Below are 49435 nucleotides of genomic sequence, written 5' to 3'. Positions count from 1 at the left end.
ACTGAAGGACTGGCGACGTGTTGCTACCCGATACGACAGGTGCCACAAGGTCTTCCTCTCCGCCGTCGCTCTCGCTGCAACTGTCATGTTCTGGCTATGAAGCAAGAACGAGTCCTGACCCTACACATTCGTTCATGCCGTGCCTACTGCGCTCTCCTGTCAGCCCGATTTGTCCCGAGACAAATCGGGCCGCGCCTGCCTGCCCCTGGCAGGCGCGTTTCCGCGCCAGCCCAGGCAGTCGCGCCCCGATTTCCAACCGTCCAGGCAAGCTGAAAACCCCTTGCCTTCCGGCTTGCGCCTTCAGGCAATCGGGTCGGGCGACTGTCCACTGGACAGTCGCTTTTCCGACCCTCTGGCCCTTCCTTTACACGGAATTCAAAAGTTAACACCACCCTAACGAAAAACCCCAACCTCCTGAAATCCCTCCCAAACTCCGTTTTGTCCACCGTGGACACCCCGCCCCCCGAGGTCGCTTTCTGCCCCCAACGCGTCCCCTCCGGCTTGGAAACCCTCCCCCGGCCCGCTACTCTCCGGCCGCAAAGGAGACCCCGATGACCCGCGAGACGACCCTCTCCCTGATCCGCCGCTACTACGACGCCTTCAACGCCGGCGACCCCGAGGGGATGCTCGCCTGCCTGGCCGAGGACGTGGAGCACCGGGTGAACGAGGGCGGGCACCGGATCGGCAAGGCGAAGTTCCGCGAATTCTGCGGCCACATGGGGGTCAGCTACCGGGAGAGCCTCCACGACCTCACCATCTTCGCCAGCGACGACGGCCTCCGCGGGGCCGCCGAATTCGTGGTCCACGGGGAGTACCTGAAGACCGACCCCGGCCTGCCAGAGGCGAAGGGCCAGACCTACATCCTCCCCGCCGGGGGGTTCTTCGAAGTCCGCGACGGCCTCATCAGCCGCATCACCACCTTCTACAACCTGAACGACTGGATCCGGCAGGTGAGCCAGTGAACATCGACGAGATCGACGTCCGTGTCCTGACCGGTCGCGACCTGGAGGCGGCGCTCGACGGCGTCGCCCAGCTGCGGATCACCGTGTTCCGGGACTGGCCCTACCTCTACGATGGCTCGCACGAATACGAACGCGAGTACCTCGCCACCTACCGCGACAACCCCGGCGCGCTCTTGGTCGGGGCCTTCCACGACGGCCAGCTGATCGGCGCCTCGACCTCCACCCCGATGGAGGACCACGCGCCGGAGTTCTCGGCGCCATTCCGCGACCTCGGTCTGCTGCCGGAAAGCATTCTCTACGGCGCGGAGTCCGTCCTCCTCCGCCCCTACCGCGGCATCGGCCTCGGCCACCGCTTCATCGACCTGCGCGAGGCCCATGCTCGCGCGCTCGGCCGGACCCATGTCGCCTTCTGTTCGGTCATCCGGCCCGACGACCACCCCGCCCGGCCCGCCGCCGCCCGGACCAACGACGCGTTCTGGCGCAGCCGGGGGTACGAGACGCTGCCCGGCGTGGTCGCGCGGTTCAGCTGGAAGGACGTCGGCGACATCGCCGAGACCGAGAAGGCGCTGCAGTTCTGGATGCGGAAGCTCTGAAGGGGCGGACAGCCCGCTAGCGCCGCCAGACCACCGCGTTCTCGTGCCGCAGGATCTGCTGCTGCATCGTCTCGAACGACTGCACCACGAAGTCGGCAAAGGCCGCCGCGGCCGGGTTGGTGGGCGGCCCCATCAGTCGCAGGATCCCCAGATGGCGTTGCGGCTGCGGAATGTCCACCGGCAGGACGGCGATGCGGTTCTGCTTGCGCTCGGCGAACCAGACCGAGAACGGGAGGACGGCCAGCGCGTCGGTCTCGGACATGTAGTTGATGACCGACAGCAGTGAACCGCCCGAATAGCGGATATCGAGGTCGACCGAGCCGAGCGAGGATCGGATCGCGAAGAGGTCGGCCAGAAGCGGCGAGCCCGGCAAGGGCGCGACCCAGGGGAACCGGCCAAGGTCGCCCGTGGTCAGGCGTTTGGAATGTTGCAGGGGGTGACCCGCGCGGCAGCAGACGACGTTGCGGGCGGGCAGGATCGCGGTGAAGGCCAGTCCCTCGGGTTCGCCGGACGTCCCCAAGGGCACGATGCCAAGGTCCAGCTGGTCCGCGCGGAGGCCAAGGCCCACTTCGGTCAGGTTGCCATAGCTTTGCTGGAAGTCGACGTCCGGGTGCAGGTTCTGGAACGCGGCAATGATCCGGCTGATCATGGCGTCCATGAAGAACGGCACGCCGCAGACCCGGACCAGTCCCCGCGTACCGCGCAAGAGGCTTTGCACCGCCTCGGTCGCGCGGCGGCTTTCCATCAGGATGCGGCGGCCATGCGCGGCGAGTTGCATGCCCAGCGGCGTGGCCTGCAAGGGCCTCCGGTCGCGGATGAACAGGGGCTTGCCGACCCGCGCCTCAAGCTGCGCCAAGGACCGCGACAGCGCGGGCTGCGACAGGCCCAGCGCTGCGGCGCCCTTGCTGACGCTGCCGGCATCGACGACGGCAGAGAGCTGGATCAGGTGCGACTCGGACAGCTTCATAACGGAATGGTATATTGATCTTCGAAGAAGTCATTAGCCGCCTGCGCAATCCCCCATAGCTTCGGTCCAGCAGGGAGGGGAGGACCGGCATGGACGGACAGGGCACCGGGTCGAACGGACAGGGGGGCAGCGCCGAGCAGCGCCTGCGCCTGGCCGCCGCCGCGCCCGGCCGTCTGGGCGATGCGGTCCGGCTGATCCTGAACCACGCCTATGACGTGGTGGCGACGCTGCAGCCCTCGGCCGAAGAGCTGGACGCGCTGGTGCAGTTCCTGACCGATGTGGGCTATGCGACCGACGCCCGGCGGCAGGAATGGGTGCTCTTGGCCGATGTCTTCGGGCTGACCGATGCGGTTGTGTCTCGCGTGGCGGAGGGTCGGGGCACGCCTGCCACCCTGCCCGGCCCGTTCTACCGCCCGGATGCCCCGGCGCTGGCCCTGGGGGCGAACCTGTGCCGGGGGGGTGACGGGGTGCCTTTGGCGGTGAGCGGGAGCGTGACCGGCCCCGACGGCGAGCCGCTGGCGGGGGCCGAGGTCGAGGTCTGGCACGCCAATGCCGAGGGCCGGTATGAGAATCAGGACCCCGACAACCAGCCCGAGCACAACCTGCGCGGCCGGTTCGTGACGGACGCGCAGGGCCGGTTCCATTTCCGCAGCATCAGGCCTGCCGGATATACCTTGCCCGACGACGGCCCGGTGGGCCAGCTGGCGCGGCGGATCGGCCTGTCTCTCGACCGCCCCGCCCATATCCATTTCGCCGTCTCCGCCCCGGGCTACCGGCGGCTGGTGACCTCGATCTTCGACGGCAGCGACCCGGCCATCGGCCGCGATGCGCTGTTCGCCGTCAAGCCCGGCCTGATCGGCGATTTCCGTGCCGAGACGTCCGGGGTCTCGCTTTCCGTCGCTTTGGTCCTGGACCGCGACCCCCAAACCGCAACCTGAAGGAAGGATGACGCACATGGCCCTCGTCTCCGGCTATCACCACCTGACGATGAGCACGCACGGCGTGCAGGAAGACTATGACTTCTACACCAAGGCGCTGGGGCTCTATTCGGTCAAGCGCACGGTGCTGTTCGACGGCGTGCTGCCGGTCTACCACCTGTACTACGGGTCGAAGAACGGCGATGCCTCGACGATCATCACCACCTTCCCGTTCAAGAAACCCGGGGTCTATGGGCGGCGCGGGACGAACCAGACCCGCACGATCATGCAGGCGATCCCGGTGGGCTCGGCGGACTACTGGGTGGACCGGCTGAACAAGCACGGGATCCCGGCCACCAAGGGCGACCGCTTCGGGCTGACCCGGGTGATGTTCGCCCACCCCTGCGGCATCCCGCATGAGCTGGTGGAGAACCCCGGCGATACCCGCACGCCCATCGCCAACCCGGCCCAGGGCGTGTCCGAGGCGCATGGCATCCGCGGCATCTACGGCGGGGCCGTGGCGGTGATGGATGCGACCGCGATGGAGGAGTTCCTCGACATCGGCATGCAGTTCCGCCGCGAAGGGACGGACGACAAGGGCAGCATGTGGGTCGTGCCGCAGAACGACGGGCTGCGCTCGGTCATCGAGATCATCACCGACCGCGACAGCCCGCAGGGGACCTGGACGCTGGCCGGGGGCACGGTTCATCACCTCGCTTTCAATACCGGGAACGAGGAAAACCAGATTGCGCTGAAGGCCCGGCTGGAGGGGATGGGGTATACCGACGTCAGCGAACAGAAGGACCGGATGTACTTCAAATCGATGTACATGCGGTCGCCCGGTGGCGCGCTGTTCGAACTGGCCTGGACCGTCCCGGAAGGCTGGGCCAAGGACGAGCCCGCCGACGCCATTGGCAAGAGCCTCGTCTTCCCGCCGTGGTTTGCCGACCGGCAGGCCGAGATGGAAGCGGGCCTGGAACCGGCCAACTTCTGATGCCGGGCGTGGCGGACATCCTTTCCTTGGGCGTGGACCCTGGCCGGGCGAAGGTGCTGTGCGTCTTCGTCCACGGCCGGAACCAAAGCCCTGAGGAGATGGAGGCGGCGGTCATCCGTCGCCTGTCCGCCCGTGACGTGGCCTTCGCCTTGCCGAGGGCCGGGGACAAGACCTGGTACTACGCCCGCGCCGTCGATCCGCTAAGGGATACGACACGGGCCGAATTGGCGACTTCGCTAGATGGACTTGCTACGACTGTGTCTGACCTGCGCGGCAAGGCTCCTGACCTGCCGCTGGTTCTGGCGGGTTTCAGCCAGGGCGCCTGCCTATCGCTGGAGCATTGCTTCACCGGACGGCAGGCCCCTGACGCCGTGGTGGCCTTCACCGGCTGCCGGGTTGGCGTCGCGTCCGACGACCGCCCCGCCGCACTTCCCTCGGGCCTGCCCGTCTACCTCAGCGCCGGAAGCGCCGACCCCTGGATCCCGGTCACGGCCTTCGCCGAGGCCGCCGCCGAACTAGGCCAAGCCGAGGCCCGCCTGCGCTGCGATGTCTTCCCCGCCCGCCCGCATGAAGTCTCGGATGCCGAGATCGCCATGCTGGACAGCGTCCTGACCGATCTTGCCGCCGGGTACCCGCCCCGGATGGAGGCCCCCCGATGACCCGCCCCTTCACCTTCCTCGGCCTCACCACCCGCGTCGTCTTCGGCCACGGCACGCTCGCGCAGATCCCCGACGAAGTCGCGCGCCTCGGCCATTCCCGCGCTCTGGTCCTGTCCACGCCGCACCAGAAGGCCGAGGCGGAGGCACTGGCCGCAAAGCTCGGCGACAAGGCCGCAGGCATCTTCGCCGGGGCCGCGATGCACACGCCGGTCGAGGTGACGGAGGAGGCCGTGGCGGCCTTCCGCGCCGCGCAGGCCGACTGCGTGGTCTCGCTGGGCGGCGGCTCGACCACCGGCCTTGGCAAGGCCATCGCGGTCCGCACCGGGGCCGACCAAGTGGTGATCCCGACGACCTATGCCGGGTCCGAGATGACCGACATCCTGGGCGAAACGACCGCAGGCGAAAAGACCACCCGCCGCGACCCGGCGATCCGGCCCGAGGTCGTGGTCTACGACGTCGACCTGACCCTGACCCTGCCCGCGGGCCTGACCGTGACTTCGGCCCTGAACGCCATCGCCCATGCGATGGAGGCGCTTTACGCCCCCGACCGCAACCCGGTGATCGAGGCGATGGTCCGCGACGCGCTGCCCACCTTCCGCGACGCGCTTCCGGTGCTAGTGCAAAACCCGCAGGACCGCGAGGCCCGCGCTGGAGCGCTTTACGCCGCCTGGTGCTGCTCGACCGCGCTTGGCTATGTCTCAATGGCGCTGCACCACAAGCTGGCCCACGTCCTTGGCGGCAGCTTCGGCCTGCCGCACGCGGAAACCCACGCCGTCCTTCTGCCCCACACCACCGCCTACAACGAACCGGCTGTCGGGGACCTGCTCAAACCCATCGCCGACACCTTCGGCGGCACGGCGGGCGCGGGCCTCTGGCACTTCGCCAAATCCGTCGGCGCGCCTTTGCGGCTTGCGGACCTCGGCCTCACCGAACCCGACCTCGACCGGGCGGCCGAGATCGCGACGAAGAACCCATATGCAAATCCGCGCCCCGTCAGCCGGGACGGCATCCGGCAGCTCTTGCAACAGGCCTACGACGGGCATTGCCCCGCCTGAAAAACCAAAGGGAGGAACCACCATGCTTACCAGACGCAAGCTTCTGAAATCCGGCGCCGCCACCGGCCTCGCGCTCGCCACCCCCGGCCTCTTCGCGCCTGCCATCGCGCAAGGGGCGAAGATCCGCATCGGCTATGTCAGCCCGCAGTCGGGGCCCCTGGCCGGTTTCGCCGAAAGCGACGCCTACAACATCGAGGCCTTCCTCGCCTCGGAAGCGGGCGCGAACTTCGAGGTCATCGTCAAGGACAGCCAGTCCGACCCGAACCGTGCCGCCGCCGTCGCGAAAGAGCTGATCGTCGACGACGAGATCAACCTCATGGTCGTCGCCTCGACCCCCGAAACCACGAACCCCGTCGCGACCACCTGCGAGGCGGAAGGGATGCCGGTCATCTCCACCATGGCGCCCTGGCAGCCCTGGTTCATCGGCCAGCAGGGCAACCCCGCCGACCCGACCTCGTGGCAGCCCTTCAACTACGCCTTCCACTACTTCTGGGGGCTGGAGGACGTCATCGCCGTCTTCCTGAACATGTGGAACCAGGTCGCGACCAACAAGGTCGTGGGCGGCCTCTTCCCCAATGACGCGGACGGCAATGCCTGGGGCGACCCGAACGTGGGCGTCGGCCCGGGCTTTGCCGCGCAGGGCTATACCTTGACCGACCCCGGACGCTACCAGAACCTGAACGACGATTTCTCGGCCCAGATCAACGCGTTCAAGGCGGCCAATGCCGAGATCGTCACCGGCGTCGTGATCCCGCCCGACTTCACCACCTTCCGCAACCAGGCGCTGCAGCAGGGCTACAACCCGAAGATCATCACGGTCGCCAAGGCGATCCTCTTCCCGCAGTCGGTCGAAGCCCTGGGCGAGGCCGGGCACAACCTGTCCTCGGAAGTCTGGTGGAGCGCCACGCATCCGTTCAAGTCCTCGCTCACTGGCCAGTCGGCGGCGGACCTTGCGGCGGACTTCACGGCCAAGACCAGCCGCCCCTGGACCCAGCCGATCGGCTTTGTCCATTCGCTGTTCGAAGTGGCGTCGAACGTGATGGGCCGCGTCTCGGATGTGACCGATGCCGATGCCGTGGCCGCCGCCATCGCCGCCACCGACCTCGACACGATGGTCGGCAAGGTCGCCTGGAAGGGCGAAGGGTTGCCTCCCTTCGCCGCTGCCAACGTCACCAAGACGCCGCTGGTGGGCGGCCAGTGGCGGCGGAAAGAGGACGGGACCTTCGACCTTGTCATCGTCGACAACCAGACCGCCCCGGCGATCCCGACCGGCGGCACGATGGAGGCGCTGGCCTGACCCTGTCGCGGCCCCTGTCACCAACGGGGGCCACGCCAAAGGCCGATTGACCCATGACCGACGTCCTGACCCTCTCCCACGTCTCGAAAAGCTTCGGCGCCCTCAAGGTGACCGACGAGGTTTCGTTCGTCGTGCCGAAGGGTCAGGCGCTTGGCATCATCGGCCCGAACGGCGCGGGGAAATCCACGCTCTTCAACCTGATCACCGGCAATTTCCTGCCCGACGCCGGGACCATCACCCTCCTTGGCCGCGACGTCACCCGCATCCCGGCAATGGAACGCGTCCGGATGGGTGTCGGCCGCAGCTTCCAGATCCCGCAGCCCTTCGAAGGGCTTACGGTCTTTGAAAACCTCCTCACCGCCGCCGCCTACGGCCAGGGCAAGCGCGAGGCTGAGGTGCAGGACGCCTGCGTCGCCATCCTGCGCGATACCGAGCTTCTGGCGAAAGCCAACCAGTTGGCCGCAAGCCTCTCCCTCCTCGACCGCAAGCGGCTGGAACTGGCGCGCGCGATGGCCACCGGCCCCGAACTCCTCCTCCTCGACGAAATCGCCGGTGGCCTGACGGAAGGCGAATGCCAGGCGCTGGTCGCCACGATCAAGGGCCTCCACGCGCAAGGCGTGACGATCATCTGGATCGAGCATGTCCTGCACGCCCTGACCTCGGTCGTCGAGCGACTCCTCGTCCTCGACTTCGGCCGCGTCATCGGCATCGGCGAGCCCGAGCAGATCATGGCCTCGAAAGAGGTGCGAGAAATCTACCTGGGGATGGAGGTCTGAATGGCGCTCCTGTCCACCCATGGCCTCACCGCGCAATACGGCCAGTTCAAGGCCCTGTTCGGCGTAGACCTCCATGTCGACCCCGGCGAATGCGTCGCGATCATCGGCGCGAATGGCGCTGGCAAGACGACCCTGATGCGGTCAATCACCGGCGTCCTGCGGAATGCGCCCGAGATGATCCGCCTGGGCGGCACCCCCATCGGCGCACTGCCCGCCGACCAGATCCTGCAGCGCGGCATCGCGATGGTGCCCGAAGGCCGCAAGCTCTTCCCCTCGCTCAGCGTCGAGGAAAACCTCCTGATCGGCGGCCAGGTCCGCAAAGGCTCCGGCCGCTGGTCACTGGACGATATCTACGCGCTTTTCCCGATCCTGAGGGACCGCCGCCACTCCCCCGGCACCGCCCTTTCCGGTGGCCAGCAGCAGATGGTCGCCATCGGCCGCGCGCTGATGTCGAACCCCGATCTTCTTCTTTGCGACGAGATCAGCCTCGGTCTCGCCCCCGTCGTCATCCGCGACATCTACGCCGCCCTCCCCGCGATCCGCGCCACCGGGGCCGCCGTCATCGTCGTGGAACAGGACATCTCCCGCGCGCTCTCGGTCGCCGACCGCGTCTACTGCATGATGGAGGGCCGCATCACGCTCACCGCCCCGGCCAAGGCTGTCACCCGCGAGGCGATCCACGCCGCCTATTTCGGGGCCGCCGCATGACCAAGCCATTCATCTGTCCCCAAATATCCCCGCCGGAGGCCCACCGAGCCGTTGCGCGTTCTTCACGCGCAAAAGGCGAGACAAAAGGCTCGCGCCGCAAGGCGCTCAATTCAAAAACCGTCCCCACCCACGAGGCGCCCGATGATCTGGCTTGACGTCCTCGTCCAGGGGATCCTCCTCGGCGGGCTCTACGCACTTTTCGCCGCGGGCCTCAGCCTCGTCTTCGGCATCATGCGGCTGGTGAACCTCGCCCATGGCGACCTGATCGTCTTCGCGGCCTTCGCGATCCTTCTCATCACCGCCACCCTTGGCCTCAACCCCTTCCTCGCTGCGCTCCTCGCCGCGCCGCTGATGTTTGCCGCCGGCTGGGCGCTCCAGCGCTTTGTCCTGAACCGCGTCCTCGGCAAGGACATCCTGCCGCCGCTCCTCGTCACCTTCGGCCTTTCGGTCGCGCTGCAGAACGGGATGCTGGAGGCCTTCAGCGCCGACAGCCAGCGCCTCTCGGTCGGCCCCCTCGAAAGCGCCTCGATCAACCTCGGCATCGTCACGGTGGGCACCCTGCCGCTTCTGACCTTCGCCTCTGCCGTCGCTGCAATCTTCATCCTGAACCGAATCTTCTACACCACCGCCCTGGGCCGCGCCTTCCGGGCGGTTTCGGACGACCCCACGACGGCCAGCCTGATGGGCCTCAACCCGAAATCCGTCTTCGCCATCGCCACGGGTCTTGCGATGGTCATCGTGACCCTCGCGGCCCTCTACCTCGGCATGCGGGCGAACTTCGACCCCTCAATCGGCCCTGCCCGCCTCCTCTACGCCTTCCAGGCGGTCATCATCGGGGGGCTCGGCAGCCTCTGGGGCACCCTGGCCGGTGGGGCGATTATCGGTGTCGCCCAGACCTTCGGAGCCCAGATAAACCCGGAATGGCAGATACTTGCCGGGCATGTCGCCTTCCTGATCGTCCTCCTCATCCGGCCGCGCGGCCTTTTCCCCAGGGCGGTGGACTGAGATGCACCAGGTCACCACTCGCACCCACGCTTCGACCGTCGCCGGCATCGCCGCAGTTGCCCTTGTGCTGATCGGCCTGATCCTCCCTGCCTTCGCCCCCCGCAGCCTGATCCAGGACCTGTTCTTCATCCTGACCATGCTGACGCTCGCCCAGCTCTGGAACCTGATCGCGGGCTTCGGGGGCATGGTCAGCGTCGGCCAGCAAGCCTTCGTGGGCATCGGCGCCTACGCGATGTTTGCGGGCGTCATCCTCTGGGGCTGGGACCCGGTTCCCGCGATCCTCCTCGGAGGCATCGCCGCCTTCATCCTTGCCATCCCGATGGCCTTCTTTGCCTTCCGCCTGGCCGGGGCCTACTTCGCCATCGGCACATGGGTTATCGCCGAAGTCACCCGCCTGCTCATCGCCCAATGGAAGACCCTCGGCGGCGGGACCGGCACCAGCCTCCCGCGAGAAGCAACCTCCGACATCATCGGCGTCGAGGCCATCGCGAGCCTCTTCGGTCTGAGGGACGCCGCCGCCCGTGATGTGCTGGCCTACTGGCTGGCCCTCGCTCTGACCGTCGCCACGATGGCCGCGATCTACACGCTCCTCCGCTCGCGCACCGGCCTTGCGCTGGCGGCCGTCCGCGACAACGACAATGCCGCGCGGTCGGTCGGAGTGGACGCCCGCCGGGTCAAATGGATCGTCTTCCTGTCAGCCGCCACCATGACAGGCCTCGTCGGTGCGCTGATCTACATGCAGACCGCCCGCATATCTCCTGACGCGGCGTTCAGCGTCACCAACTGGACCGCCTACGTCATCTTCATCGCCGTCATCGGCGGCATCGGTCGGCTGGAAGGCCCGATCCTCGGCGTCCTCGTCTTCTGGGGCCTGCAGACCGCCTTTGCCGACTACGGCAGCTGGTATCTCCTCGCCCTCGGCCTTCTGGCCATCGCCACCATGCTCTTTGCCCCCCGCGGGCTTTGGGGCCTGATCCATGACCGCACGGGCCTTGCCCTCTTCCCCGTCCAACGCCGCCTTATCCTGGAAGGAGCCAAAGATGGCTGACATCACCACCGACGTTCTTGTCATCGGCACCGGCCCTGCCGGGTCCGCAACCGCTGCGCTGCTGGCGTCCTACGGCGTCGAGACGCTGGTGGTGAACCGCTACCGCTGGCTGGCCAACACCCCGCGCGCCCACATCACCAACCAGCGCACGATGGAAGTGCTGCGCGACCTGGGGCCCGAGGTCGAGGACGAGGCGATGAAGCACGCCACGCATCAGGAGTTGATGGGGAACAACGTCTTCTGCGTCAGCCTTGCGGGTGAGGAACTGGGCCGGATGCAGTCCTGGGGCACCAGCCCGGAATCGAAAGCCCGCCACCTGCGCGCCAGCCCTTGCGAGATGAACGACCTGCCGCAGACCTTCATGGAGCCGATCCTCTTCGGCACCGCCTGCCGCCGGGGCGCGCAGTCGCGGATGTCCACCGAATACATCAGCCACGTCCAGGACGCGGACGGCGTCACCACCACCTGCCGCGACCGCCTGACCGGCAAGGACCTGACGATCCGGTCCAAGTACCTGGTTGGCGCGGACGGTGGGAACTCCCTTGTCGCCGAACATGCGGGCCTGCCGTTCGAGGGCAAGATGGGCGTCGGCGGGTCGATGAACATCCTGTTCCGGGCCGACCTGTCCCGCTACGTGGCACACCGGCCCTCGGTCCTCTACTGGGTCATGCAGCCCGGGGCCGACGTGGGCGGGATCGGCATGGGGCTGGTGCGGATGGTCCGGCCCTGGAACGAATGGCTGATCGTCTGGGGCTATGACATCAACCAGCCCGCCCCCGTGGTGGACGCGGCGATGGCGACGCAGGTGGCCCGCCAGCTGGTGGGTGTCCCGGACCTGGAGATCGACCTGATCTCTGCCAACACTTGGACGGTGAACAACTGCTTTGCCACTCACATGCAATCAGGCCGCGTCTTCATCATGGGCGACGCGGCGCACCGGCACCCGCCCTCGAACGGGCTTGGTTCGAATACATCAATTCAGGATGCCTTTAACCTGGCCTGGAAGCTTGCTGCTGTAGTAAAAGGGCAAGCCACGCCAAAACTCCTTGACAGCTACTCCACCGAACGCGCCCCCATAGCGCGCCAGATCGTCACCCGGGCCAACCAGTCGATCGCAGAGTTCGGCCCAATCTTCGAGTCCCTGGGGATGGACGGCGGCGTTGACCACGACCGGATCGAGCGGAGCATGGCCGCCCGCTGCGATGCGACCGAGGCTGGCGAGAAACAGCGCGAGGCGCTTAGGCGCGCCATCGACTTCAAGGTCTACGAATTCGACTGCCACGGGGTCGAGATGAACCAGCGCTACACCTCTGGCGCCGTTGTCAGCGACGGCACCACCGCGCCCACGGGCGAGAACATGGAGCTGTACTACCAGCCCACCACGACCCCCGGCGCCCGGCTGCCGCATGCCTGGGTCTATGACCGCAGCGGGGCCAAACAGTCCACGCTCGATCTGTGCGGGAAGGGCCAGTTCACGATCCTGACCGGCATCGGCGGCGAGGGCTGGGTCAAGGCGGCGGAAAGCGTGGGCAAGGCCCTGGGCCTGCCCATCCGCGCCGTCACCATCGGCCCCCGCGCGGACTACGAGGACCACGTCGGCGACTGGCACAAGGTCCGCGAGATCCGGGACTCCGGCTGCCTCCTGATCCGCCCCGACCACCACGTCGCCTGGCGCAGCCAAACGGCCAGCAAAGACCCGGCGGGCGAGTTGACCCGCGTCCTGCGCAGCATCCTGGGGCACTGACATGACCGAACAAGGGTTCTTCACCGAAGCCACCTCGGCCGAGGTCGTCATCTCCCGCAACGCCAAGGCCAAGGACGCGCGCCTGGCCGAGGTCATGGCGATTCTGACCAAACACCTCCACGCCGCCGTGAAGGAGATCGAGCCGACCGAGGCCGAGTGGTTCCATGCGATCCTGTTCCTGACCGCCACCGGCCACATGTGCACCGACTGGCGGCAGGAGTTCATCCTCTTGTCGGACGTGTTGGGCGTGTCGATGCTGGTCGACGCGATCAACAACCGGAAGCCTTCGGGGGCGTCGGAAAGCACCGTCCTCGGCCCCTTCCACGTCGCCGACGCGCCGGAACTGCCGATGGGCAGCGACATCTGCCTCGACCAGAAGGGCGAGCCGATGCTGGTCCGCGGCACGATCCGGTCGACGGACGGCACCCCCTTGGCAAACGCCAAGATCGACGTCTGGCAGGCCAACGACGAAGGCTTCTACGACGTGCAGCAAAAGGGCATCCAGCCCGACTTCAACCTGCGCGGCGTGTTCCGCACCGGGCCGGACGGCAGCTACTGGTTCAAGGGCGTTAAGCCCAGGTTCTACCCGATCCCCGACGACGGCCCGGTGGGCAAGCTCCTGGCCGCACTTGGCCGCCACCCCTACCGGCCCGCGCACCTGCACTACATCATCGAGGCTCCTGCCCACGCCCGCCTTGTCACCCACATCTTCGATCCGGATGACCCCTACATCGGCTCGGACGCGGTCTTTGGCGTTAAGGAGAGCCTTCTGGCGAAATTCGACCGGATCACCGACCCGGCCGAAATCGCCAGGGCGGGCTTCGACAAGCCCTTCTTCCTGGTGGAACACGATTTCATCCTCGCGCCCCAATGAAACCCTGCATCATCTGCGTTGCCATCACCGGGTCCCTGCCGAAAAAGGCCGACAACCCGGCCGTGCCCATCTCGGTCGCGGAGCAGATCGAATCCACGCACGAGGCTTTCGAGGCCGGCGCGACCATCGTCCACGCCCATGTCCGGAACGACGACGAGACCCCCTCCTCGGACCCCGAGAAGTTCGCGCGCCTCAAGGAGGGGGTGGAGAAGCACTGCCCCGGCATGATCATCCAGTTCTCGACCGGAGGCCGGTCCGGCGCAGGCAAGACCCGGGGCGGAATGCTGCCGCTGAAGCCAGACATGGCCAGCCTCTCGGTCGGCTCGAACAACTTCCCCACCCGCGTCTACGAGAACCCGCCCGACCTGGTGGACTGGCTGGCCGCGGAAATGCTGGCCTACGACATCAAGCCCGAGATCGAGTGCTTTGACCTGTCCCACATCCACCAGGCTGCGGCGATGCAGCGGGACGGCAGGCTGAAGGCCCCAGCCTATGTCCAGTTCGTGATGGGCGTGAAGAACGCGATGCCCGCCGACCGCGACGTCTTCGACTACTACATCCGCACGGTGGAACGCCTGCTCCCCGGGTCAGAATGGTGCGCAGCGGGGATCGGCCCGCACCAGATCACGCTGAACGAATGGTCCGTCGCCGCCGGGGGTCATGCCCGCACCGGGCTGGAGGACAATGTCCGCCTGGATCGCACCAGCCTGGCCCCTTCAAACGGGGCGCTTGTCCGGCGCGTGGTCGAGATCTGTGACCGCCACCAGCGTCCGGTCGCCACACCGGCCGAGGCACGCCGATTGCTGCACCTGAAACCGGTGGCCAACGCCTGATCCCTCAGCGTCTGCCGACCCCCAATCCAACGCCAGGGGTGAGTTGGTAGCGAAGGCGCTCTCACCCAAGATGACGCCAAAAGCACCCTCGCTACCCAGCGGATCCAGGCATCAACAGATTGGGGAAGACTTGAACGTGGTACCCAGATCGGAATCGAACCAGCGACACGCGGATTTTGAATCCAGGTCTTTGTGTTTTCTTTCAATACTTTGCTTGCGAGATCTCGGTCAAACCGATCCTTTCAGCTCTATGACTTCGCTGGAAACTGAGAAGCCCATTCTGCCTAACCTGCAGAACCAGAAGGTCCCTGACGTTCCTAGTGACCGCAGGAGCTTGGCCACCAAACAGGCAACGCCGCACTGTCATACCGCTCGTCGACCGCCCAATGGTTGATCGCGGACGAAACGGTTTTTGCTGCGAACGGGGTCTGAGAAATGCTGAAAGATTTGGGAGTTAAGACCTGTGCCCCAAACCATAGGTTGGGATGAAAGTCTGTCTGATACACTAAATATGGTAGGGGTCACCACAGTCGGAACGAGACCGTGTTCAACAGTGCCAAAGGACTGACGCCGCACCGCGACCCGCAACGACCGATTTGCATAGTCTTTCATTTCCGCTCTTGGTGGAGGTGTAACCGTTGTGATCTGGCTTCGACGATCTCTTGGGTTCTGTGCTGTTGCGCGAAAGGGCAAGACATCTAGTGCCACAGGGTCAAGGAAGGGCAGGTTGGAGAGGGTCGGCTCGCACCTGCGGCGGCACAATGGGCCAATAGGCAAGAAACCGTCCAACGGACTTCCAGACCGGGAAACCGGTTGAACCTTCGTGAGATTGATGCAATCCTGAGTGTATAGAAGCATTCCAAGAATTGACGATCCCCCAACTTCAGACGATTAAGGTGGACCGTGCAGATTGTGATAGTCACACCAATCCGATTGCTCGCTGACGGCCTTGTTCTGCTTTTCCAGGCGCGCAAGGATTTCTCGGTTGTTCATGTCACTGACACCCTGACCGAACTGGAGAGCCTGCTCCGCTCTGATGATATTGGTCTGGTTCTGGTGGACACCACCCAGATTGCCGACCTTGAGGAGATCCGTCTGCTGGCGCTGGCCCATCCCGATGTCGTCCTCGTGGCGCTTGGATTGCGAGACCAACGTCAAGAGGTGATCCGCTGTGGCCGGGCGGGCTTTGGCGGTTATGTCTGCCGCGATTGCACGGCGGACGATCTGGTGAAGGCCATGAAGGACGCAGTTGCAGGCAAGCTCAGCTGTCCGGAGGAGGTTTCAGGCAATCTGCTGCGCGCACTTTTTCAGGCCGTGCCCGCCCCGCCGCCGCCGCCGTCGGCCGACACGCTTACCCAGCGAGAGACGGACGTCATGCACCTCATCGGTCGCGGCTACACCAACAAGGAAATTGCCAGGGACCTGAAGTTGAGCGTATCGACCGTCAAGCACCATGTGCACAACGTCCTTGACAAGATGCACCTGCCGCGCCGGGGACATGTGATGCGACAGGTGCGGGAACGGCCCTGGACGGGGGTTTAGTGGCACAACCAGGTTGACCAGGGCACAGGTCCAAATCATCGGCTCGTCGAGCATCACAACGGGGTCTTGCAACCCTAGTTCAAATTGACTTCTCGGATCACCAGTTTCTTCCCTTCAATCGCCAGCATAAAGGCGATCAGGTTGGCTTCAAGTTTGTCGGTTATCCGGGAGCGGCTCGCATAGACCGCGGCTTCAAATTCCGACCAACTTCCAAAGCTGCCATATTCGCTCCGCAACTGCTTGACTACGGTACAGAAACTTGGGGAAGCTCCGGTGATCGCCGACAGACGTGTCGCCCCAACATTCTGGTCATTCAAGTTGGCTGGCCCACCCTTCAGTTCGCTGGACGGGGGCGGAATATCAACCGGTTGAACGACAACTGGCACAGGGTCCTTGTCCCAACCCTTCGACCCTTTGCGCGGAACATGTAGACCCGCCATGAATGTGACCGCCTTGCTGAACATTCCCGCCGGATACTCGGCCCCTGCTTCGGCGGAAGCACCGTGATAATCGGTCGTCTTTACATGAACCCACACAACGCCCAGCTTCTTTTTCTTCGCTCCCCTGCCCTCTTCGGGCCTCATCAGCTCTTCGACCGTCTTCTCAAAGGTGCGGACCTTTCCGCCTGTGTTGATTGCGCCTGGGGCCGGAATCCAGTTTTTGGGCCCGGGCGGACCACCCAGCCGTCTGGTGATCATGTGCATTCTCACCCAGGGGCTGCGCCCATCGCGCGCTCTGGTCAGGTCCCAACCTCTAAGCAATGTGAATGCAGGATTATCGCCTGATGCTTCGCTGGGATCCTCCTTCGTGCTGCGCTTCGAGAGCTTCTCCAGATTTGCGGACTCGGGACCATTGAACTTCGCTTCAGCCACCGTGTCTGGCAGTTCGCTTTCACCATAGCCAACCAGCTTGGCAAGCATGGTTGCAAACTGGGTGAGCAGACTTGGAATCTCCTCACGCGCTTCCTGGCTGGCGTCTGGTCTAGACCTGGGCTTGATCTCTGCATCATGGAAAGCTAGCGCAGCCTGGGCGTCACTGCGCGTGTCTGGGGCCACGTCAGGGTCTTCGATCATTTCCTTCAAGAAGGTGACCACGAGGCGCTTTTTCGACTCGACATATAGCACTGCACTCTTCTCGCTGCCTTCGAAGTACACTTTGTGCGGCTTACCATCGGCGCCGACGAAATTGCGCAGATCCTGCCACCATTTCAGGATCGCCTTCGCCCCGGCCTTCACGGCCCCGATAACCGCCTCGATCGCCGCCTTGATCTTGTCGATCAGCCACAGGATTGCGGCATCCACCCGCTTGCGCAGGGCATCGATGATGTCGCGGATCGCCTTGCCGACGCCGCCGAGGCCAACCTGATCGGCCAGGAACCCGATCACCACGACCGCGCCTTTGCGCAGGATGACCGCGAGTTTGGCCCCCACCACGTCAATCGAGCCTGCTGCGATATCCAGGACATTGTCGAGCGTGCTGCTGACCATGTCCAGAATCTGCCGGGCCCATTTCTGGGCCGTCACCATCGCACGGTAGATGCGCTTGGCAATGTCCACGACCTCGGACAATCCGGCCGTCGCGGCGGCCGAGGCGGCGATGAAGGCGATTTCTGCGGCGACCTTGCCGGCCACCCACTCGGCTATCCCGGTCAGGATTGTCAGACCAAAATCCTTCGCCTGTCCGACCATTCCCTTCGCATTCTCGGCCGGGGTCTTGGTTGTGTCGATCGCCCGGTTCACCCAGGCCAGGACGCCGGTAACCTTGCCCATGATCTGGCGGAAGCGCGTTACCTTCTGTTCCGGGAAACGCGTGGCAAGCAACTTGTAGACGTGATCCTCGTTCAGCCCCATCACGCTGGTTGCCAGTTCGAAGAGCTGCTTCGGCTCATCCCATTTCGTTGGGATCTGGATGTTCTTGTCCTTGATCTCACCCAGAAGCCAGCCTTTCAGCCCGTCCTTCAGAACCTCGATCTTGTCATTCCAAAGAATTCGGAAGCCCGATCCCAGCGACCGGATGGCGTTCTTGATGAAGGCAATCGGCGCCTTGACCACCACATCCCAGGCTGCCATCGCCTTGGCGGCCACCTTCTGCAGCAACTCAAGTGGAAGATTGAAGACCCGCAGGACAAGATGGAACGCCGCCCTAACCGCGCCCATCAGGTCATGATCGTGGAAGACCAGCTTGATCAGCTTGCCGACGTCGGCTTTGGTCTTCTGCCAGGCTTCATTGTCTTTGGCGAGTTCCTGGAACAGCTCGATCTGGCGCAGGATGATCGGGCCTAGGAAGTCCACAATCGGGTCGCGAACGCAGGCCGGGACCAGGTTCCAGATCGCTTCGCCCAGGAAGACCGGCAGCGCCCAAATGTCGAGAACAACATCGGCCACCCGCTTGAGGAAGGCCATCGCGCGGGACAGGAGGGTCTTCAGCCGGTCAAGCGCGGTTCCGACCCAGACCGCAACCTGCGCAAGTCCTGTCTGCGCCCAGTCGGCAAGCGCCTTCGCCTGCGTGTGGATCCACCCGATAAGTGACTTGGCGGCCGAAAGGACCGACCCTTCCAAAGCACCCGCAAGGCCGGCAATGCCCCCGACGAAGGAGAGCATCGCCCCGGACAGCGCCGCGGCCATCCCCGTGACCCGCTGGGCAAGCGACCGCGTCGTCGCCAGCAGTTCAGGGATGAGCACCGCGCGGATGTGTTCGCGCATCCGCACGATGGCATTGCCCTTGCCCCAGTTCGCGGCGATCCAGCGGATGCCCTGCACGGCACCGGCCGCCGCCGCACCGACCGCAACGATCGGCCCTGCAGGTGAGAAGAGAAGGAGGATCGCGCCAATGGTGGCGCCCACCACCTTGATCTGACGCTCGAACGGGGCAAGCTTCGTGCGGATCTTGCCCCAGACTTCCGTGACCTTGGCCTGCGCCCATTGCAGGATTCCGGCCTGACCTTCCGGCCCGTCGCCAATGCCGAGCTTGCGCTTGACCCAGTTCCAGGCCTGGGCCAGAAGCTCGCGCGTCGGGGCGTAGGCATCCCAGATCCATGCCCAGACCTTTTGAACCAGCCCGACCAGTTGCTGCAGCTTTGCCCATTCCTCGGCTGCACGGGACTTGATCCATTCCCAGACCGGAGCGCCGATCGTCGTCCAGACCGCATCGAGGAAGTCGTGGACCCGCTTGACGATTGGCTGAACCTTCTCGACCATCGGCGTGATCAGGGCGGTTGCTTCGCTCTCGATCTTCTCGGCAGCGGCCCGGATCGGCGCGCAATCGTTCTGGGCAATCTGACCCGCAGCCACCTTGAAGCCTTCAACCATCGGCGCAAAACGCGCGGCCAGAGCGGCCCCGGCCCCACCAACGGCCCGGACCGGAGCCATCAGTCCGTTGAAGACTGTCTCTGCCGCCCCCGAAAGGCGCTTGCCCAGCCAGTCCACAAGCCCGGTCGGGCCTCCGTCGATGATTGGCGCAAGATCTGGCGCAACGACGCTGACCGCCTTCCTGGCCAATCCATCGGCGGTCAGACCAAGATCCTCGGCCAGCGACCGGTTCACCTGCGTCTTGCCGGCCGCTCCTTGTTGGACCGTATGCGTCAATTCATGTGCCAGCAGGCCGCGCCCCTGGGCGGTGTTCGGCTGGTACTCGCCGCGGCCAAAGAAGATGTCGCCGCCGACTGTGAAGGCGCGTGCGCCCATCGATTGGCTAAGCTTGGCGGCGTGATCGTCCGTGTGGACGCGAACCGAGCCGAAGTCGGCCCCAATGCGCGGTTCAAGATCCCTGCGCACCGCCGGCGACAGCGGAGAGCCGCCGCCGAGGCGCGCCGAAATGGCTTCGGCCGTACTTGGTGCAACGGTTCCGCCAGCGGCCCCGTCGCCCAGCGCGGCAGACTGTATCTTGGGTGCGGCGCCTATCAGCGGCCTTGCCGTGCCTGAAGACCTCTCGACTGCGGCTGCGACGCTTTCCGCTTCGCGTTCCGCTGCATCCCGCGGTGACGACACCTGAAGTGCGGCCAACGCGATCATGCCGCGATTGCCAACCCTGCGTTGCAGGGACGGTGTCAGACTGGGCGATGGTGCGGTCACCGCAGGCGTCCGCTGGCGCTCGGCGAGAGCGGGCTCGGAAACCTTCAGTTGCGCTGGGGCCATCGCGTCGTCTACCTCCCGCTGCGGTTAGGCCTGACCTTTGTGCCGCCAGATCACGTCCAAACTCACGAACGTCGGGCCCGATCCAGGTCCTGCCCGATGAGCCGGGGCCGGATCTGGCGGACAGACGCATAGTTGGCCGGAATGGTCCCATCCTTACTGACAGACCCCAGATCGATCTTGCCAATCAGGATGCAGGCGCAGTCGCAGCCAGAACCACATTCGCCGGCCACGTGGTCTGCATAGCAGTCGAACTCCATCTTGTCGGTGCCATCGCCCTTGACCGGAGGGTTGATCGGCGAGACGACAATTTCGCCTTCCATGGTTTCTTCCTTGGCTGGCTTTGGGTCCTTCACGGACTTCGACTTGCTTTCGGCAGCGGCCGCCGCTGCGGCGGGCACTGCCTCCATGGCTTCCTCTTCGCAGCAGCAACCCTTGCCCTTGCCCCCTTTTGCGGGTTCGGGCGGTTCACAGGAACAGGCGCAATCCGGGCGCTTTGCTAGCAACTCGATCCGAACACCGCCCACAAGGCGGGTAAAGGACCGTTGGGCGTCACTGTCCTCGCCACAGGCCAGTTCGCGGGGGCGGCACGGTATCTCGGTATAGCAGGCCGTCACCCACAGGGACGCTGGCCAGTCGCCACATTCGGGATCATATTCCAGCATGGTGGCGCGGCGGAGTTCCAGCGGATTGCCCAGGCAGTCAAGCCCGACCCCGGCCGAAACCTCGACTTGGAGCTTTCGCCCGTTGCAGATGAGTTTCGGCGAAAGCTTGTAGCCGCAGATCACGCCGCAGCCAAAAAGCGATCGGAACAGAAGCTGGGTGAGGCCACGCGTATAGCTTACCCCAGCAGTCAGGTCGTCATCTTCAAGCAGAAGCCCCGGCGCATAGGTCGGACGGATCAGACTGCCCTTCATCGAGGTTTCGGGATGGTTCATCGGTTTTGTCATGATTGGGTCCTCGGATTTCTGCCGGAATCATTCGTTGGCGGTTTCGCGGACAACCGGGCGTCTTCGACCGGCGACGACGAAGCTGGAATGGTACATGCCACCTGGCGTGCCATTGCCGCTGACAAGCCCGTTCAGGCCTCTTGGATCAGCGTCGATGGCCTGACCCGAGCAATCACGGATCAGGCTGCCGCGGATCTCGATCTCGCACAGGAATGTGCCGCCATTGAACCAGGACTTGTTGCTGTCGACCTCGTCGGCAAGCCAGTCGGCGTCGACATGGACGACGAAGCCCAGCGCGGTGGCGTCCATGCCGTTGCCTGACGGATCCAGGGGGATCAGCCTGTCGACCGGAACCCGACGGCCAATGCGCCAGCCGGATTCGTTGTTGGTGGTGTGGATCGAGATGACGATGGCATCCAGAAGCAAGGTCGAAACCAGCACGGGGCCGGTGAAGCGAACAGTCAGGCCCGTCGTGCCCTGCCTGGTCCGACTTTGCTTCTCTGTCTTCTCGGGCTTGACCGGTGCCGAAACGGGGGGTTTCAGCAAGGAAAGGAATTCCTCCCACCGCACCGGATCGGCCCAGTCAAGCCGCCGGTGCTGTGCTTGCCAGCTGACCTCGCTGATCCGGGTAAGATCGCACCCCCGAATAAGGTCATAGAGAAGATCGTTCGTCTTAACGATGCGGCGGGGATGGCATGCGTCATCGATGCTTGCGACCAACAGGGGATCGCACTTTCCAGAACCGCCGACCAGGGTCACGCAGGCAAGGTCAACTGGCGCAGATGCGTCCATGGCAAGGCCATCGCAATCCGAAAGGTTCGCGCCGCCCCCAGCGTCCTTGCGTCCTTCGACCCATGCGCACAGGCGTCCGTGCGGTCCGCGTTCGTCGGCGTCGCATCCGCAGCTGGAATGGCAGCCGTCGTCTTCGCTGCACACGGCCTCGCCACAGGGGCAACGGTCGTCCGCACCGATCAGGCGCAGCGAGAAGACCGCTGTCTCGCAGACACGGTCATGCTGTGGTTCGTCGCAGCTGCAGTCGCCGGGCGTCAGGGTTCCCGCCGGACGTTCGGCGTAGTGGATCGCGAGGACATACCGACCTGGCGCGAGGTTCTCGGCTTTCTGCCATCGCGGGCCATTGGAGCCCTGCCGGAGAACCACTGTTGTCTCTCGGCCAAGCGTGACGGGACCCTCAAGCATGATCTCGCGCCCGTGACGGTCCAGGGCAAGCCCTGCACTTACCGTCAAGATGCCGCCCTCTCCAGCAGCATCCTGACTGACGTTTTCGGCCTCCCCGCCGCTCAGCGACAGGGCGAAGCCCCGAACCACTCCCCACCCAAGCACAGAGCGGTTGATGAGCCGCCTTCTGCCGACCGCGTACTCCTGCTCAAGCACATAGGCAGCGGCCTTCATTCGCTTTCCGGTGAAGTAACGGTTCCGCAAACCGGCACCACAAGGGACCCAGTCGCCGGTGCTCGAGGATTTGACTTCCTTTGACATGCTTTGTTTCTCCCTCCTGAACGCGCGTCAGGACAAAGTGAACCCGGTCTCTCGACCGAGCGAAGCGAACGGATCGGTCAGACGGCCGAAAACAACAGTGCGGCCGATCTCGGCAGTACGCCCAAGGGCCCCGGGACCATTGTCATCGAGCAAGTCCCCGTCTTCCGACAGGAATTCCTGGCCTCCAGGTCGGCGCCAGATGATCTGCAGTCGAACTCCGGCCGGCAGTACCTGCGCGACAATCGTCGGCAAGACCGGTTCCAAGACCTCGCGAACTGCCGCAGCCGCCCTGATTGTGATCCTGAGTGTCGAGGCCAGAGCAGCGAGCGGGTCCGGCAGGTCGCCGCACATCAGGCGCGTTCGTCCGAGGACAGCACCCGCACCCAGTCTCGGCGTACCCGCAGGCTCTCCTGCAAGCAGGAAGGGGATCGGCGTCCCGGCGCGCGCGCCTCCTCCGAGGATCATCGGACGGTAGTCTGCAGCCGTATCGACAATCTCGAACTGCGCGTCGTCCGGCAAGAGAGCCAACAGCAGCTTCTTCAGACCATCACGTGTGCCGCGCTGACGGATCAACTGGCCAGCCTGAAGAACCAACCGGCGCTTGATCTCGGTCGGCAGTGCGTCGTGCCAGGGGATGTCAGTCCATTCGGCAATCCGGTCTAGCCATTCCGGCGGCGCGGTCAGCGGCTGGACAAGGTCTCCGATCCCGGCGATCCGGGCGTCTATCGCTTGCGATGTCGTCTCGATGACGCCGACGAAATCACGCAAGGCCGACTGCCGGTCGTCCAGGGTGCCTCGGAAGACGGCGGGAAGCATCGCCATAAGGGACGTTTCGGGATAAAGCACCCGCATTTCCAGCAGCTTCGGCGTTGAACCCGCCTGCGGAGCGTCGACGTCAAGGCGCAGCCAGATCATGCGCTCGGTCAGCCGGTAGATGGGGACCTCGACTGGCGTGCCTGCGCCCAGCGGACCGGTGAAGGTCATCGGCGGCAGCAGTCGACCCTCATCCGTCAAGAGCTGCCAAACCATCGCTATGCGGCTTGCCGAGGTCATCGAAGTATCAGCCGCAAGCGCCCGGACCCTTTCAGCCAGACGCATGTCCGACGTGCCGGCTGCGGTGCAGGACAAGGTCGCCCCCTCGGGCAGCGAAACGCGGCATTCCGCCCGCAGCCAACCCTCGCCCTGGTCATTGGGCAAGGAGGTCAGGACAGGGGTGAGGAACGTGCCCTGACGACGCGCCCCGTGAAGGTCGGCTGCACCGCCCCCCTCTGTACCCGATGGCCCGAAGGAAAGCGCGCCAACGGTCGTCACCAGGACGATCCGGTCCCGTGCCAAAGCGATATCGGTAACGGTCGGTACGGGGCCTGGACTCGGCAGTACGGGCTGCACTGCAGGCTGAAGCGCCTCACCGCGCGAATCCAGAAACAGGATTGCCTCGACCAAGGTCGGGCCCATCCGACCCGTACCAGATACGGATTGTCCGGCCGCGCAGGGATCGGCACAGCTTGCGTCAGGCCGGGTCAAAACGGCGATCCGCCCTTCGCCATCCGATGCGATCCGGTGCCAGCGGCATCGGGCACCGAATTGCGCTGCGAAGGGGTCATGCTTCACGTTGCCCGACGCTGGGTCGACGTAGTAAATTCGCTGTTCGGTCACCGAAAGCAGCGCAACCATCTGGCCCCCGTCGAGACCCGCAACTTCGGTGACACGGTCCAGGCGGCATCCAAGGCGGATCCGCCGACGGACGCATCCGGCGCGGTCAAGTTGCACGAGTAGGCGGGTTTCGCCCGACGCGACTAAGGCCCAGATACCACTGCAAGGAGCCGATGTGATGTCGAGGATCCGCGCCTGGGGCCAACCATCTTCGCCCAGCAAGCGAGGGACCCCGATCATCTGTTCAAGCGCCAGCGTATCACGATCGAAGCGCTCGACTTGACCGGACGAGAATGCCCAGATCGAGACTGCATCGGCCACCAGACGCGAGGACGCTGCAAACGCACCCGCCACTTCCACGGGACCTTCGTCGGCAAAGCCCTCCCGGAGCAGCCAGACAGGCGCGCGCACCAATGCTTCCGCAGTGTCGCCGCGACATACCACAAGGCCATCGGGGGTGACGGCCACCGCCTCAAGACCCCGGCGTGGCCCGATCCATCGCGCCCGCGCGGGCCACGCGTCGACGGGGGCCAAGCCTTCCGTAGGCAGCGCTGCCGTCATTCGGTCCTGCAGCCCCGATGCCCATTGGTCAGTGAGCGCAAAGCGGTAGGATCGCATGGACGCTGCAGTCATCTCGCATCCTCCCTGCCAGCTGCGGCAATCCGCAGGCTTTGGGGTCCTATGTCGGGCACACACCTTTCGCGGGGGCGGAGTTGGATCGTCGAACCGGCAATTCGCCCGTCGATTGTCAACGCAGCGTTGACAACCGCCCTTACGTCGGGATCAGCGCGCAACCAGCCCCGGACCATGGACAGAGCTATCGTTGCGGGCGCCGCAAGGCTTTCATTCCGCACATCTGCGGGGCGCAAGCCAAGGCGTCGCCGCAGCATGTCCTTGCACCGCAAGAGAACTGCAGCGGCGTCCGCACGCGGTTCAAGCTCCAACTCGGCAGTCAGGCCGATACGGACCGGCAGGGGAGCCACGACATCCAACGACCGGCCGATTGGCACCTGCGGACGCAGTTTCGCACTCAGCTCGTCGAGCCATGCGCGCGAAGGGACCTGCCAGCCCTCATGGTCACTTGAGCTGGCTTGAGGTTCGACAATCCAGGCCATTAGCGTGGTCACGGCACCAGCCGCCTGCAGGCCGGACGCGCTTTCCGGCAGCACTAGGGCGTCGGCGTCGAACCCGCGCAATCCGCGGGCGGCTGCGATCAGATCCGCACCTGTGACGCACTGCGGTGCCTGAGCGAGCTCTCGCCGCACCCGCGTCTGCAGCTGCGACATGGTTTCGGCGTCACTGCCATGTTCAGCGGGCGCCGGATTGAACCAGATCGGTCCGGAAAATCCGCGGACTGTCCAGGTCGTGACCGATGCCACGTTGCCACGGGCACCATCGGATACGCTGTAGCGAACCATGAGCGCTTCGCCAGCGTCGGGTGCCCGTCCGTTCACGCCATTGCCGAAGCCGATGGAACCATCGCGCTCGTCCAGGCTAAAGACAAGCGCATCGGGGCCGGCCGTTTCCAGATCGCCCGGCTTCCAGTCGCGCCGGAGTCCGGCACGATCCAACGTTTCAACGCTGAACGGCAAGCTTTCCACCCTGCCTGACCGCTCGGGTTTCCAGACCTGGTCCGGCAGACCGGTGCCAAAGTCGGAAGCCGTCTCGGTCACGGTTTCCACCTGTTCAGCGGCAAACACGTCAAATGAGATCCGCCGCAGGCAAGGCCGCCGCAGTAAACCCGCCCGGGTCGGTCTCAGGATCAGGTCAAACGTCCGGTTCAGATCACGTGGCCGCGCAAAGCGCAGGATACCGGTCCGGAACAGCCCGCTCGTCCCATCCGCCAGGATCCGCAGTGGCCGTTCGTCAACGCCTTGCCTAAGGGACAGGGACAGGAATTGCCGTTGACGTATCACTTCTGGCAGCCTGTCGGGCTGCAGGACTTCGATGCCAAGCGCCAGCGGAGACGGCTCTGACAGCGGTTGCGGTACTTCCTTCTCAACCCTGCAGCGCAAGACTAGCGCGTCTTGGGGGGTCGGGTCGCCGGCGAAGGGACGGAATGCGGCACGTTCGACCGCCCCCGGATCGCCCCATTCGATGACCGCGCCGGTCGATGTCTCGCTGCACACGCTTTCGATCCGTAGGCCGGACACCGAGAATGCCTCGATGGCGCGAAACGCCGAAACGCCCGGCAGATCTGCCGCAATCTGCACCTCGGCTGCGATCTTCTGCCCCGAGAACGCTGCCAGAGGGCTCGTGCGGGCCGGTGTCGACAAATGCGGCCACAGCAGGACAGAGGCCGGGCTCGGCCCCTTGCGCCAGGCATTCAGGATGGCCGCAAATGCCGTCCGCTCATCCCGGCGCAGGCGCGACAGTGAATAGATCTGACCGTCGGCTATATGCGCGAGAAGCTCGATCAGCATGATGCCGGGATCATGGATGTTGTGATCGGTCCAGCCTGCGGCGTTCGCTGGAATGATCGCCCGCGCCGCCTCGACGAGGCTTGCGAAATCCGCAGTGTCGAGTGTCGCGCGAATGCCGGTCATCGTGTGACTCCCAGCTGTTCGACCCCAACCCCGGCCCGGACCTGGATCCGATCTGCCCGCGCCACGATCATCGCATCCGCTGGCAGGCGACTGGAGGACCCGCCATCTTGCCGGATCGCAACATCCAGCAGCGTCACGAGATGCGGCACGTCGTGGATCGCAGCCGCGATGTCATCGGTCGTCGGCAGACGTCCGAATGGCCAGCCCTGCCCCCGCGCGCCACCGGTGGCGGGATCAAGCATGGCCAGAATGCGAAGTACGATCTGTGCGCGCAGCCCCCCAAGGTTTTCGAAACCATCGGCTTGCGCCTCGACGTCGATCCAGAGCGGTACCGGTCTTGGCGGGACTGCGACTAGCGCACCTTGACGGGCCAGGGATGGACTGACCCGGGCTTGCAGAAACCGCGTCGTCTCGCGCAGCATCGCATTGGACGGCAAGGTCTCGGCGCCGCGCATTGCAATCACGACCGCTACGGCGCCCTTTGGCCGGTTCAGCGCAACGGCCTGGCCGATTCCGTCGGACGCGCGCAAGGCAAGCCTGCTGATATCGTGCAGGGTCACGGCGCGGTCCCGCATCGCAAGCTCTGCAGGTGCGGTGCGCAAGACCTCGTCGACCGTTTCGGGATCGCTTCCCCCCGCCGCGGGTTCGGGGGCAAGGACCGCCTCGACGCCCTGGACGGCACTTACCAAGCTGACCTGTCCCCAGGCCTCCACCGCATTGGCCGCGGCGGTTCCACCCGTCCGGTACCGGACCGCCATGATGACATCGCGCCCTGCGGGAGGAATGCGCCCCTGCGTGCCGTCACCGAAGGCAATTTCGCCGGTGACCGCATCAAGCGTGTAAATCCGCGCTTCCGGACCTGCCGTGGTCAGATCGCCCGACGTCCACAGGACCCAGGGGCCTGGCCGAGATCCGATCTGGTCCAGAACTGCCGCCCCATCTCTCTGTTCGGCCGCAAGAGCAGCCGCCTCGTCCGGTCCCAGCAACTCTCGGACCCGCACTTCCAGACTGCCACGGACGATGGGCGGCCGCGCCAGTCGGAAGCGTTGGCCCGGCGAGGCGTCGGACGATCCGAGGAGTTCGGAACTTTGCGTTTCGGCGGCAGAGGCCCAGGCCGCATTAAGGTGGATTCCGGTAACTCGCGGTGCCCAGCTTTCTGTCGATCCGGTACCGGCAGGCGCGATCCGCAGCCAGTGCAATTGCCGACCGAACAGGACCGTGGGCTCAAGGGGCACCTGTAGATCGAGGCTCAGGATTCCGGTCTCGCTAAGCCCGAAGGTTCCGTCAGAGGACGCGATGGTTCTGAAGCCGACAGATGTCAGTCCAGACACGTCCAGCATCACGGGTCGCAAGCCTGGATCGCGCGGGATCTGGAAAAACAGGTTCACCGGCGCGCCCGAAAGCGGGGCATCGAATCCAAGAAACAGCGCGCGTGCTGACGCAGGCTTGCCGGCAACTTGGGCCACCCCGCCCCGCCCGGAACCGGGTACCGATCCGCATCCGCAATCAATCGCCTCGATGCCCTGGCCGACCGGCATATCTGATCGGTCGCCTTGCCGGATCACCTGCCGTTCGAGGTCATCCGACAGATGGACGAAGATCGGGATCGTCGCGTTTTCGGCATCGTTGACCGCCGTCTGATCACGCAGCGTCCCGGCGTCCTCGGTCAGGACATGGGCAAATAGCGTCGCGCAGCTCAGGCTGTAGCGCACGGACAGATGCACGACGACAGGCGCACGCACGGTGCTTCCATCACGACGCACGATACGTTGTCCACTGTCCTTGTCTTCCTCGACCCAGACTTCCTCGATCCCGAAGTCACCATCGACCAGCCGCGCCCTGATCCAGCTGTTGGGCCGTCCCAGAACTTCGGTCGGCGCAAGGTCATCCGGCACGCAGAACTCAACCTCGCCCGAGGTGACGAAGCTATTGGTCCCGTCCACGAGGTCGGGAATCGTGGCCCAGGCACGTCCGTTCCAGTACTCCCAGGACAGGTTCGGGTTGCGCGGCCGCGACGGCGACCACAGGGATTGCGCCGCCATCGTCTCGGACAAGACAACCTGCTGCACGTCATCATCAGTTGCCAGAACCAAAAGCTGTTGCCGCCCGGTGTCGATCTTCTCAAAGGCAAGCTCTTTCTGCGTGTCCCAGTCGAACACCGCCAGCCGCGGTCCCGGCGGGCTCGGGATTTCGGCAACGGACTCGATCCTTCCCGCGAGCCTTTGTTCCAACCGGACACACACGAGAATATTTGTCAGCTGTTCCAGCTTGAAATCAGGCGTTCCGGCTGCGGGGCGGAACACGACGGGATCGTCTGCAGGCAGCTCTGGTTCGGCACGAACCAGCCGGGGCTTCCCGTCGAATTCGAACCCAAGGAAGATTTCTCCGGCTGGAAGGTTCGGATCGGCAAGTAGGGCATCCAGCTCCGGCGTAAGCGAGACGTCCACCTCTTGCTGATCTCCGATGGCTTTTGCCCTGACTGGTGACCCACGGAAACTTTCAGCACGGACGGTACCCGGGGGAAGGTCCCAAGACCTGTCCGGAACGATGAACGTCCCGCCGCCGGGGGATGGGAGCGCAAAACTGACCCGCATCAGCGACGCAGAGGCATCAGGCACGCGCAGAAGACGGTTGGTCCAGTCCTCGTTCGGGTCGGCACCCGGAAGGGTGAGGCATCTCAGGACAGACGCCGAAGTGACAGCGCCCTCCGTCACTCGGGTCATTCCGACACTGCCACCGAACCGCGGACATAGCCAAAGTCCATCCGGTGTCATCGGGACCGGTGACTGGACGTAGCGGCTTGAGGCGGGCATCGGGTCGATGACCTGGTCAAATCCGCCGAGGAACGGACTCCAAAGATGCAGGGCAGTGGTTCCAGCTTCGCCATGCGCCGCCAGAAGCACGCCACGCTCGTCCTTCTGCCCCAGCCGCAGCGGGGCCAAGGCCTGGCCGATCAAATCGACCTCGAGTTCGCGCGTTTCAGTCCCGCGGTCCACCACGAAGATCTTCGCAACCGGCGCAATGGCCTCGCTTTCCGAACCTGGGTCCGACGCAAGCTTGGCAAAGCCTGCAATCAATCTGTCGTTGTCATTCGGGTCAAGGATGACTTGCGGATAGACAAGGGGATCGCATTTCAGCGCCCCAGGGATCGGTTTCCATTCCGGACCCCTGATTAGCCCAAGCGTCCCATCGGCCGCGATGGCGGCCAGTACGTGGTGCAGCGGCTGCCGGCCGTGCAGGTCTTCTGCGCCATCAACCGCCGAAAGTCGCAGGACCATTCCTGTTGATGTCGTCGGCTGATAGTGTCGGCTCCACCTGTCGGCTACATCAGCGCGCCGGGAATAGACGATGCCACCCTGAACGGCGTAAACCCGCAAGGCATCCTGCCAGTCACCGTCAGAAATCAGGATCACATCGCCCAACTCGCCAGAGCCCGGCGCCCCGAGGTCCTGCCAGTCCCCGGCACCCTCTGGACTGCCGGCCGCCGTCAGCCAGAACCACACAGTCGTGCCATCTCCAGCGGCAAATGCGGCCCTGCCGGCGTAACTCGCCGCGCCTGGTCGCGACTGGCGTGACAATGCAACCGCCCGGCCATTCAATGCGGGCTGGACCGGCATCAGGAAGGTCGGCTCTGCCTGCGCCTCGTCTAGCTTGACCCGCAGCAGACGGCCATCATTTCCGACCGCCGCCGCAACGGCGAAATCCTCGGGCAACCAGGCGACGGACATCGCGGTGGCAAAGCCGTCCCCGAGTTCGAGATCCAGATGCACACAGGCACCGGGCTTTGAAAACGCCTCGCCCGAGCCGATGTGGAAACTGTCGAAGCGGCGCGGCTCGCGCCCGAAAGGCAGGAAGGGCTGGTCGGTAACCAGTTGCACCGTCGGTGCCATCGCGTCGTAGGCGACGCCTTCACCGCCCGTGCCCCCCGGATTGATCCGCAGCGCCAAAGCCGCGACAGTGGTCGGGACACCGGCCAGGGCACTGCCCGGCGGCAGGGTGGCCCGCAGCCAGCGCGACGTTACTCCACCGATCTCAAGCGGCTCGGTCGCGCCTGCTGGCTTCTGCAGCACGTATCGCCCGGCCACGGGCAGCGGTGTCAGGGCTTGCCAACCGGGTGTGTCGCTTTCCGCGGTCTTGCCCCAGTAGTGCCAGATGGCATCGCCGGGTGGCGTTCTACCGACCAGTTCCAGCTGCGCGGCCGTCGAAACGTCCAGTGCCGTCATGGACCCAAGGTATAGCGCATGGGTCTGCCGGTTAGGTTCGGCGTCCGTAAGCTGTCCGTCGGTCGGGAAGGGATCGAAGACTTCGGCGCGGCGCAGGATTTCTCCAGGCGCCAGCGCCTGTCTTGCCCCAGGGTCGATCTCGACCAGACCATCCTTTGCGGTCTTCACCCGGTAGCGGCCCCCAGACTGATCGATCAGCTGCATCCCGGGCGCGCAGCCGGTGGCCGGGCGTAGTTGTAGCGACGTGGCGCCCCTATCGATGGCCGCAGCAAGTTCCCAGCGATCGATTCCTTCGGCCGGTCCCGAAGGCGTCAGAAGCCCAACCGGAGCCTCGGCATAGAAATCGTCTCCAGGCCTCGACCCGATGATCGTTACAAGCGAAGCGCCCTGCAGGAACACCGGTGTGTCGATTTCGAACGGAACAGGATCGCTGTCCGTGATGGCTTGCAAGAGCACCGGCACGCGCGTGCCGTCAGCGCGTGATCCGGCCAGCATCACGGAATCAGCCCCTGGCGCCAAGCGAAAGACCAGCGGAATGCGCGCCGCCTGACCTGGCCTTTCCGCGACTCCCAGCCAGTGCAGGTAGTCGCGGAACACCTTGTCTGGCATGACGTCGAGGCGGCTGGTGACTTCGGAAAACACCCGCGCGGCAGCACGCAGGACAATGTCGGCAGGGTCCAACCCGGGATCGGCCGGCCGCCAATCGGGCATCCAGCGTCGTGCCCGGCTGCGCATATCGCCCAGAAGCAAGGCCATGCTGCCCGCATCAGTCCGATCTGTCCTTTGGCCGGTCATCCGCGGAACACCTCCGCCATTGACCCGCCTTCGCGGAAATAGAATGGGAAGACGAAGTTGCCGGTCTGATTGGTCCGCCGGACTCGATACTCGATCTCGACCAGCAAAGTGCCCTCGGCCGCATGTGCCGAGTCGGCGCGAACATCCAGAACTTCAATCCGCGCCTCAAACCGCAGCAGAGCCTCGCGAACCTCGGTCTCGATCCGGGTCAGCATCGACATGTCGATCACGTCAAAGACCAGGTCGTGGATGCCGCAGCCGAACTCCGGACGCATCACACGTTCCCCCCGCTGGGTCTCGAGGATGATGCGGATTGCCTGGCGCACGTCCGTCTCATACTCGACTAGCGCGATCCCGCCCGTCCTTGGATCCAAGGCAACGGGAAAGGCCCATCCCCGGCCCAGCCATTCCTTGCGTTCTTCGTGGCCCCTGTCCTGGTCCATTCCCCTACCCCACCAGAACCGTCGGTGCGCCGGCCAGAATGGCGTTCGGTCCCCCGGCCTCGACGATGGTGTCGCCCATCCGCGCCGCAGGCAGGCCACCGATCATGACCGTGGCGCTGCCCATCAAGACCGTTCCGCCGACATGTGGCGGGATGCCGTTGAACAGTGGACAGGCATGGAAGTCCGACATCGCCCTCCAGGCAGGCTGCCCCGCGATCAGCACGGTGGCGCAACCCGGTCCCGGTCCAAGCGGTGTCCCGTGCGAGGTCTGGTCGCCAAGCCGTGCCGCTGCCATTCCCATGTTCCGCCTCCCGTCTTCAGTTGATCGACACGAGTGTGCCGTTCAGCGTCAGGGTTCCGCCTGCCTTGATCGCCATCGTGCCCGTTGCATCGATCGTGATACGCGGTGCCTTGATCGTCAGGCTGGTTGCCGCCTTGATTTCCACCGCCCCAGAATTGGACTGAAAGGCGATCGAGTTGCCCTTTCCGTCGTCCAGCCGAAGACCATCGTCGTTGAATTCGATGTGCTTGCCATCGGACAGCTCCAGGCGAATCCGACCCTTTGCGCCATCATCGAAAGTCAACTGGTGCCCCTTGCGGCTTTTGATCAGGCGCAGATCGTTCTTGCCGTCACTGTTGCTGGCCGGGGCCTTGTCGACCCCGTTCCACAGCGACCCGACGATGTAGGGAAAGCGGACATCCCCCCGCTCGAAAGCAACAAGTACCTCGTCATCGACTTCGGGCAGGAAGTAGACCCCGCGTGACGCCCCGGCCATGGGCATCGCGATCCGGGCCCAGTGACTGTTCGTCGGCTGATCGTGCCAAGGAAACCGCACCTTGACGCGCCCCTGTCCGCTTGAGTCCTTGTTTTCCGTCACGATGGCGACGGCCACGCCCTTGGCATGCCCGCCTGCCTCGACCGTCACTTCCGTCGGAACACCGGTCATCGAGTTCATTGCGAGGGCTCCTTTACCTTAAGCCGCGTCCGGTAGCCGGAGGCGTCGACCTTGTGGGTCGTCTGTTCGATGAAGTAGGTTTTGGAGAAGGGCTCTCCGACGCCGTCGATCTCTACGTTCTTGTCCGGGCAAAGGTCCGGAATGCCGATGGTCTCTGCCTCGCCAGTCAGGAATTTCTTAGAGTTCTCGGTCAGGATGGCTTCAGCCCGCTTGCGCGCCTCGGCTTCGGAAAACACCGGCTGGCGCAGACGCAGCGTGACCTGTCGGCCGGTCGCCTCTGCCAGGATTTCGCCCGCGCTTCTGCGACCAGGATCAATGCCAGAGGCTTGTGCGGATGTGGCGCGACCGACGATCTCTTTCTTGGTTGCAGGATCGCGGTGCCGGATCTCTACCGCAGCGATCTGCCCGGCAAGGTTTGCCTCTGGACGGAAACTCAGAAGGCTGCGCCCCCAAGTCAGCTTTGCCACTCCAGTTCCACGGTCATTCGGCTTGCCAAACCTCAGGACGCGATCGCGTGCTATGTAGAATTCGAAATGGTTCCGCTTGGCCAAGGTCCTGAGGAAGTCGACATCGGTCTGCTGGTTCTGCTCGATCTGCTTGTGCTTCGGTGCGGACTGGTCGATGTCGGCCGTCAGATTGGACAGGGCGGCGATCTTCCGCACGACATCGCTGTCGCTGGCATCTTTCCAGGCATCCGAGTTGGCCCCAAGCGTCAGCGGATAGAGATGGTCATACCCCGATACGGTAAGTTCGGGTGAGCCGCCCTCGGAGAATCCGGTGGCGATTTCGGTGACCAGTCCGCTGATCATCTTTGTCAGACCCTTCGGTCCGACATAGCCCATGAAAACTTCGACCGGCGCACCGAAGCTCAGGAGGTCCAGAAGGGGCAGGCCATTCGGCGTAAGGAACTTCTTTCGGGTGATGTCGTAGGTCCCGGCGACCGTAAAGGAAAACCGACCCGGGCCGTTCAGCACCAGATCGACCTCGGCCTGTGTCACTGCGATCCTGACGTCGCGCAAAAGCGACATGGCCCCGACCTTCACGTCGAAATCCGGCACATAGAACGCCGCATTGTCTCTAGCGAAATCCGACAGATCCACGATCGCTCTCCAATGGGGGGACGATGAGCCAGTCGCCTGGCCTCAGGGCGCGCAAGTCATCAAGGTCGTTGGCTTCGGCAATGACACGCCACTTGGCTGGGTCCTGATACTCGCGCCAGGCCATCATCCACAGCGTATCAAGCCCAACGAGGACGCGGCGCTTGCTTTTGTCAGGGGACTCGAGCCGAGGTTCGATCAGAAGCTCGTCCAGTGTCCGGTATTCCTTGAAGGTGATGTTCACCGATGCGCGCGCTGGTATGCCGTTTGGATGAAACAGCGTCATCTTGCGCGACATCTTCTCGATGATCGCCTTGAAGCTTAGCCTGCCCCAGACAAAGCGCACGACCGGCGGGGCATGGATGCTCGACCGGATCTCCAGAAGACGCGACAACTCGTCGAGCCTGCCGTTTGTGCCCTTCGTCCCCGCCGTTGGCCTGTCGGTGTAGTCGTCCAGGAACAGTTCCATGCTCAGCAAGTCGGCTTCGCCGTTGATGAACTGGAGGATCGGACCGCTCAGCCCCGGGATCGAGGTCGACTTGTAGACGTTCGACCTCTCGATCGAATAGTCGGTCGGATTGAACAGGACGCGGATCTGATCGACCACGGACGTCCCGTCCAGCACATCTATGACCGCCTTTTCCAATGCCATGGCGCCACCTACCTCCCTGCACGTTCGCGTGCGATGCGCTCGCGCTTGTCGATGCGTCGGATGACCTCGTCAGCCAGCTGCGCCAGGTCGGAGGCGTCGAACCTTGGTATGGCCGTCGGTCGATCCGGATCGGGCACAGAGCGGCGCCTTGCTTCAGGCGCAGCGTCTTGACGCGTGGCCGGACGGCTGACCGCTTCTGTTGCGAGGGCCTCCCCGCGCTGATGGTCCCGGCTGACGAAAGGGTCGGCGATCCTGTCTGTTATCCCATTCGATCGGGTTTGGGCTTTGCGCCACTCCAGCACCGTCGCGGGCGTAGCCTTGATTGGACCTGTCGACGTCGTGACCTGCCGTGGGACCCCGGCTGCGTGCGAGGGGTGATCCTCTCGGCGCCAGGTGACGTCCGGACGGTGTCCGGAAAGGGCGGCAGCCTTGGGCGCGTGCACAGAGGTCCGGAAGGTAAGAAGGGACGGAGCTACGGGCTTGATCAGCGCTGGTGCCGAAACGATGCCCGCAGGCGCTGCTCTGACGGCCAGGCGACCAGTCCGCCATTCCAGGTTCTGCGGCGGGCGTTCCGACCCGCTCCGTAAAGGCGACGCCGGTAGGGCGCGTGGCGCATCCGGGACAACCGGCACAGCCGATTGCCCTGGTAGGGCACCCTGCAGTTTGGCAACGAGGATGCGCCGGGTGGTGGTCGACCAGATCATCCGTGTCCCGGCTGACCACAGGCCATCTTGCGACGCGCGGGGTGCTGGCTTGCCGTCTACCCCTGGCGTACCCGATGGGCCCGGAAGCCCGATCATGGTCGTCCAGTGCGTGTCGGTCTGACGCTGGACAACGACCTGCCGGGTCTCAAGGGAAGTGACAGACCTGATCTGGGTCGGCCACCGCAGGGGCAAGGCCTGCGACCTGGACCGCCGCCAGACCAGGCCCACACTGCGTACACGGGGGCGATCACCGACGGCCTTCACGCCACCACGCCGTGCAAGCCGGACGGCGCCTGTGGCGACATGAGCTGCGAAGGGATGGCGCGAGATCATCGCCCTATCCTTTCCGAAAGCCATGGTGCGCCAGTTCGACGCTTTCCACGAAAACATGCGCACCGGTCGCATCGAGCTCGGACCCCGACCACTTCACTGGAAACGCCGCATCGATCAGCCAGCGCCACAGCGGCGCACCCTGCGCATCGACAAGACTGATCGTCATGTCTCGCCTGGTGATCCGCCCTTCAGTCACCGCATAGCTCCAGTCCCAGAGGTACGGATCGGCCAGACCCCGTTCGAGCACGATGTTGCCGTAGGTGACATGCGAGGCGAGACGGTGTTCGAATTCGTTCTGTCCGCCCTCGCGGTAGGCCTCGGCCTTGACCTCGCGTGCAAGCCCCTTGACCCGGTTGAACCCGCCATGCTGGACATGGTCGAATTCGACCCTGAAGCGGAAGCTCATGTAAGGGTCTTGCCGCATGGCAGTTGCCGTTCCTTCCCTCGTCTTGTTGCCGCACCGAAGCGACTAGATGTCCTCGAACGGGTTAGGCGGGGCTCCGTCGAGAGCACGGTTGATCCCGGAAATCGACCGGCACCAGGCCCGCCGTTCGGCATGTTCCAGCGTGACAAGCTCGGACATGCCCCAGTGAAAGTGGTAGGCGATGAAGGCCATCTCCTCGCGCAGCTGCTGCTCTGGATAGGCCTTCAAGCTTCCCCCAGGACACGGAACCCTTTCGCAAGCGGCGCCGCGTCCTTGGACATTCCGTTTGTGGCATGGATCATCGGCACGCTCGCGCCTTCGCCTTCACCCCGGTTCAGCTCTTCGTAAAGGCGCTGGAGAAAGACCATGTCCGAGGCAAAGAGCCCCTCGATGACGCGCGTATCGACCACGGGCAAATCGCCCAGTCGCGTCACCACTCGTGCCAGCACGATCACCGCAAGATAGGCCTCGTTCTGCTGCACGCGCGGATCGCGCAGGGGCAGGATTTCGTCGGCAGCCGTCGCCAGGCGCATCACGCCATTCCGATGCAACGTCCCGAACTCGTCGATGAACCCCTTCGGCAGGGTAAAGTCCACCTCGGTCTGGAACGGCATGGCTGATCTGTTGGCCATGATCTTTCCCTTTCCTTGCTTGGCGCGCCCGTCACTGGACGCGCTCGATGCCCTCGTTGACCAGTTCGATGCTTTCGATCAGCACCTCGTTCCCCTTCGCGTTCAGGCCCGAGAGCTGGTACTTCGACGGCCATGCCTCGCTGACCAGGAAGCGCGCCTTGTCGTCCCCGGCCTCGTTCATCACGATGATCGCGATCTGCTTGCGATTGCTGGCGATCTGGCCGGCCACGATCTGGTCGTGCCAGGTCTCCAGCTCGGTCGAATCCGTCGTGCCCCATTTCAAGGTCACGACGCCGAACTTCGTAAGACCGCTCAGCTTGCGGGCATAGGTCGGATCGGTGCCGTCGCGATAGTCGATGACATCGACGGCCGTCTCCCCCACCGCGACCTCGCTGAAGGCCGCTTGCTTGATCCCATCGATTTCAAGCCGGTAACGGAAGTTGCGGAATGGATCTGTGCGTGCCATTTGAGCTTTCCCCCCTTATCGCTGGGCTTCTGCGGTGTGCTGGAAGACCCGGAACACGACGAATTCCGCCGGGCGAACTGGAGCGATGCCGATTTCGCAGATCAGCCGCCCGTTCAGGATGTCGTCCTGCGTCATCGTCGTGCGGTCGCAGGTGATAAAGAACGCCTCTTCTTCAGTCCGACCGAACAGCGCCCCGTTGCGCCACTGTGTCCGCAGGAACAGCCGCAACGTGTCCTTTACCCGCGCCCAGAGCCGGTCGTCATTCGGCTCGAACACCACCCACTGGGTGTTTTCGTAGATCGAACGTTCCAGGAAGATGAACAGCCGCCGTACCGAGACGTACTTCCACAGCCCGTTCGACGACAGGGTGCGCGCACCCCAGATTCGGATGCCACGCCCCGGGAAGCGGCGGATGACGTTTACGCCCCTCGGGTTCAGCAGTTCTTGCTGGCCGTCGGTGATGTCGAATTCAAGATCGACCACGCCCCGCGCGATCTCGTTCGCCGGGGCCTTGAACACGCCGCGCTCGACATCCGTACGGGCATAGACACCAAGCGCGTGACCGCCAGGCGGCACCAGGCGCAGAACGCCGGTCTGAGGATCGGATATCTTGATCCAGGGATAATAGGTCGCAGCATAGGAGCTGTCCGTGATCGTCGTCCTTGGGTCGACGGAAGTGACCTCCGACTGCGATTTCGCGGTGTCGACCACGGCAAAGCGGAACCGCATGTTCTCGCAATGCGCGATGACGGCCTGCCCGAGAAGTGGTTCCAGTCCGGAGTGGAAAGGCGCATAGACCAGGGCTACGTCCCGGTAGGGATCGGTTTCGAGGGCCGCCAGCCCCTGAAGCTCGGTGCGATTGTCCAGGGGCAGACCTCTGAAATCATCGACACCAAGGTCCGCACCGTCCGAGCCATCCTCCAACAGCAGATCGGTGTCCAGAGCCGGCAACGAGTCCAAGCCCGCTCGACGCATGATCTGGACAAGGGCAGAATTGCCGTTCACCCGTTTCTCGTAGAAGTCGGGCGAGGCCTCCTGAAGCACGAGATCGTCAAAATCCTCGACCACGGCCGGCCGCGGAAGCCGTCTGGGATTCCTCACCGGATCAAAGGCCTGGAAGCCCGGCGGCGTGGTGGCCCAGTAGGCAACCAACATCCGGAAACCCACCGGAACCGGAGCGGTGCCGTCTGGGGAATTCGGCGGCACTGCCCTGGTCGTGCTGGCCTCGATCCTGACCCAGACACGGTTGCCCCAGCTTCCGGCGCCCGCCGCCGTCACGTCAAAATCACCGAACTCGGCGGACGCAGCCTCGGCATCGTTTGACACGATCCGGCTGACGTAAAGCCGCCTGCCGCCGTTCTCGAAGAAGCCGGCGGCGGCGTAGGGCATGAAGCGTTCGGGATTGAACACGCCACCGAACCAGCGCTGGTAGTCGCCATAGCTGGTGACCAGGCGTGGCCGGATCGGGCCGCGTTCGGTTTCGCCCATGAACGCCGCCGTGCTGGTCGGCACGCCCTCAACCGGACGCGGGCCGCGTTCGATTTCCTCGATGAAGACACCAGGTCGCAGATATTCGGCCATTTCTGTCAAGCCTCCGCAGTCAGGGTTTCAGGGGCGGGCTCGCAGGGGTTTGCAGGCCCGTGGGTCTTGAGGCAGTCCTTGATCCGCCCCTCCAGCGTCTTGCGCAGGTCGGCAAGCTCCTTGGTCTTCGAGGCTAGGTCGTCCGGCGCTTCGGCGAAGTCGTTCTCCGCCTTGCCCAGCTTGTCGTTGGCGGATCGCAGCTCGCTCCAGGCGCAGTCGATCGCCGCCCCGAAATGATCGGGATCAATCAGCCACGGATAGGCATGGGCCGCATCCGCGCCCGCGTGCCCGCCATCTGGCGCTGTTGTCGAACTGGTGGAAGCGCAACCGCAAATCTCATCCGGCGTTGGCAATCCCTTCAGGACGCTTCTGCAGTCTTCGGACGCGGTTTCGGGCGTCATCTGCACATGCAGCGGCGCAAGCACGAAGAAGAACCCCCAGATCGCGACCGAGCGCTCCTTGCCGTTCAGGGCCACCTGCAGCTCGGCAATCAGTTTGGCGTTGCCGGTCAGCGCTGCATCAAGGCGCTGGGTGTTCGCGATAAGCGCGTCGAGCTTTGCCTTCGCGGCACCGGCGGCGGCCTTCGCCATATCCCGCGCCAGCTCGTTCGGACCTTTCTTGCAGGTGGTGTGGATTTCTTCTTCAAGCTTGTCGATCTCGGCCAGCCGGGTGCAGATGCACTCACGGGCAATCTCGTCCCAGTTCTTGATGTGGCACTTGATCGCCGTCCACAGATCGGCGACCTGCGCGTTCTGCTGGACCCAGCGGTCGTTCATGGATGCGTACTTGCCCTTGTACTCCGTCTCTACCGCGGCCTTCTTGGGCACAAAGGCATCGATGTCTCGCTTTAGCTGCGCCAGCTTCCGGGCTTCGAAGGCCGCGATTTCCTCGCCGAGCTGCTTTTGCATTTCCTCCAGAGACGGGCATGACCCAGGCGGATCAGAAGGACCACCAGGATCGGGCGTATTGGTCGTTGCCATGGTTGCAATCCTTTCTCGAATTGGATCAGGCCGGCGTGAGGTCTGACCAGAACAGGGTGTAGTCATGCGGCAGGAACCGCCCGTCCGGTACGGCGGCACCAGGCTGGCCGGGCAGGAATTCGAAACCGGGCGCTGTGCCGCGCGTCATCGGCGCGCCCGGGGGTGAAACGACCGTCACCAAGAGCCGCAGGCGCACCCGGTCGTCAGCGGTCGCGGCAAAGGCTGGGGAAGGGGATCGCGCGAAGACAACGAAGGCACCGTCCTTCGCAGTCAGTGCGGCACCAGCCGCAGGAACCATGTTTGCGGCTGGGGTGACAGGCGGTAGGGCACCGCCGGACCCCGCCACCAATCGGACCAAGGCCCCGGCGATCGCGGTCCCGTCCTCGCCCGGCCGGTCGAAAAGCCGCCCGCGCAGCGCCGTTACGCCCGTCTCGGGCACGAAAGCTGCCGAAGGTCGCAACGCCAGCGTAATCAGCCGGTCCCGCGGTTTCGGGTCAGGGACGGGTGGCGGAACTTCTTGCTCGAAACCGACCCATCGCCCGACGGCGCTTTCGACCTTGACCTGCCTTGGCCATGCCACACCCCGCCCTTCGGTCCAGACAAAGATCCCGGACGCATTGAGGATCGGCCGCGCTGCGAAGGGCTTGCCGTCAGCACCTTTCGGAACGGGACGCACACCGGCCGAAAGCGTCTCGCCACTGATCGGGTCAGCAAGCCGGACTGCGAAGGCCACTTTCCGGGTGAACCCGCTATCTGTCATTCGCCCCCCCTCTCAATTCACGCCAGAGGAGTGGTGAAACATCCGCATGTCCTGCTCGACCACCGGAGGCGCATCCGGAAGGACCACCTCGGGATCAATCCAGACCGGAGTGGCAAGGATCATCACCGAGGTGCGATAATTCACCGTCGGGAACAGCGACCAAACCCGACCCAACTCATCCGTGGCAACCGTCTCAAGCGACAGACGCACCGTCTCGCCTTGCACGGCAGCGCCGGTAAGTTCCGGTACATCAAAGAGAGCGCGTATTGCGGTCCCAAGCCGGGCCAGGCCCTCAAGGTCGTCTCCCGCCCGCGATGGACTGGCGCTTAGGACGTAGTGCAAGTCGAAGGGGATCGCCGCCCGATGGAAGATTTCGACCGCCCCCGGTCCGACCGCCGGCACCAGATGGCCGGAGTTGCGCAGGTCCGGGTTCACCGAAATCCTGTAAAGGAACAGCACCAGCGTCGCCGTGGCCGCGTTCGTATCATCGAGTGGCCCCACATGCACGGCTTCACCAGCGGGCAGGGCCGCGACAAGCCTGCGTCTTATGGCCTCGGACACGCGCATGAAACCATCGCTTTGCATCTGCCCACCCCCGCCCTAAGCCGCCCGGGTCGCGGTTGCCCGCCGCGCTGCTTCGAACCGGTCCAGATCGCGAATGACGGTGCCCTGGCCAAGCTTCTGCAGCTCTGCGCGGGTCGCGGCGACAAGATGCGCCATCTCGATGGTCGATGACCCCGCACTTGCCGCGGCAAAGGCTGCCCTCAGCGTGATCTGGCGAATGTTCCCGCCTGTCACGTCGATGCCCTGCGCCAGCAGATCTAGGTCCACATCCTTGCCCAGGGGTGCGGTCTCGGGCAGGCAATGCCGCCAGATGAGAGCGCGCGCCGCAGCATCCGGCCGCGGAAAATCAACGACAAAACGCAGTCGGCGATGGAAAGCCGGATCGACGTTTTGCCGGAAGTTCGTCGTCAGGATGACGACGCCCGAATAGCTCTCGATACGCTGGAGGAGGTACGCCACCTCGATATTCGCGTAGCGGTCATGCGCATCCTTGATCTCGCTGCGCTTCCCGAAGATCGCATCCGCCTCATCGAAGACCAGCACCGCCCTCGCCCGTTCGGCATCACGGAAGACCGCATCGAGGTTCTTCTCGGATTCGCCGATGTACTTGCTGACGACACGGCTCAGGTCGACCATGAAGGTCTCACACCCCAGTTCCTGCGCTATGGCTTGTGCCGCCATTGTCTTGCCGGTGCCGGACGGACCGCAGAAGAGCGCAGCAATCCCCCGTCCGTAGGGGAGTTTCTTGCCGAAACCCCAGTCCGTCAGCACGCGTTGCGCCCCGATGACATGTCCTGCGATCTCGCTCAGCTGGGCAAGACCGTCCGCGGGCAAGACCAAATCCGACAGCCGGAAGATCGGCGGCACGCGCGATGCAAAGCGCGGCAAATCCGTGGACGACAGCGTGCGCACGGCTTCGAGCAGTCGCGCGGCTGGATCGGTATCCTCCCCCGTGGAGTTTGTGGCAGCAAGTCGCACCGCTCGGTCGATGATGCCTAGCGTCAGGTGATGGCTGGCTGCCAGCCGGGCGCAGTCGCCTGTCGCGACAGAAAGTCCGGCCTGAGCGCAAGCCAAAGCCAAGAGGCGGGTCGTCTCATCCGTTGAAAGCTCTGCCGGCGCAGGCAGGGTAAGGGGAATGCCATCTAGATCGGCAGCAAGTTGATCGTCTTTCTCGACGATGATCAGCAGCGGACGAACCGATCGATTGGGAAACGACGCAAGCGCGTCGACAGCATCGCGAACCGCCGAGGTGACCGGCTGTCCGGTGAGATCAAGGGCCGGGACAAGGTCCAGAAGCAGTGCAGCCCGCCAGATCCGCATGATTGCGTCCTGCCGCTCGGCCTTGCCAAGTGCTGCAAGCGTCTCGCCGGACAGCCGGAGCAGCGACAGGCCAGCCCGGCTCGCGGCCAGTTCCGCATCCGCACGCCAGAGGTCCGGGGACGCGCCCCGAAGCAGGAAAGTACGGATTTCGCGCGAGTGGTCGGAAAGGACAGAGTCCAGGGTTCCACCAGCGGCTCGAAGTCCTGTCCGCTCAAGAAGGCTGGCGCCCGGCCACACTTCATCGACCAACAGGTTTGCGACGGCTGGGTCCGAGGTCAGCGCGGATCCGTCGCCAAGCACCCAGCCAAGCACCGCCGGATCCGGTCGCAGGATATCGTCTGCATGAGCGCCGCCGCCTTGCCCCGCAACAAGGCGCCAGCCCGCCACCGCAGAAATGGCTAGCAGCCGCCGCGACTCGATGCGCTCGCCCAGCAGGGCGCAGGTCAAGCCGACCGTCGGAAATGACCGCGTCATATCGTCGTTAAGAATACCGTAGGCGGGCAAATACTTGGCATCGAGCTCGGGAGCGAGACAAAGCAGAAAGATCTTCATTTCGAGATCGCTCAGTGCCAGATCCTGATAAAGGATCGCGAGCGGCTCGCTCCGCATTTCTTCCAAGGACAGCCGCTCGAAAAGCTCGGCCGCCACTGCCGCCAAGTCCCCGGCCCCAGAGTCTGGTTGGTTCGTCAGCAGGCTCTGGAACGACGACGGGCTGCGCGCAAAACCCGGCACATCCGTTTCGGACCCGGGGCTTGCACGATGGTATGCCAAGAGCAGGGAATCGACGTAGTCCATGGCAGGACGCAACAGCGCATGTCCGACCGCTTGGGTCCGGACAAGACGCAACTCTGCCCCGATCTCTTGCCGCTCTGGCACCAGGGACCAGTCCATGCTCTCGCCCAACTCGGTCTGGCCCCGTCCGACGAACGACCGCAAATTGGCGATGAACGGATCCAGACCCAGATTGCGCGCACTGTAGCGGGTAAGGTCGGATCCGATCACGATCTGTGCCACGACGAGGTCGGCGCTAAACCGGCTCATCCGCTGATCGACGCTCTGGACACTGGTGACCACGGCGACCAGCGCATCGACCTGCTCGCCGGGCTCAGACAGGATCACATGGGCCGCCTCAAGATCGACTGGTGTGTCACGCACCAACACGAAATCCGCCGTTTCGCGCAGGGAATTGACCAACAGCTCGGCCACCATGTCCGTCACTTCCTGGGCAATGAGGACACGGATCGGAGGCACGACGAGGCATCCCAGAGTTCGGTTCACCCGCCGATCATGCTGTCGCGCCCGAAGTCCGGCTATCAGGCTCGGCGGGCCGATCCGGCCAGGATCGAAAGGCCCAGTTAAGGCCTAGTCGGACCCGGCCGAATGGCCGATCCGGCTCGATCTTTCGGCCTAAGCCATCCCTGATCCGAATGGCCGTCGAAGCTTGCCCTGGCATCTGTTTCGGCCTGACCAGGACGTCGCCGTCCGCTCGTCGCGGCACGGCGGGAACCCGGTCGATGCTTCTCTGATTTTCGCGTGATGCTGTCCTGGCCGGGAAGAGCTTGCAGACCCTACCCACCCCGAAGGACCCGAAGCCAAGGCCGTTCGTTCAGCAAGAGTTGTCAAACCGGCAGGAAAACGTGTCAAACCGGACGATGACACGGCCTGCGGTTCCGAATTCTCTTGTGCGCTGTCAGGGATTTAAGTGGTGCCCAGAGCCGGAATGGGTTTGGTTGAACATTCAAACACATAGCTCTTCATTTTCAATCGTTTAGATTCTCGCCCGCTACAACAGGCTACACCTCGCCGAACATCGATGAACATACAATCACAGCACTTGAGGTGGACTGAAAGGTGGACTAGAAAAGGTGGACTGCGGGAGGATTTGATGGTTCTCTTGAACAGCCTTAATCCACTGAAAGCTAAGAACCTAGTCGAAGGCAAGTATGCTGACGGCCAAGGACTTTGGCTAGTGAAGAGCGAGCGCACGCGGGGAAAGTGGGTGCTTCGGGTTGTCGTCCAGGGAAAGCGCCGCGAGATGGGTCTAGGGCGATGGCCTGACGTATCCATAGCAGAGGCACGTGAACTTGCCGCAGAAGCGCGTCGGAAGCTCCGAACGGGCATTGATCCCATCGCTCAGCGAGCCGAAGGCCGAAAGAAGATCGTACGCCTTACGGTGCAAGATGCTGTGAACTCGTGTTTCGAAGCACGAAAGGCGGAACTTAAGGGTGAAGGCGAGGCGGGTCGTTGGATGTCCCCGCTCTCCGTCCACGTCCTGCCGGTGCTCGGGAATACGGCTGTCGAAGACCTGGATCAACATATCCTGAAAAAAGCTCTGGAACCTATATGGCACTTGAAGGCCGACACTGCCCGAAAAGCACTCAACCGCCTCAGTTTGACCCTAAAGCATGCAGCAGCACTTGGCATTGAGGTAGACCTTCAGGCGACGATGAAAGTTCGGGCTCTACTCGGCAAACAGCGCCACGTGGCCGAACACATCCCTTCGATGCCCTACAAGGACGCACCGGCCTTCTACCGCTGGCTATGCGAACAGACTTCAGCAGCTGCCCTTCCACTCCGCTTCCTTATGCTGACGGCAGCACGAACTAGTGAGGTCCGGTATGCTCGCCACAGCTATATTGAGCGAGAAGTCCTGACCCTCCCCCCCGAAATCACCAAGACCGGACGCGAACACAAAATCACTCTCAGTCAAGAAGCACTGTCAGTGATCAAACTGGCAAAAGGAAATGATGGACAAGTACTGCTCTTTCCCTCCCCCACTGGAAAAGTGCTGTCCGATGCAGTCATGTCCCGGCTGATGGAGCGCCAAGGCCTAGTCTACCGCCCACATGGATTCCGCGCCACATTTAGGACCTGGGTCGAAGAACAAACTGAAACGCCATTTGAAGTCGCTGAAGCCGCACTGGGACACATAGTTGAAACAGGAGTTGTACGCGCCTACCAGAGATCTGACAGACTTGAGCGGAGGAAGAAACTCATGACCCATTGGGGCACATTCCTCCTGGCGCAACCTGCAATTGATTAACACGCGTTTTCAAAATCTTAGGAATGCCCATCAAACGATCTCGAAGTTGAAGCGCCAAATGCTTCTTGCCAACTAAGTAACAAATGGTTTCTTCTAACCAAAGACCCGCATGAGCGCCAGATGAACCAAAGAGGGGACGACAGGTGGAAAACATAAAGCTGAACATCGTGGATCTCCAGTGCACGCCCGTTCCCACTGCAACAGTCCTCATCTGCCAGCCCAACTTTGAAAAATCCGATTTCTATAGCAAGGCCAACACTTTTGAAGGAGTCTCCAAGCCCCAGAGCGACGCTTTCCTAAGGCGGGCACTCTATAAAGCTGAAGAGGTAAATGCAAACCTTGTTCTCTTCCCGGAACTGTGCGTGCATGAAGAGAGTATAGACGACCTTAAAATGTGGTCCAAGAACAATCCGAATGTATTGACCCTCGCGGGAACGCACTACCGCAAGACAAACTCTGGCAGGTTAAATCGGGGCATACTCCTGCTGAACGGAATTGAACACGCGCAGGACAAAATAATCCTTTCGCCGAAGGAAAAATCCGCTGTGGTCACGGCGAACAACGTGATCCCTGGTATGGAACTGACGATCTTCAAGAACACACCTGTCGGCACGCTGGCAAACTTGATATGCGCAGATTTTCTAGAGCCAGAACTAAGACAAATGGTAACTAACGTCAATCCTGACATCCTGTGCGTAACGGCAATGCAATCCGACTCCGGGCGCTACTACGCTACCCTAAACACAATAATCGATGAGGCAAAAAATGGGCTTTACGCCCTGTACTGCAACAGTCGCGTTGATACCATGTCCGATGGTCGGAGTGGCGTTTTCGGATGGCTAGACCGAAAACTTTACGGCGCAGACCTGGCAAGGGAGGGCTTTCTTGACGAGAATCACGCAAACTTAGTTGCGTTCACGGATAGATCATTCCTTGCAGTCACGCTGAACCTGCATAACAAGTTGCCATCAGTAAGACATACGCATCGAACTGAACCCAACATAAGAATCGTAACGAACGAAGACCTTGAGATCTATGATGCGTATCCACTTGTTCGAACAAAGGCTGGCGAAATTCAGGACAACTCGGAACCATACAGAACTTCTCCAATACTCGAGCAAATAAAGAGACTTGTCGCAAAGCAAGGCTTCGACGATCCAGAGTGGCTTCGCGCCTTCTCTTCAATGGTCTTCGTCGATCGAATTGCCCATCTTCTTGGTCAGTCCCAATCGAAGGAAGCGACTAAATTGCAGCAAGAATTCCTGTCATTCTTTGACATTCTTCCAAGTGATCAAATTCGGCTAAGAGGTGAGAAATTCTTGGTAACACATGAAGAGAAGAAAGGTATTCTCGCCGCGATGGAGGCCGAAGACGAGAGTGACTCTTACTTCAGAAAGTCAGCCAAATTGCGGGCTGGGAACACAGACATCGAAGTGATGCACCGAAACTATCTATACGCAGTAATCCTCGCGATATCGGGAACGAAGCAAGGGCGCTTCTTCGAACTAATCAAAGAGATGGCCCTCGACTATTTCTTCGAACCGCAAGCCGAGTCATGGGAGATTCACGGTGGCTGGATACCATACCGAACCCCTTGGATAACGGCGCGCATTCTAGTAAATCTAAGTTTCGTCGATATTGGGAAGCGAACTGATGCGGCCCAAATCAAGAAGCTAATTGACCTCGCGCTGGCGTCGCTAGCGTCTCGCCAAGGCTCTGATGGTATCTGGAAAAGCGGAGCCGGAGGGTGGGTTTCAAACTGGGAGGCAACGGCCCTCTCCCTCGAAGCACTCCTTCTGACGGATACTGAACACAAGTACGTAGCAACGGCGCGAAAGGCAGTAGCTGCCTGCCTACACCACCGAGGAGACTGGCTTGATCATTCGCCCTCGATGGACACGGCGCACCACTCCAACACAACCCTAGGAGCCGTTATGTTGGCGTCAGTCCTTCTGCGGTTACAAGAGCGGTACTTCGCTGATGTTGTCATTCCGGTTCATACTGTGAACGATCTGTATGCGTATCTTTCCGAAGCAATGACTGTGGTGTCCCAAACTGATGAGATTGAGACACTGCAGTATTGCACGATCCCTCAGATCGCCTCATACTGCCTTGAAGTCGTGCAAAGGTGACGCAATTGTGGACGAAGAGATTAGCTCGGTATTGGCGGAACTACGTGCCTCCGTGCAGGCCTTCTCGATTTGATCTTGATCTGGCGGCTGAAGCATTGGACCTAGTACGACAGCGCTCGGCGCAGAGACCGCGGGTTCTTATATTAGGCTCTACTGCAGAGTACAGAGACTTTGCATATGAGGAGAATTGCAGTGTTACTGTAGCTGACAACAGCGTTGAGTACTGGATGGCAGCGTCCAAGGATAGACGCTATAAGGATGGGGACGAAAGATTTATTGAGGCGAATTGGCTAGACCTACGAGAGGTCGGTGCATTTGATCTAGTTGTGGGTGACCTTGTTGTGGGAAATATTTGGCACATTGATCTTCCACGATTTCTGAACAGGATTTATGCAAGCCTCGCGAACCATGGTGTCTTCATGACCAAATCTTTCTTCCTGGGCGAACCTGGCACATGGGATACTCTTGATATAGCCGCTGAAAGATATTCATCGCAGAAGCTGACAATTGACCCTTTTCCATACCTAATCTACTCGTTGGCGATGGACTGCCGCAATCCGGACACTGGTGAGCTTGTGTTTTCTGATATGTATGACAGAATATCTCAACTTGTCGACAGTTCCGTGCTCGATGAGTCCGTCCGAACAAGGTTCAGGAGACTCGGCTGGCATCTCGGCGCGAAAATTGTCTTTCAGGTCCTCGAACGTCGAGTCTGGGAGGCCGAGGCCAGTGCCGTCTTTGAGTCAATTGATGTAAGATCCGGTCCCTACTTCTGGTCACCCAACTTTCCAGTATATCTATGCAAGAAAATGGAGATCGACTAATGCGCAGTGTGCTAGCCATTCACGGGTCGTTTGGTCATCCGTTCGAAAACTGGTTGCCGTGGCTTCACAAGAACGTTACGTCCCGGGGCGCAAGTTGTATCGTACCAGTGTTCCCCACCCCAGAAGGTCAGACGTTTGAGAACTGGTCGGCAGTTCTTGACGCCTATGTACAGTCCGGTGTTTTAACCGAAGAGAGCATCCTGATAAGTCACAGCTCCGGAAGCTCCTTTGCAGCGAAGTATTTGGCTGCGAGGAGACTGAAAGTGCGTCATTCGGTTTTCATCTCAGGATTCACCGATTTCGTATCTGGGAATCACTCATTCGATGCTGTCAATAGGCCCATGTTTCCCGATGCATCTGCGCTTGCTTGGGTTAGGGAGAATATTGAGAGCACTTCGTTCATTTCAGACAATGACCCGTATCTCCCTATTGAAGTTCTGCGAACCTTTGCGAAAGAGGTGGGGGCGAGTGAAGTCCTGGTTCCAGGAGCGGGTCACTTCAACGAAGCTTCCTCATACACCGAGTTCCCTGCGCTGATTTCCCTGATCGATTCCATCTAGAAGCCGCGTACTAACCGGGAGTTGGCAGTGTGACCATGTCAGAAACCTAACTGTATCCAGCTATCTTCCGAACAGGCTAGGGTCAGGACTCGTTCTTGCTTCATAGCCAGAACATGACAGTTGCAGCGAGAGCGACGGCGGAGAGGAAGACCTTGTGGCACCTGTCGTATCGGGTAGCAACACGTCGCCAGTCCTT

At 63.2% G+C, this 49435-nt stretch carries 40 protein-coding genes and 2 pseudogenes; 20 read left to right on the top strand and 22 right to left on the bottom strand.

Annotated elements, in window-relative coordinates:
- The 3 genes and pseudogenes from AC2EAL_RS21480 to AC2EAL_RS21470 form a co-directional block, all read left to right on the top strand.
- A pseudogene (locus AC2EAL_RS21480) lies at positions 1–100 on the top strand (IS5/IS1182 family transposase); the annotation flags it as partial.
- A gap of 451 nt (positions 101–551) precedes the next feature.
- Complete coding sequence (locus AC2EAL_RS21475) at positions 552–962, top strand: ketosteroid isomerase-related protein (RefSeq protein WP_484726285.1); 411 nt, start codon at positions 552–554, stop codon at positions 960–962.
- Positions 959–1555, top strand: coding sequence for a GNAT family N-acetyltransferase (locus AC2EAL_RS21470; RefSeq protein WP_484726284.1), 597 nt, complete (start codon positions 959–961; stop codon positions 1553–1555). Before AC2EAL_RS21475 ends, AC2EAL_RS21470 begins: the two co-directional genes overlap by 4 nt.
- 16 nt (positions 1556–1571) lie before the next feature.
- Here the strand turns inward: AC2EAL_RS21470 and AC2EAL_RS21465 are convergent, their stop codons facing one another.
- Complete coding sequence (locus AC2EAL_RS21465; RefSeq protein WP_484726283.1) at positions 1572–2522, bottom strand: LysR family transcriptional regulator; 951 nt, start codon at positions 2520–2522, stop codon at positions 1572–1574.
- An 89-nt stretch (positions 2523–2611) separates the two neighbouring features.
- Here AC2EAL_RS21465 and AC2EAL_RS21460 point away from each other — a divergent pair, with 89 nt between their 5' ends.
- The 13 genes from AC2EAL_RS21460 (at position 2612) to AC2EAL_RS21400 (ending at position 15974) form a co-directional block, all read left to right on the top strand.
- Positions 2612–3460, top strand: coding sequence for a dioxygenase family protein (locus AC2EAL_RS21460; protein ID WP_484726282.1), 849 nt, complete (start codon positions 2612–2614; stop codon positions 3458–3460).
- A gap of 16 nt (positions 3461–3476) precedes the next feature.
- The gene (locus tag AC2EAL_RS21455; protein WP_484726281.1) at positions 3477–4433 is read left to right on the top strand and encodes a VOC family protein; all 957 of its coding nucleotides are present in this window, start codon (positions 3477–3479) and stop codon (positions 4431–4433) included.
- 8 nt (positions 4434–4441) lie between these two features.
- Positions 4442–5092: an alpha/beta hydrolase gene (locus AC2EAL_RS21450; RefSeq protein WP_484726280.1), complete on the top strand. Its 651-nt coding sequence runs from the start codon at positions 4442–4444 to the stop codon at positions 5090–5092.
- The gene (locus AC2EAL_RS21445; protein ID WP_484726279.1) at positions 5089–6147 is read left to right on the top strand and encodes a maleylacetate reductase; all 1059 of its coding nucleotides are present in this window, start codon (positions 5089–5091) and stop codon (positions 6145–6147) included. Before AC2EAL_RS21450 ends, AC2EAL_RS21445 begins: the two co-directional genes overlap by 4 nt.
- Positions 6148–6169: 22 nt before the next feature.
- Positions 6170–7444: an ABC transporter substrate-binding protein gene (locus AC2EAL_RS21440; protein WP_484726278.1), complete on the top strand. Its 1275-nt coding sequence runs from the start codon at positions 6170–6172 to the stop codon at positions 7442–7444.
- A gap of 53 nt (positions 7445–7497) precedes the next feature.
- The gene (locus AC2EAL_RS21435; RefSeq protein WP_484726277.1) at positions 7498–8220 is read left to right on the top strand and encodes an ABC transporter ATP-binding protein; all 723 of its coding nucleotides are present in this window, start codon (positions 7498–7500) and stop codon (positions 8218–8220) included.
- The gene (locus AC2EAL_RS21430) at positions 8221–8928 is read left to right on the top strand and encodes an ABC transporter ATP-binding protein (RefSeq protein WP_484726276.1); all 708 of its coding nucleotides are present in this window, start codon (positions 8221–8223) and stop codon (positions 8926–8928) included.
- 141 nt (positions 8929–9069) lie between these two features.
- Positions 9070–9933: a branched-chain amino acid ABC transporter permease gene (locus AC2EAL_RS21425; protein WP_484726275.1), complete on the top strand. Its 864-nt coding sequence runs from the start codon at positions 9070–9072 to the stop codon at positions 9931–9933.
- Between the two features lies 1 nt (position 9934).
- Positions 9935–10981, top strand: coding sequence for a branched-chain amino acid ABC transporter permease (locus AC2EAL_RS21420; RefSeq protein WP_484726274.1), 1047 nt, complete (start codon positions 9935–9937; stop codon positions 10979–10981).
- On the top strand, positions 10974–12725 hold the full coding sequence (locus tag AC2EAL_RS21415; protein ID WP_484726273.1) for an FAD-dependent oxidoreductase: 1752 nt from the start codon (positions 10974–10976) through the stop codon (positions 12723–12725). Before AC2EAL_RS21420 ends, AC2EAL_RS21415 begins: the two co-directional genes overlap by 8 nt.
- A 1-nt stretch (position 12726) precedes the next feature.
- Positions 12727–13599 carry an intradiol ring-cleavage dioxygenase gene (locus tag AC2EAL_RS21410; RefSeq protein ID WP_484726272.1) on the top strand — a complete coding sequence of 291 codons (873 nt, stop codon included), beginning with the start codon at positions 12727–12729 and terminating at the stop codon, positions 13597–13599.
- Positions 13596–14432: a 3-oxoadipate:acetyl-CoA acetyltransferase gene (locus AC2EAL_RS21405; protein WP_484726271.1), complete on the top strand. Its 837-nt coding sequence runs from the start codon at positions 13596–13598 to the stop codon at positions 14430–14432. Before AC2EAL_RS21410 ends, AC2EAL_RS21405 begins: the two co-directional genes overlap by 4 nt.
- A 903-nt stretch (positions 14433–15335) precedes the next feature.
- Positions 15336–15974, top strand: a complete 639-nt coding sequence (locus AC2EAL_RS21400; RefSeq protein WP_484726270.1) for a LuxR C-terminal-related transcriptional regulator — start codon at positions 15336–15338, stop codon at positions 15972–15974.
- 74 nt (positions 15975–16048) lie between these two features.
- Here the strand turns inward: AC2EAL_RS21400 and AC2EAL_RS21395 are convergent, their stop codons facing one another.
- The 20 genes from AC2EAL_RS21395 to AC2EAL_RS21300 form a co-directional block, all read right to left on the bottom strand.
- Entirely contained in the window at positions 16049–20107 is a 4059-nt protein-coding gene (locus AC2EAL_RS21395; RefSeq protein ID WP_484726269.1) for an eCIS core domain-containing protein, read from the bottom strand.
- A 62-nt stretch (positions 20108–20169) separates the two neighbouring features.
- Positions 20170–21054 (bottom strand): hypothetical protein, encoded by an 885-nt coding sequence (locus tag AC2EAL_RS21390; RefSeq protein WP_484726268.1) that lies wholly within the window; start codon positions 21052–21054, stop codon positions 20170–20172.
- A gap of 27 nt (positions 21055–21081) precedes the next feature.
- The gene (locus AC2EAL_RS21385) at positions 21082–22551 is read right to left on the bottom strand and encodes a hypothetical protein (protein WP_484726267.1); all 1470 of its coding nucleotides are present in this window, start codon (positions 22549–22551) and stop codon (positions 21082–21084) included.
- 27 nt (positions 22552–22578) lie between these two features.
- Positions 22579–24837 (bottom strand): phage tail protein, encoded by a 2259-nt coding sequence (locus tag AC2EAL_RS21380; RefSeq protein ID WP_484726266.1) that lies wholly within the window; start codon positions 24835–24837, stop codon positions 22579–22581.
- Entirely contained in the window at positions 24834–26750 is a 1917-nt protein-coding gene (locus tag AC2EAL_RS21375; RefSeq protein WP_484726265.1) for a baseplate J/gp47 family protein, read from the bottom strand. Before AC2EAL_RS21375 ends, AC2EAL_RS21380 begins: the two co-directional genes overlap by 4 nt.
- A complete protein-coding gene (locus tag AC2EAL_RS21370; protein ID WP_484726264.1) occupies positions 26747–31729 on the bottom strand; it encodes a hypothetical protein in 4983 nt (1660 codons plus the stop codon). Before AC2EAL_RS21370 ends, AC2EAL_RS21375 begins: the two co-directional genes overlap by 4 nt.
- Before the next feature lie 35 nt (positions 31730–31764).
- A complete protein-coding gene (locus AC2EAL_RS21365) occupies positions 31765–32211 on the bottom strand; it encodes a GPW/gp25 family protein (RefSeq protein ID WP_484726263.1) in 447 nt (148 codons plus the stop codon).
- A 4-nt stretch (positions 32212–32215) separates the two neighbouring features.
- A complete protein-coding gene (locus tag AC2EAL_RS21360) occupies positions 32216–32512 on the bottom strand; it encodes a PAAR domain-containing protein (protein WP_484726262.1) in 297 nt (98 codons plus the stop codon).
- Between the two features lie 16 nt (positions 32513–32528).
- On the bottom strand, positions 32529–33167 hold the full coding sequence (locus tag AC2EAL_RS21355; protein ID WP_484726261.1) for a phage baseplate assembly protein V: 639 nt from the start codon (positions 33165–33167) through the stop codon (positions 32529–32531).
- Positions 33164–34267: a phage late control D family protein gene (locus tag AC2EAL_RS21350; protein WP_484726260.1), complete on the bottom strand. Its 1104-nt coding sequence runs from the start codon at positions 34265–34267 to the stop codon at positions 33164–33166. Before AC2EAL_RS21350 ends, AC2EAL_RS21355 begins: the two co-directional genes overlap by 4 nt.
- A complete protein-coding gene (locus AC2EAL_RS21345; RefSeq protein ID WP_484726259.1) occupies positions 34245–34916 on the bottom strand; it encodes a CIS tube protein in 672 nt (223 codons plus the stop codon). The genes AC2EAL_RS21350 and AC2EAL_RS21345 overlap by 23 nt, the downstream gene beginning before the upstream one ends.
- 1041 nt (positions 34917–35957) lie before the next feature.
- Positions 35958–36359 (bottom strand): phage tail protein, encoded by a 402-nt coding sequence (locus AC2EAL_RS21340; protein WP_484726258.1) that lies wholly within the window; start codon positions 36357–36359, stop codon positions 35958–35960.
- A 63-nt stretch (positions 36360–36422) separates the two neighbouring features.
- The gene (locus AC2EAL_RS21335) at positions 36423–36605 is read right to left on the bottom strand and encodes a DUF6760 family protein (protein ID WP_484726257.1); all 183 of its coding nucleotides are present in this window, start codon (positions 36603–36605) and stop codon (positions 36423–36425) included.
- A complete protein-coding gene (locus AC2EAL_RS21330; RefSeq protein WP_484726256.1) occupies positions 36602–37009 on the bottom strand; it encodes a hypothetical protein in 408 nt (135 codons plus the stop codon). The genes AC2EAL_RS21335 and AC2EAL_RS21330 overlap by 4 nt, the downstream gene beginning before the upstream one ends.
- A 31-nt stretch (positions 37010–37040) precedes the next feature.
- Positions 37041–37475, bottom strand: coding sequence for a phage tail protein (locus tag AC2EAL_RS21325; protein ID WP_484726255.1), 435 nt, complete (start codon positions 37473–37475; stop codon positions 37041–37043).
- A 15-nt stretch (positions 37476–37490) separates the two neighbouring features.
- A complete protein-coding gene (locus AC2EAL_RS21320; RefSeq protein WP_484726254.1) occupies positions 37491–39056 on the bottom strand; it encodes a phage tail sheath family protein in 1566 nt (521 codons plus the stop codon).
- A gap of 5 nt (positions 39057–39061) precedes the next feature.
- A complete protein-coding gene (locus AC2EAL_RS21315; protein WP_484726253.1) occupies positions 39062–39964 on the bottom strand; it encodes a hypothetical protein in 903 nt (300 codons plus the stop codon).
- Between the two features lie 97 nt (positions 39965–40061).
- On the bottom strand, positions 40062–40796 hold the full coding sequence (locus AC2EAL_RS21310; protein WP_484726252.1) for a hypothetical protein: 735 nt from the start codon (positions 40794–40796) through the stop codon (positions 40062–40064).
- A 12-nt stretch (positions 40797–40808) separates the two neighbouring features.
- Positions 40809–41381: a Pvc16 family protein gene (locus AC2EAL_RS21305; RefSeq protein WP_484726251.1), complete on the bottom strand. Its 573-nt coding sequence runs from the start codon at positions 41379–41381 to the stop codon at positions 40809–40811.
- Between the two features lie 15 nt (positions 41382–41396).
- Positions 41397–43889: an ATP-binding protein gene (locus tag AC2EAL_RS21300; RefSeq protein WP_484726250.1), complete on the bottom strand. Its 2493-nt coding sequence runs from the start codon at positions 43887–43889 to the stop codon at positions 41397–41399.
- A gap of 676 nt (positions 43890–44565) precedes the next feature.
- On the opposite strand from AC2EAL_RS21300, the gene AC2EAL_RS21295 reads away from it, so the two are divergent.
- From AC2EAL_RS21295 to AC2EAL_RS21280, 4 genes are all read left to right on the top strand, one after another.
- Positions 44566–45723 (top strand): tyrosine-type recombinase/integrase, encoded by a 1158-nt coding sequence (locus AC2EAL_RS21295; RefSeq protein WP_484726249.1) that lies wholly within the window; start codon positions 44566–44568, stop codon positions 45721–45723.
- Positions 45724–45866: 143 nt separating this feature from the next.
- Positions 45867–47855: a hypothetical protein gene (locus AC2EAL_RS21290; protein ID WP_484726248.1), complete on the top strand. Its 1989-nt coding sequence runs from the start codon at positions 45867–45869 to the stop codon at positions 47853–47855.
- A 227-nt stretch (positions 47856–48082) separates the two neighbouring features.
- The gene (locus AC2EAL_RS21285) at positions 48083–48679 is read left to right on the top strand and encodes a hypothetical protein (RefSeq protein WP_484726247.1); all 597 of its coding nucleotides are present in this window, start codon (positions 48083–48085) and stop codon (positions 48677–48679) included.
- Positions 48679–49239: an RBBP9/YdeN family alpha/beta hydrolase gene (locus tag AC2EAL_RS21280; RefSeq protein WP_484726246.1), complete on the top strand. Its 561-nt coding sequence runs from the start codon at positions 48679–48681 to the stop codon at positions 49237–49239. Before AC2EAL_RS21285 ends, AC2EAL_RS21280 begins: the two co-directional genes overlap by 1 nt.
- 100 nt (positions 49240–49339) lie before the next feature.
- Here the strand turns inward: AC2EAL_RS21280 and AC2EAL_RS21275 are convergent.
- Positions 49340–49435, bottom strand: a pseudogene (locus tag AC2EAL_RS21275) (IS5/IS1182 family transposase); the annotation flags it as partial.

This window comes from Tabrizicola sp. T74 (genome assembly GCF_057219935.1).
This window is presented reverse-complemented; position numbering and strand designations above follow the sequence as displayed.

What these genes read in the sequence shown, in the direction of transcription:
- AC2EAL_RS21330 (WP_484726256.1), bottom strand. Translation starts at nt 37,009, where the DNA reads ATGGCCAACAGATCAGCCATGCCGTTCCAGACCGAGGTGGACTTTACC.
- AC2EAL_RS21300 (WP_484726250.1), bottom strand. Translation starts at nt 43,889, where the DNA reads ATGGTGGCCGAGCTGTTGGTCAATTCCCTGCGCGAAACGGCGGATTTC.
- AC2EAL_RS21360 (WP_484726262.1), bottom strand. Translation starts at nt 32,512, where the DNA reads ATGGGAATGGCAGCGGCACGGCTTGGCGACCAGACCTCGCACGGGACA.
- AC2EAL_RS21465 (WP_484726283.1), bottom strand. Translation starts at nt 2,522, where the DNA reads ATGAAGCTGTCCGAGTCGCACCTGATCCAGCTCTCTGCCGTCGTCGAT.
- AC2EAL_RS21325 (WP_484726255.1), bottom strand. Translation starts at nt 37,475, where the DNA reads ATGGCACGCACAGATCCATTCCGCAACTTCCGTTACCGGCTTGAAATC.
- AC2EAL_RS21340 (WP_484726258.1), bottom strand. Translation starts at nt 36,359, where the DNA reads ATGAGCTTCCGCTTCAGGGTCGAATTCGACCATGTCCAGCATGGCGGG.
- AC2EAL_RS21395 (WP_484726269.1), bottom strand. Translation starts at nt 20,107, where the DNA reads ATGGCCCCAGCGCAACTGAAGGTTTCCGAGCCCGCTCTCGCCGAGCGC.
- AC2EAL_RS21405 (WP_484726271.1), top strand. Translation starts at nt 13,596, where the DNA reads ATGAAACCCTGCATCATCTGCGTTGCCATCACCGGGTCCCTGCCGAAA.
- AC2EAL_RS21390 (WP_484726268.1), bottom strand. Translation starts at nt 21,054, where the DNA reads ATGACAAAACCGATGAACCATCCCGAAACCTCGATGAAGGGCAGTCTG.
- AC2EAL_RS21440 (WP_484726278.1), top strand. Translation starts at nt 6,170, where the DNA reads ATGCTTACCAGACGCAAGCTTCTGAAATCCGGCGCCGCCACCGGCCTC.
- AC2EAL_RS21295 (WP_484726249.1), top strand. Translation starts at nt 44,566, where the DNA reads ATGGTTCTCTTGAACAGCCTTAATCCACTGAAAGCTAAGAACCTAGTC.
- AC2EAL_RS21385 (WP_484726267.1), bottom strand. Translation starts at nt 22,551, where the DNA reads ATGTCAAAGGAAGTCAAATCCTCGAGCACCGGCGACTGGGTCCCTTGT.
- AC2EAL_RS21410 (WP_484726272.1), top strand. Translation starts at nt 12,727, where the DNA reads ATGACCGAACAAGGGTTCTTCACCGAAGCCACCTCGGCCGAGGTCGTC.
- AC2EAL_RS21455 (WP_484726281.1), top strand. Translation starts at nt 3,477, where the DNA reads ATGGCCCTCGTCTCCGGCTATCACCACCTGACGATGAGCACGCACGGC.
- AC2EAL_RS21445 (WP_484726279.1), top strand. Translation starts at nt 5,089, where the DNA reads ATGACCCGCCCCTTCACCTTCCTCGGCCTCACCACCCGCGTCGTCTTC.
- AC2EAL_RS21435 (WP_484726277.1), top strand. Translation starts at nt 7,498, where the DNA reads ATGACCGACGTCCTGACCCTCTCCCACGTCTCGAAAAGCTTCGGCGCC.
- AC2EAL_RS21380 (WP_484726266.1), bottom strand. Translation starts at nt 24,837, where the DNA reads ATGACTGCAGCGTCCATGCGATCCTACCGCTTTGCGCTCACTGACCAA.
- AC2EAL_RS21370 (WP_484726264.1), bottom strand. Translation starts at nt 31,729, where the DNA reads ATGGCCTTGCTTCTGGGCGATATGCGCAGCCGGGCACGACGCTGGATG.
- AC2EAL_RS21420 (WP_484726274.1), top strand. Translation starts at nt 9,935, where the DNA reads ATGCACCAGGTCACCACTCGCACCCACGCTTCGACCGTCGCCGGCATC.
- AC2EAL_RS21305 (WP_484726251.1), bottom strand. Translation starts at nt 41,381, where the DNA reads ATGCAAAGCGATGGTTTCATGCGCGTGTCCGAGGCCATAAGACGCAGG.
- AC2EAL_RS21430 (WP_484726276.1), top strand. Translation starts at nt 8,221, where the DNA reads ATGGCGCTCCTGTCCACCCATGGCCTCACCGCGCAATACGGCCAGTTC.
- AC2EAL_RS21375 (WP_484726265.1), bottom strand. Translation starts at nt 26,750, where the DNA reads ATGACCGGCATTCGCGCGACACTCGACACTGCGGATTTCGCAAGCCTC.
- AC2EAL_RS21320 (WP_484726254.1), bottom strand. Translation starts at nt 39,056, where the DNA reads ATGGCCGAATATCTGCGACCTGGTGTCTTCATCGAGGAAATCGAACGC.
- AC2EAL_RS21315 (WP_484726253.1), bottom strand. Translation starts at nt 39,964, where the DNA reads ATGCAAAAGCAGCTCGGCGAGGAAATCGCGGCCTTCGAAGCCCGGAAG.
- AC2EAL_RS21280 (WP_484726246.1), top strand. Translation starts at nt 48,679, where the DNA reads ATGCGCAGTGTGCTAGCCATTCACGGGTCGTTTGGTCATCCGTTCGAA.
- AC2EAL_RS21365 (WP_484726263.1), bottom strand. Translation starts at nt 32,211, where the DNA reads ATGGACCAGGACAGGGGCCACGAAGAACGCAAGGAATGGCTGGGCCGG.
- AC2EAL_RS21475 (WP_484726285.1), top strand. Translation starts at nt 552, where the DNA reads ATGACCCGCGAGACGACCCTCTCCCTGATCCGCCGCTACTACGACGCC.
- AC2EAL_RS21310 (WP_484726252.1), bottom strand. Translation starts at nt 40,796, where the DNA reads ATGACAGATAGCGGGTTCACCCGGAAAGTGGCCTTCGCAGTCCGGCTT.
- AC2EAL_RS21460 (WP_484726282.1), top strand. Translation starts at nt 2,612, where the DNA reads ATGGACGGACAGGGCACCGGGTCGAACGGACAGGGGGGCAGCGCCGAG.
- AC2EAL_RS21415 (WP_484726273.1), top strand. Translation starts at nt 10,974, where the DNA reads ATGGCTGACATCACCACCGACGTTCTTGTCATCGGCACCGGCCCTGCC.
- AC2EAL_RS21345 (WP_484726259.1), bottom strand. Translation starts at nt 34,916, where the DNA reads ATGGCATTGGAAAAGGCGGTCATAGATGTGCTGGACGGGACGTCCGTG.
- AC2EAL_RS21425 (WP_484726275.1), top strand. Translation starts at nt 9,070, where the DNA reads ATGATCTGGCTTGACGTCCTCGTCCAGGGGATCCTCCTCGGCGGGCTC.
- AC2EAL_RS21285 (WP_484726247.1), top strand. Translation starts at nt 48,083, where the DNA reads ATGGCAGCGTCCAAGGATAGACGCTATAAGGATGGGGACGAAAGATTT.
- AC2EAL_RS21355 (WP_484726261.1), bottom strand. Translation starts at nt 33,167, where the DNA reads ATGAACTCGATGACCGGTGTTCCGACGGAAGTGACGGTCGAGGCAGGC.